This is a genomic window from Actinoplanes solisilvae, from assembly GCF_003999975.1.
GTDB lineage: Bacteria > Actinomycetota > Actinomycetes > Mycobacteriales > Micromonosporaceae > Actinoplanes > Actinoplanes solisilvae.
This window is the reverse complement of sequence record NZ_RJAC01000001.1, coordinates 1,252,513-1,310,183: the sequence shown is the minus strand read 5'-3', so window position 1 is coordinate 1,310,183 and position 57,671 is coordinate 1,252,513. Positions and strand designations below refer to the sequence as shown.

The window sequence follows — 57,671 nt, the reverse complement described above, 5'->3', positions numbered from 1 at the left end:
GACCGACGAACGGTCCGTGACCAGGGGCCGCATGACGCCCCGGACCGCCGAATGAGCGAAGTCATGGTCGAGAACGACGTCGAAACGAGGGCACCGGCCAGCCCGTCGGAACCGACCGCGCCGTCGATGAGAACGGTGACCAGACGGGACCGGGCCGGAAGCCGCGTGATCGGCGTAGGCAACGACGGTGCGTGGCGCAGCGGCGAGCGCTGGTCGGACGCCTCGTACGTCAGGGGTTGGCCCTTGATCAGGCCGAGCGGAGGGCGTGGGATTCGAACCCACGAAGAGTTTCCCCTTACCGGTTTTCAAGACCGGCGCCATCGGCCACTAGGCGAGCCCTCCCGATGTTGCCGTCCCAGTGTGCCAGACGAACGATCGTGGGTCGGCGGGGAGTGGTCCAGTGAACTTGATTTAAGACTCTTAACAGGGATTTGAGCTGTGGGAACACGCTCTCCCGGGCCCGCGAGTACGGTTGACCTCGCATCGATGGACGTGTTTATCGTGCACGCGCCTTACCTAGGCCCCCACCTCAGGCAAGGGAGTCCCCGAATGTCCATCCCCCCTCGATCGGCAGGTCGGCGCCGATGGCACCGTGAGCGGCCTCGGCAAGTGCCTCGACGTGGCGAACAACTCGACGGCCGACGGTGCGGTGGTTCACCTCTGGGACTGCATCGGCACGGTCGCGAGTCAGAAGTGGACGGTCACGGCTGGTCGTGATGTCGTGAACGGCGAACGGGGCGAAGCTTCAGCTCTGGGCGTGCACGGGCGCCGCGAATCAGAAGTGGACGACCCCCTGATGTGATCGATGGCGGGGCCGCCGGGCCCCGCCATCGGGCAAGCTGGACCCATGCACGCGATCATCATCGAGGACAAGAAGCTCGTTCTGCGCGAGGTGCCCGATCCGGAGGCCGGTGAGGGCGAGGTCGTTGTCGACGTCACCGCGGCCGGGGTCAACCGGGCCGACGTCTCCCAGCGCCAGGGCCACTATCCGCCACCGCCTGGGGCCTCGCCCTATCCCGGGCTCGAATGTGCCGGGGTGATCAGCGCGATCGGTCCGGGAGTGACCGGGCGGCACGTCGGCGAGCGGGTCAGTGCCCTGCTGTCCGGGGGTGGCTATGCCGAGAAGGTCGCCGTGCCGGCCGGTCAGCTCCTTTCCGTGCCGGCCGGGCTCTCGCTGACCGAGGCGGCCGCCCTGCCCGAGGTGAGCTGCACGGTCTGGTCGAACGTGGTGGACCGCGACCGGCTGCGCAAGGGCCAGACGCTGCTGGTGCACGGCGGTGGCAGTGGCATCGGCACGTTCGCGATCCAGCTCGGCAAGGCGCTCGGCGCGTCGGTGGTCGCCACCGCCCGGGCCGGCAAGCACGACGCGCTGCGCGCCCTCGGTGCCGACCTGGTGATCGACTACACGACCGATGACTTCGTGGCGGCCACGCGGGACTTCAACGGCCGCGGCGCCGACGTCATCCTCGACATCGTCGGCGCGAAATACCTGAGCCGCAACATCGAGGCGCTGGCGCCCAACGGCCGGCTCTCGGTGATCGGCATGCAGGGCGGCCGCAAGGTCGAGCTCGACCTCGGTCAGCTCATGGCCAAGCGTGGCTCGGTCTCGTCGACGTCGCTGCGGGCGCGCCCGACGGCCGACAAGGCGCGGATCGTGGCCGCGGTGACCCGGGACGTCTGGCCGTTGGTCGAGGCCGGCGCCATCAGGCCGATCATCCACACGACCCTGCCGCTGGCCGAGGCGGCGGAGGCCCACCAGATCATGGAGTCCAGTGACCACCTCGGCAAGATCCTACTCACTCCTTAGCGCTTTCGGGTGATATGAGACTTTCGTCCCATTCTGCGGCGCGGCGGCGCCGTCAGCGCGGGCGGGCCGCCGAGCATGGTCTGACTCGGGCCGGGAGATCGGTCGGCGGTTCCGCGCTGCGCGGGGCCGCCACTCAAGCGACATCGGGAGGGTCTCGTGACCAATACGCCGTTGCGCCCCGCACGGTCGGCGCCGCCGGCGCCGAAACCGCCGGGCGGCAGTTCCGGGCGAACGAAAAAGTCGTGGCTCCTGACCGCGGTGTTTGCGCTCGCGGCGGCCGGGGTAGGTGTTTATCTGGCCGCGGGAATCAGCGGCGAAACGGCCGCCCCACCGAAAGCGGTCACTGCAGGCGCGACACCTGAGGGTGCCGCGCCTGAGAGTGCTGCCCCGGTGGTCGCCGCATCGGAAGGCACCATCGCCATTACCGTCACCAAGACGGAATGCGGCCTTTCCGAAGTCGGCCCGACCGACCTTCCGCTCGCCGCCGAGGGCGAGTTTTGCCTGGTCACGATGGGGATTCGCAACACCGGTAAGGCCCCCCGTCTGCTCGACCCGGGCGCTCAGCGCGGAATCGACGGCCAGGGCCGCTCCCATCGGGTCGCCGAACAGGCTGCCGTGCTGGTCAACGACCAGGACCCGTCGTTGCTCGACGAGATCCCGCCGGGCGCGACCCGGCAGGGGGTGATCCCGTTCGACGTGCCGAAGGGCGCTCGGCTCACAGCTTTCGTACTCCACAAGTCCCCGGACAGCACCGGCGTGCGGGTGCCGTTGTCCGGATAACAGGCGTATATCAGAGATGTGCACTTATCGATGGAGTGCGTAACTCACATTCTTTTCTCGAGGGAACGAGGGTGATTGTGTGATTTCACCCCCGAAACATTCCTGATGTGTGTTGGCATGGTCGACGGAATTAACGAGTTGTCCGGGTTCCCATTGCCTCCCGTATTGGGCGGCGCCGGTGCGGCACGCGGTAATGCCACGCCGAAGGGATACGCGCGAGTGCCCCGGACCTATGTCGGAGGCAACACTGCACTGTCCGTCCCCGAGCCGGGCGCTCACCGCCGGCGCAATCGCGCTGGCCGTCATCTCACCGGCTCTAGATCCCGTTGAGCACTCTGCCGAGGCCGTTCCGCCCACCTTCCCGGTGGGCCCCAAGACATCGGAGAACACGCGGTTCGACGAGCGCACCACCAACGCCGAGCGCGCCTCGCGTGCCGCCCCCCGGCGCACTCTCGCACGCGGCGCCGCTTCGACCGCCCGGCCCCGGGCGAATCCGTTCGCGGCCCCGGACGGCGGCCGTGCCCTGCGGACGGCCGTGGACCTGGCCGTAGCCGACGAGCGGGAGGCACTGCGGACGCCGGAGACCCAGGCCGCCGTCGACCTGCGCGACGACCTGCGCGGTGACCCGGTCGAGGTCGTGCCGGCTGTCGTGGCCGACGCGGCCCTGATCATCGCGGCCGATCGGACCGCCCGCGCGCTCGCTGCCCAGCGAGTGCTGAAGCTGCACAGGGCGGCTCAGCAGCCGCACAGGGCGGCTCAGCGCAAGGCTGAACCGGCCCAGATCGCCGTCGAGCAGCACGTCGCGCCCCGCTACCTGCGTACGGTCGTGACCAAGCACGTCGGCGTCAAACGCGGCCAGCGCGTGATGCGCCTGGGCAACGGGATGACGGCGGTGATCGCCTTCGCCCGCTCCCAGGTCGGCAAGCGCTACGTCAGCGGGGGCATGGGGCCGGGCGGCTTCGACTGCTCGGGGTTCACCAAGCGGGCGTACGCGCTGGCCGGCATCCGGCTGCCGCACTCGTCCGGCGCCCAGGCGGCCCGGTCTCGATCGGTCTCGCGGGCCCACGCCCGCCCCGGCGACCTGGTCGTCGGGCCGGGGCACGTGGGCATCTACATGGGCCGCGGCATGATGATCGACGCGGGCAACCACCGTACCGGGGTGGTCTACCGCAAGGTCTACAACGGCCTTCGGGTCGCCCGCATCGGCTGAGGCGTCACCGCGGCAGCGTGAGCCGGACCGTCGTGCCCATCCCGGGCTCGCTCTCCAGGTGCACGCTGCCGTGGTGCGCGTCGATGATCGACTTGACGATCGCCAGTCCGAGCCCGGGGCCCTGCGCCGCCATCACCTCGGCCGCCGCGCAGCGATAGAACCGGTCGAACACATGTGGCAGGTCGTCGGCCGCGATGCCCACCCCGGTGTCGCTGATGATCAGCTCCGGCTCGCCCTCGGCGGTCGAGTCGACCGTGATCTCGCCGTCCGCGTGGGTGAACTTGATCGCGTTGACGAGCAGATGGTTGAGCACCTGGGCGAGCCGCTTGGCGTCGCCGCGCGCCGGCACCGAGTGCAGGGTGCGGTCGCGCAGCTTGACCTCGCGGTGCTCGGCCAGAGGGCGGCAGGCGGCCACCGCCTGGTGCGTGAGGTCGGCCAGGTCGACCTCGGCCAGGTCGACCTGGATCCGGTCGTCCCGTCGAGCACCACCGGCGCACCGGCGTAGAACCGGATGCCGTGCCCGTTGACCACCGGGTTGTCGGCGAAGCGCGGGTCGTCCAGCGCGTCCGGCACCTCGAGCAGGTCGTGCGTGGTGATGGTGTGCGCGCAGAAGGAGAGATCGCGCGGCGCCTGTTCGGTGCCGACCTTGGCCTTGAACCACTGCCGGTCCCGGTCGACCAGGCTCACCAGCCCCATCGGCGTGCCGCAGATCTGGGACGCGAGCAGGGCGATGTCGTCGAAGTCCTCCTCCGGCGCGGTGTCGAGGACCTGTGCGTCGAGCAGGGCCGCAAGCCGGTTCGGCTCGTCGGGAGGCAGAGGCGCCCTCATGTTCCGATCGTCTCACTGTCGGCGTACGCTATGGGTGGATTTGTCGGACGGAAGGGCCGTATACAGCAGTCGGCACCCGCCGGGGACGGGTGCCGCCTTGCTGGCCGCTGGTTCACATCTTCGGCGACCTATCGCCACCGGGCACGGGGATCTCTGCCGCACGCACCCGGTCGGATGTCAGACAGAAGCATCACCCGGCCCCCAGGTTTCGCCGCGCACCCGCTGTGCGTCCGCCCGTTCGGGTGACACCACGAGGCCACGTGAGCGAAAGGCGGGCGATACGCGAACGGACTAATGTTCGTGCGGAGAAGGTCCGTATATCGCCGGAGGACAACCCGATGAGTCTCGACCGCGCACTAGCCCCGGATCCGTACGACATCCTGCCCCCGGTCCCGTCCTTCACGGTGACCAGCACGGACGTGACCGACGGCCGGCCCCTCGACGAGACGTTCGCGCACACCAGTGTCGGCGGCAAGAACCTGTCGCCCCAGCTCGCCTGGTCCGGCTTCCCTGAGGCGACGCGCGGCTTCGCGGTGACGTGCTACGACCCCGACGCGCCCACCGGCAGTGGCTTCTGGCACTGGGTCGTGGTCAACCTGCCGGTCACCACCACTGAGCTGCCCCGCGGCGTCGACACTCTGCCCGAGGGCGCCTTCTGCGTACGCAACGACTATGGCGACAGCAACTACGGCGGCGCTGCGCCGCCGCCCGGCGACCGCGTGCACCGCTACGTCTTCGCCGTCCACGCGATCGATGTCGACAAGCTCGAGGTCCCGCCGGAGGCGTCGCCGGCCTACGTCGGCTTCAACCTGGCCTTCCACACGCTGGCGAGGGCCACCATCCGGCCCACGTTCCAGGTCAAGGGCTGACGTACGACAACGGCCGCCGGGCGATCCCGGCGGCCGTTGCGAGGTCGAACGTCAGGCGGGCGTACGCGCCACGACGAAGACGGACTGGCCGAACGGCGGCTTCACGAGGCTCTCGGCCGCCTTGGTCACCGGGAGCACGACCGAGTCGTACACCTTGACCATCGGGCCCTCCTTGGGGGCCAGCTTGAAGATGCTGGTCGCGCCGTAGTAGCCGATCAGGCCAAGCGCGTTCGCGTAGTGCATCTTCTCGATCTGCAGGCCGGCCTCGTCCATCGCCGCCCGCATCGACTTCTTGGTGTACCGCCGGATGTGGCCGGTAGCGATGTCGACCTGGCTCATCGCGAACATGAACGCCGGCACGATGATGATGACGCGGCCGCCGGGGCGGACCAGCTCGGCCATGCTGCGCAGGGCGCCGACGTGGTCCTCGATGTGCTCGAGCACGTTGTAGGACACCGCGGCGCTGAATTCACCGTTCGCGTCGGCCGCGGGCAGCAGCATCTGACGCACGTCGATGTTCGGGTGGTCGGCCATGCGCTCCTTGAGCTGCACGAGCCGGTCCGGGTCGGCTTCGGTCGCCGTGAACCGCGGAAGATGCTCGGCCCACTCGATCGCGTAGTCCCCGAGACCACTGCCGATCTCGATCGGGTTGTCCCCGAGGTACGGAAGAGCGAGCTCGACGAACCACCGGCGGTGGTTCACGGCCGTGGCGAGGCCCTCGAGTACTTCGGACTGGATCCGCTGGTCTCCAGTGATGTCTGCCATATGTAAGGTTCCCTCGTCTTGCCGATCCGAGCTGACAGCGGGACCGGACGAGTTAACCATCCGCCGCGCGTATCCGAAAGTTGAGACCGGGGGAGCGGGTCATTATTCTCCTGATTGAGACATGGCCCGCCGGGTAGTCCCACAGGTTGGGTTTGATGCGCCGGCCCCCGCCGATGACGCTAATACACCGTTCATATCGGCTCGATCACGCATGGGGCTCTCGTCGCTGCAACGTTACCAACCTCGGTTAGGCTCGCCCTCGCTATGACGATTACCGGTATTGACTCGACAGGCCAGCCGGCCGGCGGGAACGTGCTGCCGCCCCGTCAAGTGACCGAAGCCGAAGATCTCGATGCCGAGTTGATCGCGCTAGAGACCGACGTCGCGCCGACCGCTCCAGTCAAGGTCGTTCCCGATGTCGAGGCCGCCCCTGAGCAGGGGCGAGAGCCGGCGAAGCGGTGGTGGCGCCGACGACCCGACTGGCGTGACGTCCTTGCGACAGTGACGTTCATCGTTGTCGCGCTCTACCTGACGCTGCCGTTGTGGCTCAATCTTGATCATCAGTTGCGCGATGATCCGCAGGACCAAGCTTTCTTTGAGTGGATGCTGGCGCATGGTGCTCGCGTGCTCACTGATGGCGCATATCCGTTCTTCTCCGATCGCATGAATTACCCCGATGGGGTGAACATGATGGCCAACACCTCGGTGTTGGCCGTTTCGCTGCCGATGACTCCGGTGACCCTGCTGTTCGGGCCACATGTGGCGTTCAACGTATTTCTCACTCTGGCGTTGGCACTCACCGGAATCTCGTGGTATTTCGTGCTCTCCCGCCAGTTCGTGTCGTCGCGACTCGCGGCGTGGGTGGGCGCCCTCTTCTGCACCTTCGCGCCGAGCATGGTGTCGCACGCCGGCGGTCACCCGAACATTGTTTCGCAGTTCCTGGTGCCGCTGATCATCTGGCGCACGCTGCGCCTGCGCGACTCCACCAGGTACGTGCGCAACGGCCTGATCATGGCCGGCCTGCTGATCTGGCAGGCGTTCATCAACCTCGAGATCCTCTTCATGACCGCAGTCGGGCTGGGCGTGTTCTGCCTGATCATGGCCATTTCGCGGCGCAAGACACACCCCGGCGAGGCTCGCGGTTTCGTCCGCGGCCTCGTGGTCGCGGGCACGGTCACGCTCGCTGTCCTGGCTTACCCGCTGTCGGTCCAGTTCTTCGGCCCGCAGAGCTACCACGGCCTGCCGCATTTCGTTCGCAACTTCGGCGCCGACCTCGCCTCGTTCACCGCATATTCGAGCCACTCGGTCGCCGGTAATGCGATGGTCGCCGAGCGGCTCGCGCAAAATCCGGCCGAGGAGAACGCATTCTTCGGCTGGGGCCTGGTGATTCTCTTCGTCGGTCTGCTTGTCTGGATGCGTCGTTCGGCCGCTGTTCTCGCGCTCGGCGCGGTGGCGGTGCTCTTCGCCGCGATGTCGCTCGGGCCGCGAATTTTCCTGAACGGCATCAACACCGGCATCCCCGGCATCTGGGCGATCCTGCACAGCGTTCCCGTGCTCAACTCGGCCGTGCCCACGCGCTGGGCGATGGCGATCGCCCCGGTCATCGGCATCCTGCTGGCCCTGGGCGTGCAGCGCGCGATCGACCTCGTCCGCGCCCAGCCCGCCGCCCGCGGCCCCGTCCGCGTCGCCATGGTCACGGCGGTCGCGATGGCCCTGGTCCCCCTCGCGCCGGAACAGCTCAAGATCGCCCCGATGGCGCCGACGCCCGACTTCGTCACGTCCGGCGCCTGGAAGCAGTACGTCGACGACAACCACACCGTCGTCACCCTGCCGCTGCCCGACTCGAGCTACCCCGATCCGCTGCGCTGGACCGCGATCACCGGCCAGGACATGCGCATCGCCGGGGCGTACGCCCTGTTGCCCAACCAGAACCCGCTGGACCCGAGCGACAAGACCGCGCTGTTCTCGCCCCCGTGGCGCCCGACAAGCGGCCTGATGGCCTCGATCCGCCAGGGCAACCCGATCCCCGAGATCAACGACATCCGCCGCGAGATGACCCTCGCCGACCTCCGCTACTGGAAAGCCGGCGTGGTCGTCCTGACCCCCCAGGTCCGCGACAGCGAGATGCTGCGCGCGATGACCGGCCTGCTGAACGCCCAGCCCACCTGGACCGGCAACGCCTGGGTCTGGGACGTCCGCCACCTGGTCGACGACCCGAACGCCGTCCTGACCGGCCCCGACATCAGCTAGGCCGTTTCACCCGGCCACGTGGCTGCCGCTCGCCTCATCTGCGGAAACCATCAAACCTCGCATTCGGTCTGGAAAGTCCCGGCACATTTCTCAGTGCCGGGACCTTCGTGACCGATGAGAGCACGTTGACGGTGAAGCCCCCTTCAGCCCGAGCTTCGCCGGCGTACCACGCGGAGGAGTGCGACCTGAGCCCAGGCTTGCCTCGACGCCGAAGGCTTGAAAGGGTCGGAGTTGCGGCACTGTGGCCGTCTCCGTCCCGGTCTCGATGACAAACCGTTCGGCCGGTCGTTGAACGGCCGAACGGCTGTATCCGTACGTAAGGACATGAAAGGGCATGCATGTGTTGGTGCTGCATGATCCACATTGGATAATCAGCCGGTGAGCGAACCAACACGTCCGACCGCCGAAGCTGGCCGTGACGCGCTGGCGCGCGCTCTGACCGCGATCTCGCCGGACCGGTTGGAGGCGGTGGCGCGTGACGTCTTCGGGTTCGTGCCTCTCCCAGCCGACTTCCGCTGGGATGATCCGCACGCGGTTGTGGCGCGGATCGCCTCATTGCCCGCTTCCCAGTTGGGGGCGCCCTCGCTGGTTCGGTACGCGGTGCGACTTTCCCAAGAGGTGGGACAGCCGGCCTCGGTCCGGATCAGTCGACTCGCCGATGCGATGGGGCAATCCGCAGGCATGTCTGACTCAGAACTGCGAAATCTCTATGCGGTGTCGCGGGCACTCCAGCCCAACCCGGTAATTACAGCAACCGCTCCGGGCTATGATCAGGCAAACCGTCTCAAAACGGGCACAGAGCGGAGTGAGGACTTGCTGACCCGGGACACGATCGCAGACCTGCCAAAAGCGTCGCTCGAGCGGTCTGAGGCCGTACGTATCTGGGGTGGCGTTCCCCTACGAAATCCCGACTTCACGGGGCGCGAGGTTCAACTGTTGACCTTGCAGCGTTCGCTGGAGAGCCGATCGAAGGCCTCCGTTCTTCCGCACGCCCTTCACGGCTTCGGTGGTGTCGGGAAAACCCAGCTAGCGGTGGAATTTGCATACAGATTCGCCGATCGATACGACCTGGCCTGGTGGATTCCCGCCGAACAGCCGTCGCTGGTTCTGCAATCGCTGGCCGACCTGGCCACCCAGCTGGGCATCCCGGTCACGCAAGACCTGAGCCAGACGGCCTCGCTCGTGATCGACGCACTCAGCTCGACCAGCCTGCGATGGCTGCTGGTCTACGACAACGCGAACGACCCCGACGACCTGGCCCACCTGATCCCGTCGGCCGGCGGCCACGTGGTGCTGACGTCCCGCAACCAGACGTGGTCCGACGTGTGGGACGCGATCGAGGTCAACATCTTCGAGCGCCGCGAGAGCATCGCTCTGATCCAGAAGCGCGGCACCAACGTCACGCACGATGACGCCAACCGGCTGGCCGACAAGCTCGGCGATCTGCCGCTCGCGCTCGACCAGGCCGCCTCCTGGCAGACCGCCACCAAGATGCCGGTCTCGGAATACCTGAGTCTGTTCGACCAGCACTATCAGGTGCTGCTTGCGGAGGGTAAGCCGACCGGCTATCCGAGGACCATCGCCGCGCTGGTCAAATTGGCCTATCAGCGTCTGCAGCGCGACTCACCCGCGGTTGCTCAGTTGGTGGCGATGTTCGCGATGCTGGGCGCAGAGCCAATTTCGCTGCGCGTACTGCGACGCGGCCGGTTCGCTGAGATCGCACCACCGCTGGGCCCGATGCTGCGCGACTCGATCGCGCTCGGGCGGGTCGTCCGCGACGTGCGCAAGTTCGGCCTGGCCAAACTCGACGTGAACGACCGGATCCAGATGCACCGCCTCTTCCAGCTCGTGCTCCGTGACGAGCTCGGCACGGATCAACTGGAGCAGAGCCGCCACCACGTCCAGCGCATGCTCGCCGCGGCCAACCCTGGGACGCCCGACGACGACGGTGCGCACGCGGTCTACGCGGAGCTGGCGCCCCATGTTCTGCCCTCCGGCCTGATCGACGCCGACGAGGAGGAAGCGCTCAAGGTCGTTCTCGACCAGATCCGATACCTGTTCTCGAGCGGCGACTACGAGGCGTCCCGCCGCCTCGGCGACTCGGTCGTCGCGGCGTGGACGGCTCGTGCGGATCACCCCTCGCTCGGACCGAACGGCGAGCTCACGCTGCTGGCCAACCGCCACTTGTCGGCCGCCCTGATGTACCTGGGCAGCAATGACCGAGCACGGGACCTCGCCGAGACCGCGCTTCGCCGGCTTCGCGAGAATCCGAGGTTCGGCCCCGACCATGAGCACTCGCTCTACACGGCGAACACCGTCGGCGGCGTGCTGCGGGTGGCCGGCGAATTCAAAGAAGCACTCCAGAACGACCGGGACAACGTCGAGCGGCACCGTCGGGTCTACGGCGACGACCACTCGGAGACGTTGAAGAACGAGGGCAACCTCGCGGTCAACCTGCGCATGCTGAGTGACTTCCAGGGCGCGTACGACATCGATTCGGAGATCGTCCGCAAGTACGAGGAAACCCTTACCGAGCAGGAGCGCCCGCTGCTGTTCGCGCAGGCCAACCTCGCGCGTGACCTGTACGGTCTCGGCCGCTACGCGGACGCGCTGAGCCTCGAGGACCGCATCCTGCCGATCTATCGACGCATCGCCGGCGACAAGCACCCGGAAGTGCTGCTCGCCGAGCGGACCAGGGCGATGGCGATGCGCAAGACCGGCCGGTACGCCGATGCGCTGCGTGTGGCGCGCCGGCACTACCACGACATGACGTCCCGGTACGGGGACAGCCACCAGCACTCCCTCGCGGCCACGATGACCTATGCGAACTCATTGCGGGTCACCGGAGAGTTCAACGAGGCCCGCGGGCTGGCGCTGGACGCTCTGAACCGCTACCGCAGCGTCTTCGGCGACAAGCACCCGCTGACACTGACCACGATGGTCAACACCGCCATCGTGATGCGGGCGCTCAATGATGAGAACGCCCGCGACCTCGACGAGGCCGCCCACGCGACAATGGAGGCAACGCTGGGGCCCGTGCACGGCTACACGCTCTGCGCCGCGAGTGGACTGGCGAACGACTACGTGCTCGCCGGCGAACTGGACCGCGCACGTCAGCTTTCCAGCAAAACGCTGGCGGCCTCGCGCTCGGCCCGCGGCGAGAAACACCATTACACACTGTTGTGTGCGATCAACGCCGGTTTCGATCTGGTCGCGGTGAACGAATCGGAGGAGGGCGAGCGCGAGCTGTCCGACGGGATTCGCTTGCTGAGTGACCTGCTCAGCCCGTCCCACCCCGAGGCGTTGGACGCCCGGCGTGGACGGCGCGCCGAGTGTGACATCGAGCCGCCGCCCACCTGAGTGGTCAGTGCGGCGTCGCCGGCAACGGCGGCGCCGCGCCCGGCTGGGGGGCGGGGCTGCTGCCGTGCGCCGCGTAGTTCTGGTCGCCTCGAGCCCGTTCCGCGGTGACCCGTTGCCGGGCGATGGACAGTGCGCTGTCCGCATTCCATAGGACCTGCCCCACGGGAAGATCCAGGAGGCGTGGCACGGCCGTCGCCTCGTCACGAGGTGGCGTGCCGGTCGGTTGCGAGCGCACCTCGGTATCGACGCTGCTCTGGTTCCGGACGTCAGACAACGGAGCCTCCCGTGCGTGATCTCGGCGGATCAGGCGGTCGCGCGTCGCCGTCGTTGGCAACCGGTCACCGGTGCTGACCTCGCGTGACTCCAAACACGACGCAACCGTCGCCGAGGGAGTGGGCAGCGACGTGAACGGCTGTCGATCTGCCGGACCCTCAAGCCACCATACTTGGGACGCTAACGGTTCCCAACCCCACTCGCAGCACCCTCGGTGAGAGGGGAGGGCACGTTACCGAAGGCGGCGTAATAGTCCGGCGAGGCCGCCGACTCCTCGCGCACGCGTCGCACGGCGTTGGCCAGCGCTGAATCGTCCGACGTCAGGATGTTGACGATCCGCTCGTTCGCCAGATCGGGCAACGAGGTGCTCGAGTCTGCGAGGGGGTCCGCCATCGATCATCCTTCCGGGCGCAGTTCTTCCTCGGCGCAGAATAGTGCGTTTCGGGCGCAGTGGTGGGCAGAACAGGTGGGATCATCCCGGGTTCCCCCGCGCCCAGGCAAGCTGGGACCGGACTCGCGGCCAAACTTTAACCGGTCGGGTCGTCGCGACTGTCGATCAGCTCGTCGGAATCCGCGGTCAGACCTGAAACCTGGTCGTGGGCGTCATGATCCGGTGGTGCCGGGCCGTTGGTCGAGGGCGTCGTAAAGCTGACTGAAGTCGCTTCCACGATGTTCGTCCTCGGTCAGCGTGTTCATGTCGGACAGCAGGTCGACGATCTTGGCGATCATGGCACGGATCTTTGAGTAAAGATCGAGATCCTCACGAATGCCGCTGAGGTTCTCGAGCCCCACGGTGCGCATTTTCGACTCCAGCGCCGCGCGCTTCGCCTCCCAATGACTCACGTACTCGATGCGGTCCAAAGCGTCGAAGATCTTCGCGTCGCCGAGGACGATCGGGTAGATCGATTTGGCGAAGTCGGGGCGGCCGGCGATCTCCGTCAGCTCGAACATGCAGTTTTTCGACTTGAGGTACGCGTCGTCGAGCACCACGACGATCGCGCTGCCCTGACCGAGCCGCCGCATGAACCGCTGGATCGAGTCGCGATAGCGGACCGTACTGCGGTCGCGGGTGATCACCAGGCCACGGGACTGCAGCTCGGCGACGATCTGGTCGACCAGCGCGTCGGCCGCGCCACCCCACTTGTACGAGACGAAGATCTCGGGTGCCGTCGAGATCGGGGCAGATGAGGTCACGCCAAGAGGTTGCCACAGCTCACTGAGCAATGTGGCCGCATCGAGGAGGAGGTGGCTGCGGCGGCACTGGATCTGATCACCCGCCCGGGCGAAATCCTCCAGCTCGTCAACGCTGAACATGGCCGGCTCGCCGGCCCGGGCGCAAACCTCGCAACTGCAGGGGCGCAGGCGGCGAAAACGCAGGTCGGGATAGGACCGATGGATGATGGTCAACGCTCGGTCGATCGCCGACAGCATCACCCGGGGGTCGCGGGGAGAGAGCCGGATCTGCAACTGGCGGGTGCGGTAGTTCTCGACGACTTCGGCACGACCGGGGCCGTAGGCGAACACCGCACCATCGCGCCAGACCCGGTCCTCCTCGATCAGATCGTTGAGCTCGACGATCAACCGGCGTACGACGCCTTTCGGCATGACGTCGTACTCGTAGCGCAGGGTGAGGTCTCCGGGCTCGTCCCAGCGAAAGTCGTCGGGCGGGTTCGGCGACAGCAGCTGCGGGGCCACGAAGCTCTCCCCGCCTCGGACCTGGTAGCAGAGGGAGAACTTCGCCATCAGACGGACGAGTTCCGCCCGCATCCGGGCATAGGTCGGCTCGTGCCAGATTCGTTCGAGGTCGCCCAGCCCGAACTCACCCCGCGCTGCCTTGATGCCAGGGTCGTCGAGAACGCGGTACACCGCGTGAGTGCCCCACGCCGGTTTGAGCACGACCACCCGGCCGAGCAGCGGGTCGGCTTGGAAGAACAGGCAGATGCCCAGGTCGTGCAGAAAGCCGCCGAGCTGGCGCATGTCGTCCTCGAGCAGGAAGCCGTGACCGGCGCAGATGCGGAAGAATTCGTCGGCCAGGATGTAGTCGCGGTCGTCCTCGTCGAGGGTCTCTCGCACACCCTGCCAGCTGCGTGGCAGCGCGGTGCCGATGTGCGGGAGCAGTTCGAGTTCGCGGCGGATCAGGGCGGTCAGCTCGGTGAGCCCGCTGTTGTCGGCGAGGTCGATGGTGAGCGTGGCGACCAGGTTCGGATAGTCCTGCCGCAGTCGTCGCAGGTCTAGGCCCTGGGTGCGCCCTCGGCGCCGGTTCTCGACCACGATCAACGGGCTGCCGTCGCTGAGCAGCTTGATCATTTCGAGCCAGTAGCCGAAATCGGCATCCTCGCGCCGGCCGTCGGTGAGCAACACATAGACCGAGCGCTTGGTGAGGAAGAACTGGTGAGTCGAGTGGTAGATCTCCTGGCCGCCGAAGTCCCAGACGTTGACCCGGAAGTCGCGATGGAGGATCGCTGCGCCCACCGCGGCGCCATTGCGGATCGCCGACGGGAACTGCCAGGTGTCGACCGCGATCCCGGTCGTGCTGTTCTCCTGCGGGTCGAGTGGGTAGTCAGGGTCGAGGATCTTCTTGGCCAGCGTCGTCTTGCCGGCCCCGGCCTCGCCGACGATCAGCAACTTGGCCTCGGCGAGATAGTCGACGCCCGAGGCCCGCTCCTGCGACCAGTAGCTTTTGATCGCTTCCAGGCCGCGGGCGGCAACCTCAGGGGGTGGAACGGCCAGCTCCGGCCGGCCCGCGTCCACCTGGAGCGTGGTCAGGGCGAGCATCCGCAGGATGTCGACGGGGATCGCGCTGATCGGGCAGCCACGCAGATCGAGGAGGGTGAGGGCGGTCAGCTGCCAGATGCCGTCGGGGATCTGCTGGAAGAGATTTCCGGCGAGACGGAGATGGATGAGATTGACGGCGTGGGCGATCTCGGAGGGCAACTCGACGAGCCGGTTGTTGCGCAGGTCGAGGCGCGTCAGCATGGGGAGCTCGAACAGCCACGGCGGGACCGACCCGAGTCCAAGGTCGGTCAGGCTCAGGTCGGTGAGCTGGCGTAGTCCCCGGATCGACTCCGGCACTCGGCCCAGCGGATGCCGGCTTACGTCGAGCCGGCGGAGCGCCGACGATTCCCCGATGATTTTTTCCACCAGCTCGAGGTGTTCCGTGCCGGCCGCAGAGCGCACGTCGACAGTCAACTTGGTGATCGCGAGTCGGCCGTCGTAGATCAATCTCAAGACGTTGTGAAGCGCGTCCGCGGAGGTGCCGGCGCTGATCGAGACCCCGTCCACCTTTCCCGGATCGATCTGGCGCTGCACCAGCAGGGTGTCGGCGTCGACCACCCATCGCACCCAAGGCAGGGACGGAGTCCTCAGCACCAGGCAGCGACCGGCGTCGACCGTCTGGAGCCGGGGGAGCTCGCCGAGCCAGTCCGGCAGGTCCACATCGGCGCTGTGGCTGAGCCGGAGATGTCGTAGCCCTCGCAGCTGGCGGACGGCCGGCGGGAGGCGTTGTCTCGCACCGTCCGGGAAGGCGAGGTGCCGGCTCAGGTCAAGGGTGTCGGACCGGCCTTCGGCGACATCCCGGATTGCCTGCTCGAGCGAAATCTCCACCCTGCCGACCGTAGCGGCGGGAGCCCACTGTCCACGATCGCTTGCCGAAGCTTGACAACCGACCAGGATTTCTGATCATCGACGGTTTGGCACCATTTCCCGAACTCGATCTTGGACTGCGCGACTGAATCGCCGACTTGTCCGCCCGGATGGCCGCGCGCTCGGCTCATCCATCCACCGACAGTGTGCGAGACCAGGCAGAGCGCGTGACGCTCGTGCGTTCTCGAATGTGCAGGTCAACGAATTGATCCGTTGATTCTTGAATAACCATCAGTGTCAGTGCATCTTTACGGTCTGTTCCGCAACCCTCCGCTGTGGAATGCTGCCTTTACAGAACTTGACAGTTTCTGGCACCGGGGGCGTCGACAGCGGGTTCTCCGGTCTCCGGGGCCGCTGACGAGCGGCGGTCGGCCTTACCGGCGGGCGTAGTTGGGGAGCGTGCCAAGTGCCGCAGAATGATCTCGTCAGCGAGCTGGGGATCTTGTATCGGACTGCTGGTCAGCCGTCGTTCCGCCGGATCAGCGAAGAGATCGCGTCCACCCCCGGCATGCCCGACACGGTCAGCCACGAAACCGTCAGTTCGCTGCTCAGCGGCAACGCGATTCCACGCTGGAGCAAAGTCGAGTGCGTCGTTCGGGTGCTCGCGAAGATGGCGGTGCACCGGCCCGACCCGGAAGCGGAAGTCCAGCGCTTCCTCGCGCTGTGGAACGCGAAACGGGACAACCGATCCGGCGGGCCCGCGCCGGTGCCACCCGACCCGCCGCCCAATGCGTCCGAGACGCCGCCGGTCAGCGAACCGCCGTCGGCCAACGTGCCGGCCCGCAATCCGGGTTTCATCGGCCGTGAGGACCTGATGGAGATCATGCGGGCCCGGCTCGACGCCACGCCCTGGCAACCGCTCGTGCTGCATGGGCTCGGCGGCGTGGGTAAGACCAGCATCGCCAGCGAGTTCGTCCACCGCGAGCGGCATCGGTACGACCACGTCTGGTGGATCACTGCCGAGCAGACTTCGCAAGCCCGTTCCACGCTCGCCGCGCTGGCCGATCGGGCACCGTTCGCACTGGTCGGTAGCCAGTCCGACATCCGCTTGACGATCAACAAGGTGTTGGCCGAGCTCGAGCGGTCCAGCTTCAGCTGGTTGATCGTCTTCGACAACGCCGCCGGACCGGAGCTGATACGGCCCCTCATGCCCGCCGACCGAGGTGCCGTGATCATCACGACCCGTGACGGCAGCTGGACCAGGATCGGCCGCACCGTCCCGGTCGATGTGCTGCCCCGCCGGGACAGCATCGCGCTGCTGCAGAGCCGCAGTGACATCAGCTTCGACGACGCCGACCAGCTCGCCGCCCGTCTTGGCGACCTACCGCTGGCACTCGAGCAAGCCTCCGCGATGCGCGCCACCACTGGGATTTCGGTCGATGCCTACCTGGCCCGGCTCGACCGCCACGCCACCTCGGTGCTGGCCGAGGGTCGCCCGGCGGGCTATCCCGAGACTGTCGCCAGCGCGTTTGGTCTGACCTTCGACGACGTTCGAGCCGAGTCGCCGGGCGCCGCCCAGCTGCTAGCGATGCTGTCCTGCATGAGCGCCGAGTCGGTGTCGCTGGGGTTGCTCCGGGCGGCGAGCGACGAAACGATCCCGCCGCCGCTGAGCCGGGTGCTGGTGCAGGACGATCAGCTCGAGGCGGCGCTACAGCTGCTGGAGCAGTACGGATTGCTCACCCTCGTGGATGACGGGCAGAAGCTGCGCGTGCACCGCCTGGTTCAGTTGATCGTGCGGGACTCGCTCAGCGAGCACGACGGCGTGCAGGCCTACCGCAATGCGCGCCGACTGCTGATCGAGGCCAACCCCGGGGATCCCGACACCCCGCTCACCTGGGAGATGCACGCCGAGATAGGTCCGCACATCCGCCCGGCCCGGCTGCTGGACGATCCGGAGTCCCCGGGACGACGAGTCGTCCTGGACCACATCCGTTACCTCTATGTGCTCGGCGACTTCGACGGCAGCCTGCGCTTGAGTGCCGAGGCTCGCCGGTCCTGGGCCGGCCCGGACGACGTGTGGGACGACGACGAGACGTTCGCCGCCATCGACAGGTACGCGTCGGCGTTGATCGGATTGGGCCGCTACCGCGAGGCGGATTCGCTCTACCAGGAAGCCTGGGTGCGGCTGACCACCCATGAGCGCTTCGGAGAGGGCCACGACCGCACCGCCCGTACGGCCAGTGGTGTGGCCTTTGTCAGCCGGATTCTCGGCAACTACGGCATCGGCGTGAATCTCGACCGCTACCGGGTCGACCACTACGAGCGCCGCGGCGGGCCGGAGGACCCCGAGGCGGTCCGCGCGCGAGCCAACCTGGCAGTGTCCTACCGCGCGATGGGCTCGTTCGGGGAGGCGCTGGCGATCGACGAGAAGCTGGTCGAGTTCTGGCGGACCAACTTCGGCGAGGACGACTACCGCACGCAGCTGGCCGTCTCCAACCTGGCTCGCGACCAATACGGCCTCGGCGAGTACGAGAACGCACTGACCATGCAGCTGGACAACCTGAGCCGGCTGCGCGACGGGCTACGCGGGCGACACCCGTACACCGTGCTTGCCACCCGGACGGTCGCCACCGCGCTGCGCAAGGTGGGAAGGATCGCCGAGGCGCTCGAGTTGAGCCGCGATCATCACTTGACCTGTCAGGGCGAGTGGGGCTCGGAGCACGGATACACACTGGCTGCGGCGATGACCTATGCGAACGCGATTCGGATGGCAGTCGCGGCGGGTGAAGCCGGCGGGCTCACCCTGGCGGTCGCCTCCAACACGAGCCGACGGGCGGTGAACACCTACCGTCAGCGGTTCGGGGCGAACAATCCGCTCACGCTGGCCGCGGCGACCAACCATGCGATCATCCTGCGGGCCACCGGCGAGCGAACTCTCGCCCGGAACACAGTCGAATCGGCCCACCGTCAGCTGACCGCCGAGGTCGGTGCGGACCATCCCTATGTGCAGGCAGCGGCCGTAGGTCTCGCCAACGATCGGGTCGGCCAGTACGACCAGGAAGGCGCGGTCCGCCTCCTCCGCACCACCCTGAGCACCGCCCGCAACGCGGGCCGAGCCGAACATCCGGACACACTGGTCTGTGCCATCAACCTCGGGCTGCTCACTCGTGCGGAGGACCCTCAGTCGGCGCAGACGCTGATCGAGCCCGCGCTGAACACGTTGCGGGAACGCCTCGGCGCCGAACACCCGCAAGTGGTAGCGGCGGCGAGAGGCGAACGCGGCGAATGTGACATCGAGCCGCCGCCTTTCTAGCATTGACTCATGCCCGCCGCCGCGCGTTCCACGGTGCCGCTGATCGTCTCCCCGGCGCCGGAGTGGCCGCACCGAGTGCTCGACGTGGCTGCTCTGCGAGCTGACGGGTGGCGGCCGACCCCGTTTCGCGACGTCGTGCTCAAGGTTCACCAGCGCTGCAATCTGGCCTGCGACTACTGCTATGTGTACGAGATGGCCGACCAGTCCTGGCGGTCGCGTCCGACCGTGATGGAGGAGCCGGTCTGGCAGGCCGCCGCGCGCCGGATGGCCGAGCATGCCCGCGCGCATGACCTCGACACGATGCGGCTGGTGCTGCACGGCGGAGAGCCGTTGATGGCCGGGGCCGACCGGCTTGAACGCCTGATCGGCGACTTCCGGCGGGCGTTCGACGGACGCACCCGGCTCGACGTGCAGATTCAGACCAACGGCGTGCTGCTCGACGAGCCGATGCTCACGTTGCTGCGAAGGCACGAGGTCGGCATCGGGGTGAGCCTGGACGGCACCGCTGAAGATCACGATCGGCGGCGCTCCTATGCGAACGGACGGGGCAGCCACGACGCGGTCGACCGGGCCCTGCGGCTGCTGGTCGAAGAGCCCGGACGCGCGTCGTTCGCCGGGCTGCTGTGCACGATCGACCCGGACACCGACCCGATCGCGTGCTATGAGGCGCTCATCGCCTACCGGCCCCCCACGCTCGATCTTCTTGTGCCTCACGCGAACTGGTCGCACCCGCCCGCGATGTCCGGCCCTACCCCGATCGCGGACTGGTTGATCTCCGTTTTCGATCGCTGGTATTCGGCTCCAAGGCGGGAGGTGGCGATCCGGCTGTTCGACGACCTGCTCGCCCTGGTCCTCGGCGGGACCGGCCGGTCGGAGCAGGTCGGGCTGAGCCCGGTCGCGGTAGTCGTGGTCGAGACCGACGGCGCGATCGAGCAGGTGGATTCGCTGAAGTCGGCGTACGAGGGAGCCTGCGCGACCGGCCTCAACGTGCTCGACGATCCGTTCGACGCCGCTCTCTCGCATCCCGGCGTGGTCGCCCGCCAGATCGGCGTGGAGGCGCTGTGTGACACCTGTCGGGAGTGCACGTTCCGGGACGAGTGCGGCGGGGGACATTACGCCCATCGGTACCGCGCCACGAACGGTTTCCGGAACCCGTCCGTCTACTGTGCAGACATGCTCAAGCTTGTCGGCCACATCCGGGCCCGCGTGCTCGCCGATCTGCACCAGCTCTCCGCCGCCGAGACGGCCTGATGCAGCACCACCGCCTGACCCCCAGCGAACTGGACGCGCTGGCCGGCGGCACGGGGTCGGTGCCGGCGATCGAAGAGATCAGCGCCAGCCGGGTCAGTCTGCATCTGTTGCTGCTCAAACACCTCTCGGACGAGTGGCCCGGCGATCGGGCGCCCTTGGAGGCGGCGATTGCCGTGCTGGCCGAGGTGCAGGAGCGCCGGCCCGAGGTCTACCTGCGGCTGCTGGGCGATCCGTTGGTGGGCGCGTGGCTCGGCCGGGCCGAGCGCGTCGAGCAGTTGGAGATCGGCAACCTGGCCGCGGCCGCGGCGATCAGCGCCGGCCTGAGCTGCCGGCTGCCCGGTGTCACCCATGCCGGCCGACTGGTGATTCCCACCCTGGGCAGCGTTCCGGCATCGGACCCGGTGACGATCGTCGTTGAGGATGGTGCGACGTCGCTCATCGACGATCCCGGCTGGCGCCCGATGCGCTGGTTGCGGGCCGGGCCGCTCTCGGTACGGCTCGACGACGCCAGCCCGTACCGGGCCGGTTATCACGCGGCCCCCGCCGAGCGGCTCTCCGACGCGGAGGCCGCCCATTGGCAGGGCTTGCTCTCCGAAGCGTGGGGCCTGATCGAGGCATACCTGCCGGAGCGGGCCGTCGAGATGGCAGCCGGCCTGCGCGTACTGGTTCCGCTTGTCGATCTCGGCGACGGGTCCTCGCGGAGCGGAACGGCGCGCGTCTCGGTGGGCGCGATGGGCCTGACCCGGCCGCGTTCGGCGGCCGACTTCGCGGTCACGCTGGTGCACGAGTTCGAGCACTCGAAGCTCAGCGGCGTCCTCGACCTGCTGCCGCTCTATGTGCCGGGGACCGAGCGGCACCACGCGCCCTGGCGCAAGGACCGCAGGCCTACCTCAGGGCTGATCCAGGGCGTGCTGGCGTTCACGCGGGTGGCCGAGGCATGGCAGCGTTTCCGGGCCGTTCCCGCGCTGGCCGAGACGGCGACCGCCGAGTTCGCCATGATCAGCGAGCAGGTGCGGGTCGGCTATCAGTCGCTGGCCGGGTCGAAGGAACTGACCGACACGGGTGCCCGATTCGTCGCCGGGATGCGCCCCGCGGTTGATCGGCTGCTGACCGGCTGAGGCCGTACGGCGGTCTCAGGACTTGATGCAGCAGCCTCGGCAGACCTTGGGCTGGGGCAGGGTGAAGGCCAGGCAGCACGTCTTGCGCTGGACGTCGAGTTTGCCGGTCGGGCCGGGGACGAGTTCGATCAGGTCGTCGACGCCGAGGGCTCGGTGGAGCTGGGCGATCGTCTCGGCGGAGGGGCCGGGCAGGACGTCGGCCGAGCGCAGGACGCCGTACGCGACGCCGGAGGACAGGGAGCCGAGCAGCGTGCGCTTGCCCAGGCGGACCTTGTCGTGGACGGCGTCGAGCAGCGGGCTCAGGTGGTTGTCGAGCAGGGAACCGCGCAGCTCGGCCAGCAGGGCGTCTTCGTCGGCGACGACGCGTACCTGGGGGTGACCGGTGGCGGCGATCGGGTCGCCGGGCAGGACGGCTACCGGAATGTCGGCGCGCAGGCCGATGGTCACCAGGGGGCGCGGGTCGTTGAAGTGGATGAGCACGTCGTCGGCCGTGAGCAGCGGCACGCGGCGGGCGGAGGCCCAGCCCAGGACGGCCGGGAGGGCCAGCCAGTAGGTGTAGGACTTCCAGGCCAGGGCGGCTGCGGCGTGGGGCTGGGCGTTCCAGCGGCGGCTCGACGACTCGAGGAGGGTGTTCAGGTGGTCGCCGGTGAGGACGCGGGCGGGCAGCCAGCCGGCGGTGTCGTGGACCAGAAGGTCGGGGGCCACGCCGGGAAGTTCCGTGCTCGTGCCGAACATCGCGCGCAGCGTCGCCACGACCGGACCCAAGGGTTGCGGGGCGGTGACGGTGCGTAGGGCTCGGTCGATGGCGGTGGTCACGAGCAGCACCCGCCCCGCGGCGAACTCCAAGACTGGGTCACCGCATTCACCTCGCCGAATATCGTCGTTGCCGGGCTGAAGCCGAAAAGGTCACGTCGGGCGAAACGCCGCCGTGACGACGACTCACCGTACACCCCTAAGGATAGCCTAACCAAGCTGAACCTTCGGACGAATACCCACGGCCATGGTCACCTAACCCACAGCGCGTACGTTGCCTGGTTCGTCAAGGTATCTGTCGTGTACGCGCTACTAGCACCATCCGGACACGAGCGGCGACGACACTGAAATTCTCGTCGCGAAGGGGACATCGATGATGACCACCTCGCCCGTCGAGCGGGCCGCTGACCAATTTGTGACGGCGCTGGCGCACTGGCGGGTCGAGCGCGGCATGAGCAAGAAGCAGCTCGCCGCGCGCATGGGTTTCGACCCCTCCTACGTCAGCCACGTCGAGGGACGGCGGCACAAGCCCACCGAAGACTTCGCCCGCCGAGCGGAAGCCGTCCTCGGCGCGGGCGGGGTGATCTGGCAACGCTTCCAGGAGTACGACGAACTGCGCCACGCCCGCGGCACGGCGCTGCACCGCGACCCTCCCGTACCGGTGCAGTGGCTTCCGCCAGGGACCGGGCTGATCGTGGAGCGCGAGGTGGCCGAGCTCACGTACTCCGACGGCGCCTACCGCTGCCGGGTGCGCCGGGCCCTCTACAACGCCGGCTCCGACCCGGTGACCCGCTACCTGGTCAAGATCGCGGTCGACCGCTACCCGAACGACCCCACCGGCTCGAACCGCCACCACCGTGAGCACCCGCTGACCTTCGAAGAGATGGCGCTCAGCGCCTGCGCCGGCGAGGGCGACGCGGTCGAGCCGATGCACTGGCGGATCAAGCTCGACCGGGACGCCTCCAAGGAGGTGTGGCTGCTCTTCGCGAACGACCGGGGGCAGTTCGCGCTCTACCCGGGCGAGCGGACCACCATCCAGTACGAATACACGATCGGCGTGGAGAAGTGGGGCCAGTGGTTCCAGCGCGCGGTGCGGCTGCCGACGCGGCGGCTCACAGTGCGGCTCAACTTCCCGGCCGCGTTCGACCCGCAGGTCTGGGGGGTCGAGACGTCACTGGCGGCCGAGGTGCCGGTACGCACCCCGATGGAGCGGCACGACGACGACGGCCGGTCGGTCTTCGAGTGGTCGACCGACACGCCCCAGCTCAACGCGCGCTACCGGCTCGAGTGGCGATTCCGCGGGGCCGGGGCGCCGGCGACCTCGGCACTGGCCCCGGCGAGCAACGGCAACGGGCAGCCCCGCGCGTCCGGCCAGATGCGCGGCATCGGCATCGTGCAGCGCGGCTCCGAGCTGCTGCGGCAGCGCGCGCGGCACTACCAGCTGCCGCGTGAGGAGGCCGCGGCCCGCGGCACGGTCGAGGCGCTGCGGTCGGCGCTGTCCCGGCTCGAGCAAGTGCATGACTTCACCAAGGGCGTCGGGCTCTCCGCGCCGCAGATCGGCCTGTCCGCCGCGGTCGCCCTGGTGCGGGCGGCCCGACCCGACGCGGTGCCACTGGTGCTGATCAACCCGCGCATCGTCGGCGAGTCGGCCGAACGCGACGAGCAGTACGAGGGCTGCCTGTCGTTCTTCGACTACCGCGGCCTGGTGCGGCGGCCGCTGCGCATCGACGTCGAGCATGCCCGGTACGACGGCACGCGCGTGACGACCCGGTTCGAGCGGGCGATGGCGAGGCTGGTCGCGCACGAGATCGACCACCTGGAGGGACGGCTCTACGTCGACCGGATGAACGCGGAGTCGAGCCTCGTGCCCGACCACCAGCAGTCCGGTCGCCCCTGGGTGTACTAAAGATCGGTGAAGCTGTCGTACTTGACGCGGATCGAGGGTACCTGCAGCTCGGCGAGCGTCTTGAGGGTGGCCTTGACCATCTGACCCGAGCCCGAGACGAAGAAGTCGTGCTCGCTCCACGGGCCGTAACGGGCCACCACGTCCGAGATGTCGCCCTGCTCGCCGGGGAATGTCGGGTCGTCGCTGCACGCGGTCACGACCGACAACCACGGATAGCGCGCCGCCAACCGGTTCAGCTCGGCCAGGTCGTACAGGTCCTCGCGGTTGCGGGCGCCGAAGAAGACGTGGACCCAGCGCGTGCGGTTGTACCGGGTCAGCTCCTCGAGCAGCGACTTGATCGGGGCCAGCCCGGTGCCGCCGGCGACGAAGACGGTGTCGCGGGTCGAACGGCGATCCAGGTTCATCGTGCCCATCGGTGCGGCCAGCCGCACCATGTCGCCGACCTCGAGCCGGCGTACGAGGGCGCTCGACACCCAGCCGGCCCCCACCGCGCGCACGTGGAACTCGATCGTGTTGTCCCGGCGAGGCGCGTTCGCGACCGAATACGTACGCCACAGCCGCGGCTGTATTCGCGGGCATTCGACACTGAGGTACTGGCCGGCGCGGAACTCCAGGGGCTGCATCGGCAGCACGGTGAAGACCGCGATGTCCTTCGCCCGGCGTTCGTGCGCGACCACCTCGGCGTACCAGTAGGGCGGGTTGGTGTCCGACTCCGCGCCGTTCAGCATCACCGACGCGATCTTCGCGTAGGCGTCGGCCCAGGCCTGGTCGTACTCGACACTCCACTGCTCACCGGCGTACGACCGCATCGCCTCGATCAAGGCGCCTCCCACGACCTCGTAGTGCTCCGGTTCCACGTGAAACTTCCTATGATCACGCCCGAGCGCCTTCAGGTACTCGTCGAACTTCTCCGGATCCTCCAGCGTCTGTACGGCGGTCACGATCGCGTTCAGCAGGCGCGATCGCTGCACGTCCATGTGTACGGGGAAGAGGTCCCGCAGGTCCGGATAGGACAGGAACATGCGGGCGTAGAAGTAGCCGGCGACCTTGTCCTGATGCTCCTCGACGAGGCTCCAGCTCTCCTTGAGCAAGCGTCCGAGGTCTCCCATGCATTCAGGGTGATAACGGCAATCGGAAAGGCGACGCACGGCCCGTGCGACTCATCTCAATTCATGCCGTCACCCTTGCCCGGATAAGTCCGTTTACGGGGATTTCCGGGTGCCCCTAAAGTTGTCGAGTGACTCTAGAGCGCCAGCAGGCCACCCGGCCGATCCTCACCGCCGAGATCGTCATCGTCCTGCTGCTGTCGCTCGGGCAGAGCGCGATCTACTCCGTGGTCTCCATCATCGCGAAGCTCACAGCCGACACCCCGCTCTCCCAGCAGGCCGCCGTGCTGAACGCCTCCCGCTCGACGCGCCCCTACCTCGACCTGACCTACCAGCTCCTCGGCATCGCCTTCGACCTGATCCCGGTCGCGCTGGTGCTCTACCTGCTGATCCGCGATCACATCTCGCCGCGGCGCGAGCTCGGCCTGTCCCTCGACCGGCAACGCTTCGACTGGGGCTGGGGCGCATTGCTGGCCGCCGGCATCGGGATTCCCGGCCTTCTTCTGGTGTACGTGGCCAAGCTGCTCGGCATCAACGCGGAGATCGTGCCGGCCGCCCTGCAGCCCGTGTGGTGGGCCGTGCCCGTGCTCATCCTCGCCGCGATCAAGAACGCGGTGCTCGAAGAGGTCATCGTCGTCGGCTATCTCATGACCCGCCTACGCCAATGGGGCATGTCGACCGTCGCGATCGTGGCCTGCTCAGCCGTGCTGCGCGGGTCGTACCACCTCTACCAAGGCTTCGGCGCCTTCATCGGCAACGCGGTGATGGGCGTGATCTTCGCGCTGTTCTTCCTGCGCTTCAAGCGCGTGGCGCCACTGATCGTGGCGCACACGCTGCTCGACGTCGTCGCCTTCGTGGGCTACGAACTGCTGCCCGACTCGTGGCTCAGCTGGCTCTGACTTCTTGGGATCGCACGGTAATAGCTGATAGCCCGGGCCGCCGTGGTCTGGGCGTCAGAGGCGCTGGTCAGCACCGCACCCAGCAGGCTCGTGCCCGGGTAGTAGCGGTTGATCGCCTGCAGGACGGTCCAGGCGCCGGTGCGGGTGACAGCCAGGCGGCCGATCCGCCAGACGGCGTCGCCGAGGCCGCTGGCGGTGGGCTCGGGGCCGTCGAGAGCCTTGAGGGCTTCCGCCGCGCTCTCCCGCGTCTCGTGCACACCGGTGATGACGAGCAGGTCGGCGGCCCGATCGGGATGCGTCGGGTCGAAACCATGCGCGGCGGCCAGATGCAGCACCAGCTCGGCCTCGGTCAGCGCCCGGCTGGCGACCAGAACCACCGAGGCGTACGACCCCGCGACCGCGCCGAAGACGCCGGTGAGAGCGCCGAAGCGGGTGAACTGCCGGGTCGCCAGGCGGGCAAGGCCGGCCGGGGTCGCCGTGGGGTAGGCAGCCGTGGTGGTGGCCGCCCAGTGACGGGCACGAGGGCCGATGGTCTCGACAGCGGCCAGGGCCAGCAGCTCGGGGGTATGAGCGGGGTCGGCCAGGAGTTTGGCCCAGCGGTCGGTGTCGCGAGCCGGGGTCGGCAGCGGATGCGAGGAGGAGGGCTTCGGTGGGGTCGGCGCCGGGGCCAAGACCTGCGCGGCCGGCTTTGCCTCCGGGGTGGGCCTTACTTCCGGAGTGAGCCTTACTTCTGGGGTGGGCGCGATCACTTCTGTCGGCTTCCCCACCTCGGCGTGTCTGGCGATTGCGGCGGGCTTGGCCGCTTCCGCAGGCTTGGCGGTTTCCGCGGGCTTGGCGATTGCGGGCGGCTTTGCGGCTTCCGCTGGCTTCGCGATTGTGGGTGGCTCGGCTACCTCTGCGTGCTTGGCTACGTCAGCTCGCTCGGCTACGTCTGCCTGTTTGGCTTTCTCGGCGGGGGCCGCTGCCTGCGGCCTGGGGGCCGTTGTCTTGGCGGCGGCCTTCTTGGCCGGGGCTGCCTTGTTGGCCGAGGCGGCCTTCTTGGCAGCGGGAGCTGGGCCAGGGGCGTTCGCCGGGGAAGCTGCTTTCGCCGCAGCTTTCTTGGCGGGAGCGGCCTTCGAGGGTCGCTGCTTGTGAGGCGGGACCCCCTCTGTGGCGGCCCGCGGACTATCTGTGGCTCCGGTCACTCCCGCACCGCCCACAGGTTTGTCCTCATCAGGGTGACTTTTGGCACTCGGAGCCTGGAAGGTGACCGGCGGCGCCGGCTTGGCGGCCCGGCGCGGCGCCCTCTTGGCCGGCGGCACGCCCGGCGGAGTTCCACCCGGTGTCTCCCCCGGCTCTTCGCCCTGCGCGGATGACGAGCGGGCGCGGCCCGCGGTGGTCGGGATCTCCTCCATGCCGCAGCAGCCTAGCCCTTACAGCGACATTTCACCTGTTGGAGCCGCTTCCTCCCACCCGCCGCGCGCGGAGAGGGCAACCTCTTTGTGCGACGCCAACCGGGTCCGGTATTCTCAACCGTCGGTGGCCTCACAGCCGCCGGGGAGACTTCGCCTAGTCTGGTCTATGGCGCCGCACTGCTAATGCGGTTGGGGTTTTAAAGCCCCTCCCGGGTTCGAATCCCGGAGTCTCCGCGCGAAAGCCGGGTGTGTATGCTGGCTAACGCACCGAGCGCCCGTAGCTCAATGGATAGAGCATCTGACTACGGATCAGAAGGTTAGGGGTTCGAGTCCCTTCGGGCGCACAGCATTTCGAAAGGCCTGAGCTGCGGAAACGCGGTTCGGGCCTTTCGTGTTTCCGACCTTTGTGGAGGTTGGATGGCCGGTGGGTGGCACATGGGTGTCGTCACCGTCCGTGACGGTGCGGGGTGTTTGCGGCCCCGTGACCTGCGGCTGCGTCTCTTCTGATCGGGCTTGTCGGCCGGGGTGGTCTGTTTTTCGTCGCGTCCGGCGGGCCGGTTCTTCGCCGCTTTCTGCTTGATCCGCTGGCGGGTGTGCCGGTCGGCGTGTCCTCGTGAATACCGCCCGCAGCAGTGGCCCGTCGAGCTCGCTGAGCCGGTAGTGGCCGAGGCGGGGGATGAGGACCAGTTCGACGTCGCGGGTGTAGGCCAGCCGGGTGTATCGCCCGGTCGACGGCGTCGCTACTGACCGAGCTCATCAAGATCACCCCGCCTTCTGCGGCCAGGCCCAGAGGTGCTGATGTGGTGCCGACCGGGTCAGCTTTACAGGCGGCTCACCGTAGCGCCGTGTCGGTACGGATCATGACGGTCACCAGCTTCGTTGCTACGTCTCCGCCGACTCTCTACCGTGACCGGGACTTGTCGGTGCGGTAGCGCTCGCTGCGTGGTTGCGTGGCGATGGTCGGTGGGGCTGCTGGTTCGCGGCGACGTCGCCCTGGTAGCACCATCGTGCGTTCAATGACGGCGAGAGGGGCACGGATGGTGTGGCCGGCGTCAAGCAGTGGCCGAGCGGTGTCTTCGGCGGCTTGGCGTTGCTTTGTCGGGTAAGACTTCGGTGTAGACGTCCGCGGTGAGTGAGACGTTGGAGTGCCCGAGCAGGTCCTGAATGGTTTTGAGATCGGCGCCGGCGGCGTGGGCGAGACTGGCCGCCGCGTAACCTCTTGCTATGGCTCGACGGGGATGGTGGCTGGTCATTGCCGCCGCCAGTGTGCTGGCTTTGGTGTCGCTTGCCTCGAACGTGACGACCCTGAGCCAGCTTGAAGGCAAGGCGAACACCCTACTGGCCGGGCGGTTGACGCTCAGCCAGCTGGTCAATGCCGGGGCGGTCTGGGCCGGGCTGGCAGTGGTGTCCGGGTGGCTCGTCCGCCGCCCCGTCCCGGCCGTAGCCGCCGGAGTCGTTGCCCTGCTCACCGCTTGCGTCGTGCACTACGGCGTGGGGATAGCCTTCGGAATGTTCGATCCAGATGTCTGGGCGGCCAACGAGCACTGGTTCCTGGCTGCGATGGTCGTGGGCGGACCGCTCGGACTAATGGGTGGGATCGCTCGGCGACTGGATCTGCGGGGAATGGCGGCCCGCCTTGTCGTCCCCGCCGGAGCCGTGCTCGAACCATTGGTCCTCGGCCGGTTCACCACCCCCGCGATCCTGCCCTGGCCGAACCGGGTGGCTGACTTCGTCAGCGGATCGGTGCTGTTGACGGCCGGAGTGGCGGGCTGCGTTCAGGTCATCGCCGGAGAACGGCGACGGCGACAAGCATTGCCGGACCGGCGAGTTCCCGCCGAGCCGTGAGCTCGGTTCCCTGTGGTTTAGTGACGTAGAAGTGGACAGCGGCCGCCATTAGCGGCGCTGGAACTCAACGAGTCGGACAACTGGGCGTCCTACTCGTTCTGGAGCAAGAAGAACAGCCTCGACGCCTCGGTCAAGGTGCCCACGATCACCGGCAAGGTCGGCGACACGGTTAACCTGAACTACGAGATCGTCAACCACGGCCCGGCCGACGGCGGTGGGCCTGGCGTGACGATCACCGCGCCGACCGGAACGGTCCTTCTGCCGACGGAGGACTGGTGCTGGACCGAGGGCACCGAGCACGAGCTCAAACCCGAGTCAGCCGTCCTGCGCTGCAACTTCGAGTCGTTCTTCCCGACGGTGGCCTCGGGGTACGGCATTCTGAAGCCCACCGTTCGCCTGAAGATCAAGTCGACGCCGGGCACGGACGGAACCATCAAGGTGAGCGCTGACCACGGCACGGGCATGGAGTCCAACCCCGCGAACAACACCGCCCGCATCGTCTTCGCGGCGGGCTCCGGTGACTCCGCCGGCCCCGGTGACTCCGGTGGTCAGGGCGGAAGCCTGCCGATCACCGGTACCCCGACCGGGCTGATCGCCGGCCTCGGCGCGGGCATTCTCGCGCTCGGCCTCGCCGCTCTTGTGGTGATGCGCCGGCGCCGGCACGCTTTACCGCCTGATGATGCCCCGGCTGTGGTGGGGCTGTGCCGACACCCCACCGCAGCCAGGCTGCTCCGAGCCGGACTGTCCGGCCGAGACGGTTGGGTGCGTCATCGAGGAACTCCCGGCCACCTCCTGAATTTCTGTCGTAGGTCCATGCGAAGCTTCTCCGCGTTCGGGCCCGCCTGAGGCCCAGAGACCATCACGGGGGAACGCGTGCGTGCCCATAGGCGCATGTTTTCGCTGCTATTCACTTCGATGCTCGGGTGTGGAGCGTTGGTAGGCCTCGGCGGCACGCCGGCGCTCGCCGCCGACGGCAGCCCGACCGACCTCACCACCGCCGGTCAGGCCTGCGTCACCACGGCGCCCGGGCCCTACCTGAGCCCCGACCGGCTCAACGATGCCCAAGCCGTCCTGCTTCGTGGCGAATACGACGCCTCGGTGTGGAGCGACGACTCCACCGCCGACTTCCAGGTTTGGGACGTCGCCAAGCCGGACGAGCCACAGGACTGGAGCGACCGGGGCGGGGCGTCCGACGGTCACCTGCTCGTCCAGCTCGAGGACCCGTCGCGGCAGCTGGACGGCGTCACCTATGGCTGGAAGGTGCGGCTGGTAGACGGCTCGAAGTCGTCGCCGTGGAGCGCCACCTGCTATTACACGGTCGACCGTAGCGGCGGCGCGGCGCCGGCCGTCACCTCCGCCGAGTATCCGTCGGGCGACTGGGATCACGCGTCCGGCGAGATCGGCACGCCGGGCTCGTTCACGTTCACCGCGGCCGACGACGACGTGGTCAGCTACAAGTACGTCTTCTATGCCGACAACACCTCCGAGCCGGAGCAGACCATCGAGGCGCCGGAGGTCGGCGCGCCGACGACGATCAGCTGGGCGCCGCGCGCCGCAAGCTACAACTCGCTGACGGTCTATGCGATCGACCGCGCCGGTAACTACTCGGATCGGCGGGACCACACTTTCTACGTGCGCGAGACCCGGCCTTCGGTCTTCTCCTCGGCCTACCGCGAATACGCTGGCGACGGCGATCTGAAATACAACGTCGGCGTGCCCGGCGAGTTCGAATTCACCTCGAACGTTCCGGACACATCGTCCTTCGTCTGGCACATCGACCAGGACGGCCCCTCCGGCACGGCCGACGCCGATGCCGAGGGCAAGGCCGCGGTGATGATCGCCCCGGCCAAGGCCGGCTATCAAACGCTGTACGTGCGCAATGTCGCCCGCGACAGCGCGCCGCACCCGGAGCGGGCCTACCGGTTCTACGTGGACAACGCGCCGAAGGTCACCGGCGACCTCAACCAGGCCGTGATCATCGGCTCCTCGCTGAAGTTCCACCTCGAGCCGAGGACCGGTGACGTCACCGCGTACGTCTATTGGAACGAGGACCACAGCGGGCACGGGTCAGAGAAGGTGACGATCCCGGCCGACGCGGCTGGGGCGGCCGACCTGACCTGGGTGGCCGACAACACCACCCAGAACACGAACGGCATCCGGGTGCAGGCCCGCAGCGCCGACGGCATGTTGTCGGAGGCGCGCTGGCTGCCGACCAGCATTTGGGGCGCCGCGCCCAGGGTCGCCCGCACCGGCGGCACGATCGTCGGCACCACCGCGACGATCACCGTGCGCACCGAGATGGCGAACGTCAAGGAGTACGAGGCAGTCCTCAACCACGACGACGCGACCAAGCAGATCGTGCCGGCGGCCGCGGACGGCACCGCGACATTCCAATTCACGCCCACCAAGGCGCAGTACACCTACGTCACTGTCGTCGCTCGCAACGCCGCTGGTGTGCACACCGATGAGGGCAGCACTACTTGGTCGGTCACCGACGGGCCGGCGGTCACCTCGGCCGACTTCCCGGCGAGCGGCTCCGGCCACATGACGGCGGGCACCTTCACGTTCAAGGCGCAGCAGGCCGGGGCGGCCACGTTCGTCTACTCGATCGACGGCACCGACCGGTCCCAGGTCGAGGTTCCGATCGGCGCGGACGGCACCGCCACCACCGCGCCGTGGACGCCGGAGACCTCCGGGTCCTACTCGCTGCACGTGACCAGCGTGACCTCGAACGGCACCAGATCATCCGAGACCTACTACGACTTCACCGTCGCGGCCGACCCGGTCACCGTGACGTCGGTGTCGCCCGGCACGGTCATGCCCGGTGGAGTGCGCACGCTCACGGTCACCGGCTCCGGTTTCCAGAAGGCCAACTACACCGCGGTGCACACGTCCGACGGCAGCTACGTGAGCGGCACGATCACCGCGATCTCGGCCGACCGCAAGACGCTGACCGCCGAGTACGACCTGACCGGGGCGGCCACCGGACCGGCCTCGCTGGACGTGCAGCCCGACGGCTACAACTCTCCGGTCACGCTGGCGAACGCGTTCACCATCGCCAACCAGCAGGCGCCTCTCAAGGTGGTGACCGCGCCCGCGATCACCGGCACGGCAGCGGTCGGCTCGACGCTCAAGTCCTCGACCGGCACGTTCCAGCCGGCTGCCTCGGCCTATACCTACCAGTGGACGGCCGGAAGCACGACGATCAGTGGGGCTACCAGTTCGTCCTACGTGGTCAAGCCGGCCGACCTCGGCAAGAAGTTGTCGGTCTCGGTCACCGCGACCAAGCCCGGCTACCTTCGGGCAACGGCCAAGTCCGCCGCCACGGCTGCGATCGTCAAGGGCCCCGCCGTGGTGAACACGGCTCTTCCGAAGATCACCGGTACGGCGACGGCCGGCAGCACGCTGAAGGCGTCGACCGGAACGTGGAAGCCGACACCCACCTCGTACCGCTACGAGTGGCGGGCGAACGGCACGCTGCTCAGTACTACAACGGCGTCGCTGAAGCTCACCACCGCGATGAAGGGCAAGAAGATCGCCGTCACGACGATCGCGGTTCGGGCCGGCTACGAAGACGGCAAGGCGACCAGCGCTACCGTCACGGTCCAAAAGTAGAAACCGCGTTGGCCCGATCCGCACCGGCTGTGGCCGGTGCGGATCGCGGTCACAGCCTCGTCCCCGGGAAGCCGGAAAAGAATCCTCGCGAGCGTGCCAACCGGCCGGTGCCGAGGGCGGGTGATCCGCCGGTGATCGCATGTCAACCCGGCGGCTGCTGCACCGGTGACGGTCGGTTACGTGGGCTCGGGCACTTCGCCCTGACGGGCTCTGTTGCGGAGGTCTTATACGCAGGGTGATTGCCTTGCTGGGGGATCTGTGGGTGATCGGATGTTGATGACCGTTTCCGTACAGGCGCGGCCAAACCAGCAAGGCCCGAGCAGTCGCCGAGCGTCCAGCAGGCTCGGTCATACGAGCACTCGGCCCGGACCTGCGGAAACGTGGAAGCACTCTAAGCTGCACAAACGCCAATGAGCCGACTTCGAGCCGCGCTAGCTACGCAGCGTACTCGTGACCACCTACGGATCAGAAGGTTAGGGGTTCGAGTCCCTTCGGTCGCACAGCAAGTCGAAAGGTCTGAGCTGCGGAAACGCGGTTCGGGCCTTTCGCGTTTCTGACCTTTGTGGAGGTTGGGTGGCGGGTAGGGGCACATCGGTACCGTCACTTTCCGTGACGGTGCGGGGTGTTTACGGCCCCGTGACCTGCGGCTGCGCCTCTTCTGATCGTGCCTGTCGGCCGGGGTGGTTTGTTTTCGTCGCGTCCGGCGGGCCGGTTCTTCGCTGCCTTCTGTTTGATCCGCTGGCGGGTGTGCCGGTCGGCAGCCGGCATCAGGGCGGCGGTGGCGTCGGCGCAGCGGCGTTGCGCGCCGGGCAGGACGCTGGTGAGGTGTCGGCGGTGAGCACGATGCTGGAGTGCCCGAGCAGGTCTTGCAGGGTCTTGAGGTCGGCGCCGGCCTCCGTGGGCGAGCGACGCGGTGCCGGGGCGCAGGTCGTGCAGCCGTACTGGCGGCAGCCCGGCGCGGTCGGCGAGTTTGCGGAACCGGGTGGTGGCGTAGTTCGGGTTGATCGGCCTGGCCGACGATGTAAGCACTTGCCGAGGTATGCGTGGCCGTAAGCCCGGATAAGGACATTGCTCGGCGTAACGGATCAGCGGCCGGTTCCCGACGGGTGCGATGAAGATCGATCTCGTGCAGCGGCGTCGGCGACGATCGCGTGGTGATCGATGGTGATCGGATGTCGGCGACCGTTTCAGCGCGGCGGCTTTGGATCAGATGCTTCCGGCACAGGAGCTGTCAGGCACGTGACCTCAACGCCGCCGCACCGTACCAGCGAGGCTGCGACGGCCGTCGCCAGCCGCAGACCCCTCGGCAGGTGACTGCTGAACTGGCGTTTACCGCTCGTTTATGGTCCTTTGGCCCCGCAGGGCAAGAGTCGCGTGGACCTGGGCGAGTTGTGTGGTGGCGGTGAGCATCGCAAGGTCGGCGCCGGGGACGTACGGCTCGTCAGAGTGGTCGTCCTCGTTGATGTTCGTGTGATAGTCGACCAGGCAGATCTGGTAGAGACGTTCAGCTTCGGCGGTGAGTTCGGCAGCGCGTGCAGCATGCTCGTCAGCAGTCATGTCGATCATGGTGTCGCCTGCCAGCCGTTCGTGGAGATGCGGGTCGCCTCGACAAGGCATCGGATCCGATGGTGAAAAGCGCTGTCCAGACCAGCATCCCGATGACCCGGCGACGTCGGCGGCTCGGCACCGGGAAAGTGTCGGGGGGAGCGGCCAGCCTCGGCATGCGTCCAAGGGTAGTGGTGCCGGTCAGCCCGCCCTGCGAGGCTACCTGGCGCGAGGCGGTCAGCTGGCCGCCAATACGTGAACGCTCGATCCGAGTCACACCGTTCGTTCTGGCAAGCCCTGCCGTGGACGCACACCTCCATCGGCAGCCAGTCCGGCCAGGAGCTGCAGGGCGTCCGCGGACGGGCTGCCCGGAGTCGCCGAAAGCACGAGCAACTCCATGCCCGATTCATCCGTCATAGCAAAGTTTTCCTGATGAAGCTCGATCTCTCCGACTAGCGGGTGCCGGAAGTCTTTGCGCCCGTGTGTTCGGGCGCGCACGTCCGCGCGGGCCCACAGGCGCCGAAAGCGCTCGCTGCCCATTGCCAGCTCTCCAATCAGCGCAGCCAGGCGCGGGTCCTCGGGGTACTTCCCGGTCGCCAGGCGCAGGTGGCCGAGCAGATCGTCCACAACGTCGAGACAGCGCTTGCCGCTGCGGGTACCAACCGGTCGCGCGTGGTGAAGGAAGTCATTTATATCGCCGACTACCGACTGGAAGTCGTGGCGCCGATCATCGCAGCCCTCCGGCAGGGGAGCACGACGCCACCACCGGCGCAAACTATCGTGGGCGTCGCCGCCCTCTATGCGCCAGAGTTCCTCGTCGAAGTAGACATCGTCGCCGCCATCTGAGCCTCGATCGATTCACCGATGAAGGCGCGGTTAATGGGGCTCGGGAGATAGTAAGCGCCCTTTGAAATGAAAGGATAGACGGTTTCAGCCCGCCGGTTGTTAGCCTGTCCTTCGCCATCGATTTATTCACCCGGCAGGGTCGCCGCGGCGGATCGCGTTGAGCCTGCAGTGCGCCGGCAGTGGACTGCCAAGTGCTGGAATCACGATAACGGCTTCTGCGGCGGCGTGTAGCCCAGGAACTCAGGAATGGCGCATAGCTCCAGCACCGTGTCGAGGCATGGTGCCCCTGCTGTGATGAAAGTGCGGTACCGCCTTTTCGTGGCGGTTTCCGCCACCGCGTGGATGGCACGCCATCCGGCCAGGTCACAGAAGGCGAGACGGGAGAAGTCCAGTTCTAATCCGCCGCCCTGTTGGCCGTGGAGGAGCTCGCAGATCTGCCGGTACAAGGTGGACGCAGTGCCGTAGTCGAGTTCTCCGGCCACCGTGACGGTGAGAGTGCCGCAGGGCTGCTGGGTGGTGGAAATGGTGAAGGGTGGGGCTGTGTTCACGAGGAAGGCGAACTCGGCGAGGCCGAGGTCCGCTTCGCGGATTGGGGTGGCGCCATCGGAATCCGGGGCCATGGTTACGCCTTGGTTGGCTTGTAGCATGCCGGGGTCCGGGGCAACGGTTCGTTAAGAGAACCGCACCTTGTATTCTACGGGGGGTCGCGGCCTGGACCGGCTTGTTGATTCGGGGCCCGGCGGCTTGATGCCTGGAGATTCTGTTCTTACGGCCCGGTCCGCGGCGGTCGCCCGTAACAGAGCCGAGCGGCGTGGCCAGGCGATACCGAGATCATTCTCCCTTCACGCGGCTGATGTCGTGTGCTGTCGTGCGTGCGGGTCCTGGTCAGCGGGATAAGTGTGATTCACCCCAGCGAGTGATGGTGTCGCGTAGCCCGTCGGCGTCCCGCACCCGGAACTCGTCGCCCCTATAGACATGATCATCGTGATTCCCGACGGTTTGCCCGCTACCGACACCTGAAACCTTGTTGTCCAGCGCCTCAGAGGTCCGGCATTGTGCTGGTGACGGTGCGATGGTCGAGGCGGTAGCCGAGCAGCAGGCGGGTGCCGGTGGCGTCGGTGGTCATCTTGCAACTGGTGCATAGCCGCCTGATGAGCCACAACCCAGGTCATCGCCTGTCAGGCCGTGGCCGGCACAGTTAGCTTGGACCTGCCCGCAGCTCGTCCAGGGTGAGCAGCTCCGCGGCCGCTGCGGCGAAGATTGACGCCGCCGTCCGTTGGGTGCCGTCCAACGCGCCCGGGCAACGGCGATACAGGTCCACTGCCCCGTCGTGGCGGACTCCGCCGGCGTGCAACGGCAGTGCAGCGACCGCCCGTATCCCGGCCTTCAGGGCGGCCTTGGTGAACCGCGGCCACCGCTGCCGCCAGGATCTGGTCGCCAAGTCAGCGGGCAGCACGGGCCGCCGCGTGGCGGCGGCGTCCCGGCATGGGTCTTCGTTGAGGGCGAGCTGGAGGTCTTCGATCAGGAAGCCGGCGTCGTCACTGGCGAACCGGAGCAGCGGGCCCGACGCCCGGCTGCCGGCTGACAAGCCGATCCCGTCGATGCCGGGCACTGTCCTGCCAATGACCCGACACAAGCCGACCGGCTCAGGACCGTACGCGCTGACCAGGTCCCATACCCGATCCGAGGGTCCGGGATGGCTGGGGAAAGGACTTGATCGCCGCGCCGCAGAGTGTTCGTCGGCCATTGGCTAAGACCTCGTGTTCCGCATCGCGAGGGCGACGGTCAAGATCGACGCGGCGCTGGTAAGCGGGGCGAGGTCTGCCTGCGACGGGCCTCGACCGGCAGCGGATTACGCGCAGGTCTCCCTGCCCGGACCGAGTTCCTCATGGATCTCCCACTGGGCTGCCCACTGCGTTGTCCACGTCCGGCATCCGATGGATGCTCGTTCGGGTTCAGGAGACGGGGGTAGGGGTTCGTAGTGCGCTCCAGCCAAGTACCCCAGTGACTGATTCCAGGGGGCCGCCGATGGTCAGACCGTCCGCGCCGATGGCGAAGCAGTACACGTCTTTGCTGTGGTCGCTGTTGCGCATCTTCACGATGTTCAGCGCTCGGCCGGTGGAAGAGTTCATCTCGATGTAGCGCAGCAGTATCACGTTGTGGAACAGGAACGTGACTCCGCCGATAGGTTCTTGGCTGGGTCCCAGGGCGGCAGTTTCGCTGGTGATGATCAGGGTGGCGCCGACGGCGCGGATGATCCCGGTCAGGCTGCGGGCGTAGGCGGGGAACCGGTCGGTTTCGCGCGCGGCGAAGACCATCTCGGCGAGGCTGTCGATCACGACGCGGTGGATCGCGCCTTGGGCGAGTTCGTGACGGATGCGCTCGGCGAGCAGGTCCAGGTCGAGTTCTCCGAGCGGAACGTGGTGCACGACGAGGTGTCCCTTGTCGCGGGCGGCGCCGAGCTCCCAGCCGAAGGTGGCGGCCATTTTGACGAGTTGGTCGGCGGTGTCCTGGAAGGTGACGTAGAGGCAGCGTTCGTTCTTGCTGATGCCTTCGGCGACGAACCGGAGCCCGGCGATGGTCTTGCCGATTCCGGACGGCCCGAGGATGACGGTGGCCTCGCCGGCTCCGATCCCGCCGCCCATGAGGTCGTCGAGGCCGGGGATCCCGCTGGGGATCCGGCCGGTGACCTCTTGCGCCGGCCCGGTGTCGAGGGTTTCGATGCGGGGGAACACCTCGAACCCGCATGCGCTGATGCGGAAGGTGTGTTTGCCTTCGAGGTGGTGGCTGCCGCGCATTTTCACGACCCGCAGCCAGCGCCGGTCGATCGGTTCGCGGGGTTCGTATGCGAGGTGGATGATCGTGTCGGCCAGGGAGAATTCAACCCCTGCGGCCATCTCGGCCGGGGTGTACTCGCCGAGCAGAAGAAGCGCGGCGTCGGCGTGAGCCATCCTGCTGGTCAGGTCGTAGAACGCCATCCGTAGTTCGCGTTCGCCGGTGAAGTCCCGCATCGCCTTCGCGCTGTCGATCACCACCAGGACGGGATGTTCGTCCATGGTCTTGCGTGCGACCTCGTCGACCAGTGGTCCCATCCGGCCGGGCCGGTCGTCGCGGATGAGATCGCCCAGGTGTAGGTATTCCACCTCTGGGCCTAACGCTTGGGGGGCGAAGAAGTCGAACGGGTCCAGATGGCGGACCAGTTTGGAATGTGGCTCCGACAGGGTCGTGTAGTAGACGGCCTTGTGTTCCGGTGTGGCGTTGGCGAAGCACATCTGCTGGGCCAGGATCGTCTTGCCGGCCCCAGGGGCGCCGGCGAGCACGGTGACCGAACCGGGCTCGAGCCCACCGCCGAGCACGACATCAAGTCCGGGAACACCGGTTGCCATTCGTTTCACGTTCGGTCCGCCTTCTGTGCCATGAGCGCGGTCGCCGTAGTCAACAGCAGTTGCGATGTCCAAGGTTTGGCCAGTACCGCGTCGGCGCCACCGGCCAGGTGCGCGTCGCCGGTCACGGCGAGGATCGGTATCTGCGCGGTGACCGCGTCGGCGCGTAGCCGGCGGACGAGTTCAGCCCCGCCCATTACCGGCATCATCATGTCGGTCACCACCAGATCCGGTGGCGATCGAAGCGCGGCCTCCAACGCCGTCGCGCCGTTACCGCACTCCGCCACCTCATAACCGGCCCGCTCGAAGACCCGCCGCAGGAGGTAGCGCAGGTCCGGCTCGTCATCGACCACCAAGACCCTGAACAACGAGACCCCACCCTCACCTTGAACGTGACTGGGCCACCGGCGTCAACCGATTGGTTGACCGGACGCCTCAGCCCACCGGGGTCTAGGGATGGGCAGCAAGCGGCCAGGAAGCCCTATTGCCCCCCGAACCACCACACGACGAAATAATTCTACAGCTTTATCCCCAATATGGGGCGAGTTGCTGATAGTTGCCAGGCCGTAGTCAAGCCACTTCGCCAGATCGCGAAACGAGGGAAGCTCAACTCGAGCTGCTGTACGCCAACGCTGACGCCGACACACCCAACGTCGTTGAAGTCTCGTTCGTGGAAGATTTGGTTGGTTCACTGAACACTGCCCGCAGCGAGGTCACGGGTGTAGGCCAGCCGGGTGGCCGGACGGATCCCGGGTGCGGGTCGACAGCCAGTACCGCAGCCACATTGTTGGGTGGCAGCGTGCCGCCACCACGTCGCCGACGCTGAACCCATTACCTCGGTGAGCCGTGTGGTTGGGTATGGCGCCGGTCGAGGTCCGCATCCGCGTTACTGCCGCACGCCGTGAATATGTTCGAGGACACCGATCATCGTCTATTTCGCCTAAGCTCGTGCGCCAGGATGTCGGTAGCGGGGGCAGCGTGTCGATGAATCCGGACTACGCCATTGAGGACTGGGCCGCTCGTGTCCAGCACCAGTCGTCGTTGACGACCGAGCTGAGTGAGCGCCTGCAGCAGGCGCGGGCGACCAGCGAGTCGCACGGCGGCGACGTCACGGTGACCGTCGATCACACAGGCGGGCTGGCCGAGCTGCGGCTCACCGATCAGGCCATGCGACGGTCGGCCGGCGAGCTGAGCGAGATCATTCTGGCGACGAGCCGGCGGGCTCAGGCGCGGCTCGCGAAAGACATCGAGGCGATGGTTAACACCCTGTACGGCGCGGGGTCGGAGACGGCCTCGTTCATCGGCGGGACGTACGCCGAACGGTTCCCCGAGCTCGGCGAGCCGGATGAGGAGCGTGACCGACGATGACGCAGGCGGACGTCAGCCTCCATGCCGAGGCTCGGCGCGCCCATCGCAGCCCGACGAAGACACGGACGCGCTGATGGGAATCGAGATCCCGCCGGCCGAGGTACGTCAGCACGCCCGCGATGTGGACGAGGCGGCCCGGATGCTCGACGAAGCGCGCGCGGCGGCGTCGTACATCCGGATCAACAGCAGCGCGTACGGCCACTTCGTCGGCGCGCTGATCGCCGATCACTACATCAACCCGCACGGTGACGAGGCGATCGCCGCATTCGTCAAGGCGGTCGACGGCCTGAACGGCCTGGCCGACCAGGTCCGCGGCATGGCGGCCGACTTCGAGCGCAGCGACAACGACGCGGCTGTCCGGCTGAGGGAAACGCGATGACCGACGCGGCGTTCACCCGGCCGAGCCTGATCGCGGGCGAGTCCGCGACCAAAGGCTACGAAGGCGCGGGCATCCTCGAAGCCGCCATGGGCATGAAGGACGGCTTCACCGACGGCAACGAGCTGGCCGGCTTCGGCAACATGGCAGTGGTCGGGCTCAGCGCACTCGGCGCGATCATGGACCCGTTCCAGATGGTGTTCGCCGCCGGTGTCGGCTGGCTCATGGAACACCTCGACTGCCTCCGCGACCCGATGGACAAGCTTCTCGGCGACCCCAAGCAGATCGAAGGGCACGCCGCGACCTGGCGCAACCTGCAGCAGCGGACGTACGAGGCGGCGGAGTACTTCGCCGACCAGGTGACGGCCAAGACCGCGAACTGGAGTTCGGAGGCGGTCACCGCCTACCGGGCGAAGGCCTCACAAATGGCCGACAGCACCCTCGCGCTCGGCGATGTCGCCGATGCGATGGCCGAGGCGACCCTCGTTGCCGGCTCGATCGTGGGGGTCGCCCGTAACACCATCCGCGACCTGGTCGCCGAGCTGGTCGGCGCCGCGATCTCCAAGGCGTTGCAGGCGCTTCTGGTGGTGACCATCCCGAAAGTGCTCGCCGAGGTCGCGTTGATGGTGGCCGAAGTGACCGCCAAGATCGTACGGCTGCTGCGACAACTCACCGAAGCGATCGGCACGCTGGGCAGCAAGTTCCCCGCGATGGCCTCGCTGATCGGCCGGATCACCAAGTCGATGGACAGCACATCCTCGGAGCTCGCCTACGGCTCGGTGGTCCTCAACTCCTCCAAGCTGCACGCCGCGGACAGCTACGTCGCCGACAGCGAAGGCCCGTGGAATGCTTACAAACACGCGTACACGACCCTGTCCCAGGCCGACGCGATCACGTACGGCACCAAAGCGCAGATCGCCGCCGACGCCCTGCGCGAGGGGCTGAAGCTGAACGGCATCCAGAATGGCAGCACCACCGCCGGGCAGATCCACGACGACGAACCACCCAAGCCGTCGATCGAACTGCCGCTGTGAGCGAGGTTGACCGATGAGAGACGACGATCAGCGCAAGGCCGAGCGACGCCGCCGGATGGACGAACTGCTCGCCGACGCCGAAACCAACGTCACCCGTACGCGCGGCGAGAAAGACCAGCCGGCACGGGCGGTCGACGAACGTCGCGGCACCGCCTGGGGCAGCGCCCTCGGCGTGCTGATCCTGCTCGTCCTGGCGGCCGTCTTCGCGCTGCTCGCCATGACGGCCGGGCGGTTCACCGGCCCCGACTTCGGCGACGCCGACCGCCAGGGCACCGCGACCGTCGAGCAATGCGAACAGCGCGGCCCGGTCACCTGGAAAGGCCTCGGCTACTACGACGCCTGCACAGTGCGCATCACCTGGAACGACGGCGCCGGCCCCCGCCTCCTGATCAACGATCCCGGGTTTTTCAAGGGCGAGAAACCCGGCGACAAAATCGAGATCGGCCAGAACCAGGGAACCCGAGGCGCCGTCAGCTACTCCCGCCCCGAGGTCCCGTCCCGCGGCTGGGTGACCGCAATGACCGTGCTGTTCGGAGCGCTATCGGTGCTGTGCGTCGGTGCTGTCTACCTCTTCGCGCGGCAGACGATCAAAGATATGCGCCGCCCACGAGGCTAGGTGCGGGCCTGGGAAACCGTCCTTGGTCGTCCGGTTGGCTCGTTCCCGATGGGCCGGTTCGCGTCCGTTACGCGATGTGGGTGGTGCGAGCGTCCGCAGTTCGGGGCAACAGGCAGCCGATGATGATGCCCAGGATCGGTATGAGGGCGAGGATGGCCAGCGGCTGGGCGCCGAGGAACACGAACCCGCCCCAGTAGATCGACGGGCCTGTCCCGTCGCGGTGGGTGTTGGCGAGCAGTGAGCCGGTCCCGGTGGGGATGTTGCCCAGGCCGGCCGGGGTGAGCATCAGCAGCGTGGCGAGGCACAGCCACGAGTACACCCGTTGCCGGCCCGGGCGGTGGCGGCTCATACGTTGCGCGGTGACGAGCCCGAGCAGGGCAGCGAGCAGGGCGCCGGCCAGCCCGCCGAGGACGGTGTCGCGCAGGTGGCCGGGTGGCTCGGCCCACATGAGATCGAGGTGCAGCGTGGACGGGTTGACCTGATCGGCCGCGAAAACCTGCACCGTGGCGAGATACCCGTCGCGGGTGCCGGTCACCTCGGCCTGGGCCGAGGGTGAGTCCTGTGACCCGTACACCTCGATGGTGGTTCGCACGCCCTGCCAGCCCTGCGATCGCATCTGCTGCTGGACGGCGGCGGCGAGTTCCCGGAAGCCGGCCCGTGGGGGTACGGCGCCGGTGATAGTGGCCCGTCCGGCTCGTAGCCCGGTGCCGCCGCGCAGACTGTTGTTGCTGTTCGGATTCCAGAAGGTGTGCCGACCGTAGTAGTCGACCTCGCCCTGGACGGGGACCGGCAGAACCGTGCGGGCCAGGGTCGTCGCGGTGGCCCGGTCCGGCGTCATCGGGTCCACGCTGCGCCACGCCAGCCACGAACCGAGCGCGATGCCACTCAGGCCGCCGAGCACGGCGGCGATCACCGCGACGACGACGGCCCGGCGCCCGAACTCGGCGACGCGCCGGCTGAGACCGTGCCGGAGCAGGTGGCTGACCTCGCGGGCGGACGGCCGGGACCGGTCGGGACCGGCGGCGTCGAGCAGGGTCGCGAGGACTTCCGGGCCGCGCTGGCGGCGGTATGCCCGCGGGTAGGCGAACAGCCAGCGACGGTACCTGCGTTCCAGGTTCGTGGTGTGGGTGTCGTCGGGCATCGGGTGTCCTTCGATGGTCATGGACGGTCAGGCGGGCTTGGGGGCACCGGCCGGGCCTGCCCTGCGCAGGCGTTCGGTGACCATCCGGGCGTCGCGCCGCATCTGCGCGGCTTCGGCGGCCAGCGCGGAAGCACCCGGGGTGGTGAGCCGGTAGTAGCGGCGGAGTCGGCCGTCGATGGTCTCCTCGCGGTCGACCTCGATCAGGCCCTCGTCGGTCAGACGGTCGAGTGCCGCGTACAGCGTGCCGGCGGCGAGGCGAACCGTGCCGGTGGACAACCGCGTCACTTCCTTGATCACCGCGTAGCCGTGCAGCGGTTCGACCGCGAGCGCGGACAGAATCAGGAAGCTCGGTCGCTGCATACCTGCCACGGCGATCAATATACAGTTGATCGCTCTATGGAAATACCGCTCATGCTGCCTAAATCCGCCCTCAAGCCTGCACGGCACACCGGTCAGCGGTGACCGGGCCGTGGCGCTCGCCGGCACGGGTGTGACCGGATCGGGGGTCCAGCCGGTCCTGTCTGCTGAGAAAGTGACCAGGGCAGCGAGAGGAACGGGCTGTGGATCTGCGCGAGAGGTTTGATCGGGCGGTTGACGACGATCCGGGTGTCGACCCGGGAGTGATGGCGTTCACGGCGATCGTTCAGGGTGGTCGGATTCGGCGACGACGTCGGAAGATGGCGGGGGCCGCGGGTGGCGTTCTCGCGGTGCTGGGGGTCATGGCCGGCCTCGGTCTTCCGTCGGATGCCGAGCCGCCGGTGACGGTTGCGGCGGCGATGATGCCGTTGGCGGCGCCGTCATGCTCGGTGAACCCGGTGGAGAGCGACGCCACCGATGTGGCTCTCTTCCTGGACGGCGATGTTTCGGGGCGGGAGCGATCGGCGCTGGCGTCGGCGCTGGATGAGGATCCGCGGGTGGCGACCGTGTTCTTCCAGGACCGCTCGGCGGCGTACGAGAAGTTCCGCGAGCTGTGGGCGGACAGCCCGGATTTCGTGGCGGCGGTCAGCCCTCAGGATCTGCCCGAGTCGTTTCGGCTGCGCCTCGTGAACGCCTCCCAATTCACCTCCTTTCGATCGGACTACCTGGGGGAGGACGGCGTGCATGACGTCCTGGGCCGTATCTGCCCGGTCGGCGCCGCGGTCGGAGGAGTTCAGTGACGGACACCGTGACGACGCCTCGGCCGGCCGACGACGTCCGTGTGCCAAGAACGGGGAAGGCGGCCCGGGACGAGGAGTTCACGCAGTTCGTGGAGTCGGCCGCCACGCGGCTGCGGCGCAGCGCCTTCCTCATGTGCCGGGACTGGCATCTGGCTCAGGACCTGACCCAGCAGACCTTCACCAAGATGTACGCGGTCTGGAAGCGGATCCGCACGGGCACGAACCTGGACGCCTACAGCCGGCGCGTGCTGATGAACCTGGTGTTCGATCAGCAGAAGCGGCGCAGCGGGTCGGAGATCGTGCTGGCTGAGATGCCGGAGCATCCGGACGGGGGCAGCGGCCTCGAACTGCACCTGACGCTCGTGGACGCGCTGGCTCGCCTGACCGTCGACGACCGGGCCGTCCTCGTCCTGCGTCACGCCGAGGACCAGAGCGTCGACACGGTGGCCACGATCCTGGGCATCTCCGTCTCGGCGGTCAAGATGCGCGACGCCCGGGCGCTGGCTCGGCTGCGTTCCCTGCTCGGCGACGACTTCCTGGACCAGTAGGCCGACTCGTCAGGCTCTGCTGATCTGCCGGCCCGGCATCGGCTCGGCGAGGTCGGCTGCGTCGTCGGGAAAGAGGGGACAATGGGTGGCGGCCGGGTCTGGCATGATCACCGCACCCTCCTTCACTTCTTTCGATGGGGACTGCATGTTCTCTTCGTTCAAACCAGCGCGGTTCGGCCGCGGACTGGTCGTCTCCACCGTGATTCCGGCCCTCGTTCTGGGCTCCGGTGGCGCCGCCGTGGCGGCCTCCAACACGCTCACCCTGACCACGCTGAACCGCTCCGGCGCCAAGGTCACGATTACGGCGACCGCGGTCGAGCTGTCGACCAGCTCGGAATACAAGCTCCGCAGCGGCACGGCGAAAAAGCTGCCCAAGGGCACCTACGCGGTGCTCACCTCGATCACCCAGGGCACCACGACCACGCTCAGCGGCAAGGCCGTCACGGTGTCCGGCAACACCAAACTCACCGTCGACGCACGGCACGGCAAGCGGATCTCGCTGGCGCTCAACCCGCCCACCAAGGGCTTCGAGTACAACCTGAGCGCCCGGATCTGCTCGCGCACCCAGGCGGTCTCGAGCGTCGAGGCCTCGGCGTGGGGCGGCACCACGGTGTACGCGATCCCGACCACCTCTAACAAGATCGCGTTCGCGGCGCTCGGGTCGTGGACCGACCGCAGCGGCGTGAACGACAGCTTCGCGGTGCTGCACAGCACGAGCAGCGTGCCGGCCAACCCGGTCCGGACCTTCGCCCGGAGCTCGCTCGCCACGGTCACGGTCGACTCGCGCCGTGGGCCGTCCGGGTCGAACTCCAGCAGCCTGGCTGTGCAGCCCCAGGGCGGCTGCGGCGGCAACCTCTACACCGGCCTGTTCGACAGCGACGTCCCGACGAACTCGAAGGTGCGGCTCTCGCCGGGCACCTGGTCCATCCGGGCGGAGGCGTATGCGGCCAGCAAGAACGGCCAGACCTGGAACATCGGCGGGTACATGCCGAACCGTACGGTCGCGGCCGGCAAGTCGTACCTCCTGCGCTTCTACAACGGCGCGTGGGGCCCGAGCGAGCAGGTGCCGGCCACGCTGAACGGCCGGGTCTCGTTCAACCTGAACGAGATGTTCGCCGACCCGCACTACGGGCGCGACGGCTACAACGTCGAGGGCGGCGACAAGGCCGTGGCGACGCTGAACTTCGGCGGCAAGGTCGTCGCGGTGAAGAAGGACAACGGGTGGGAGCCCGACATGTCCTACCTGGAGTACAAGGTCAGGAAGGCCGGCTGGTACACGCTGAAGAACACGGCGACCCGCTACTACCCGGAGATCACGTTCCCGGCCGGGATGCTCTCCACCAAGACCGAGGTCGTCTACCGCTTCCAGGCCAAGCCCAACGTCTACACCCTGGCTCAGGTCATGTCGGTGCAGATGGTGCCGGCCAACCTGAACCGCTACAACAAGGCCAAGGCGGGCGCGCTCACGAACGTCTCGCTGTGGCACAAGCGGACCAACCTGAACCCGGACGTCAAGAAGGGCGCCAACCCGACGATCAAGACGGTGACGGCGAAGATGTCCACCGACAACGGCCGGTCCTGGCGCGCGGTGACCGTCAAGAAGATCAACGGCACCTGGACGGCGATCGTCCGTAACCCGGCCTCCGGCGCGGTCTCGCTGCGGGCCCGGACGACCTACACCAGCGGCGCCTACAGCGAGACATCGATCATCCGGGCGTACGCCATCGGTTGACCCCACCCGTACGGAAAAGGGCCTGAACTGCGAGAACGCGGTTCAGGCCCGTTCGTGTGCGGGTCAGCGGCGATAGGTGCGCTTCGGGCTGTAGGTGAGGTTGCCGAAGGCGCGGAGCTGGAACGTGAACGTCTTGCCGTATTTCTTGGTCCCCTTGTCGATCAAGGCCCAGCGTTCAATCTTGCGTCCGCGCGGTGGGGGACGATCGGACCGGTCGCCGACGCCGCGCGGACATTCATGACGTGGCGTGAACCCGATCGCGGCATCGGCTTCGTCTTAACCGGTGTGAGAACCGCTGTGAGCATCCTCGGCATCGAGTTGAGGCGCTCGGCTGCCCTGGGCGCCGCGCTGCTCGTCCTCGTCGTGGGAGTTGTCGCGCTCTACGTCGCACCGGGGCGCTGGTCGAGCGGCTGGCTCTCACTGGCCTTGAGCATGCGTGAGTACACGATCTTCCTGTGGCCCATCGCCCTGGCCGCGGGCGCCTGGCAGGGCCGCCGCGAGCACCAGTCCCGAGTGGGCGAGCTCTTCAGCGCGACCCCACGGTCGCGGGCCCGCCGGATGCTGCCGTTGCTCGGCGCGACGGCCCTCGCGATCGGGTCGGCCTATGTGCTGGTCACCGCGGTCGGCGGCACCACCTTCGTCGCGCCCTTCCACTATCTTCCGCCCGGATTCTTCGGCATCACGGCGGCGGGAGCGTTGTCCCTGGCCGGCGCGGCCTGGCTGGGGCTGGGTCTCGGGCGGCTGCTGCCCGCGGCGGTGACCGCTCCCGTGCTCGCTGTCCTCGGTGTTCTGCTGGTCGTGTTCGGCGCGTTCGTCCGGCCGTTCTGGTTGGCCGCGGTGCTGTCCCCGATGTACGGCAGCCTGCAGTTCTACGCGTACCAGACGATCGACGGCCGGGTCAGCGTCGCGTTCTCGATGTGGATGGCCGGCCTCGCGCTCACCGGTGCCGTGCTGCTGATCGCGGAGCGGCGATGGCTGGTCGCCGCCGTGTTGCCGGCCCTGGTCGGGCTGGGCCTGGCCGTCGTGATCGTCCCCCGCGCCGAGGCCGTCACCGAGGCGCCGATCGATCCGTCGGCGGCCGCACTGGTCTGCACCGACGACGCCCCCAAAGTGTGCGTCAGCCGGGTCACCCGCGGCGTGCTCGAGGAGCTGACCCCGCTCGCCCGGGAAGGTCTCGCCATCCTCTCCCGGCTGCCGGGCACTCCGGCCGAGGTGCACGAGGACATCAGGCAATACGGCTCCGGGGAGGGGCCGTCGGAAACGGGCGTCGTCCTGCTCGCCGTCACCGTGGACAAGCGCGGTCACCTGGCCCACCCCGCCTCGGTTGTGCCGCGGATCGTCGGCTCGCTGGGCGTCACCCGGCGCGGGTCGTGCGACAACAGGAACTCGGCGGTCGAGCGCGCTGCCGCCTACTACCTGCTGGGCCGTCCGCCGGTCTCCGACGTCGGGGTGATGCCGGGCGTGACCGGCGAGGGCCCCGAACTCAACCGGCTCGCCGTGCGTCTGTGGCAGGGGCTTCGTCAGCTGCCGGAGAAGGAGGCGCTGGCTCGCATCGCCGAGGTGCGGCAGGCGGTCGCCGAATGCGAGGACAGCTCCGAGTTGCTGCGGCCGCCCGCGCGATGATCCGGGCGCGTCCGGGGTTCATCCAGCCGGGGCGGGCGCAACCCGGCTGGATGAACCCCGCCAACTCGGTGAACAGCGGGCGGACGGCGTAGTTACGGTGCCGGAGTGACTACCAAAAGTGACATTACGGTCGGGGCTCGCCCGCGCCGTGCCGGCTGGTTTGTCGCCGTGGCCCTGATCGGGCTGCTCGCGCCAGCCGCGGCGCACGTCGACCCGCAGCCCGCGCTGGCCATGAACCCGGAGCTCGCCGCAGCCCCCCGCACCGTCGTGCCGGGCACGGCCGGGCTCCTCACCGTGCGTCCGGACGGGAAGGTGTTCGCCACCGTCAGCAACGGGGCCGTGCGCCAGTGGAACATCACGACCGGGCGCCGGTCCGGCCCGCCGCTCGCCCAGAACACCGGGGTCATCAACGCCATCGCGTTCAGCTCCGACGGCAAGCAGCTGGCCGTGGCCGGGAATCGCGGCGTCTCGCTGTGGGATCCCGCCACCGGGGTCAGGGCCGTGCCGCCGCTGACCGGGCACGTCGGGCCAGTGCGCTCGCTGGCCTACAGCTCGACCGGCGAACTGGCCACCGCGGGCGACGACGGCACGGTTCGGTTGTGGGATCCCGCCACCGGGCAGTTGACGGGCACGCTGACCGGTCACACCAGCGCCGTACGGACGGTCGCGTTCAGTCAGAACGGCAAGCGCGTCGCGGCCGCCGCCGGCGACAACACCGTACGGCTGTGGCAGGCCGCCACCGGCCGAGCGATCGGCGAGGCGCTGACCGTGAGCCCCGGACCGGTGTACGCGACGAGCTTCAGCCCTGACGGCAAGCTGCTGGCGGCCTCCGGTGGTGGCAACGTCGTACGGCTGTGGGACGCGGCCACCGCGGAACCCTCGGGCGAGCCGCTCATCAGCAGTTCGGGGCCCGTTTACGCCCTCACGTTCAGCCCCGGCCGCAAGCTTCTGGCCACCTCGTCCGGCGGTGATCACACCGTACAGATCTGGAACACGGTGACCCGTCAGCAGATCACCGCGCCCCTCGCCGGTCACACCGGTCCGGTACGCGCCATGCGCTTCGGTCCGGGCGGAAGGCTGCTGGCCACGGGCGGCGACGACGGGACCGTACGGCTGTGGAACCCGACTACCGGAACTCTCAAGCGGGCGCCGCTGGCCGGCCACACCGGGCCGGTCTGGGCATTGCGGATCAGCCCGAACGGCAAACGCCTGATCACCGCGGGTGCGGACAACAAGGTGCGGCTGTGGCGCGTTGCCGCCAAGAAGCCCGTCTGATCGCCTTTTGAACGGGCCCGAGCTGCGAAACGTGGCTCGGGTCCTTTTACTGAATGCGAGCCCAGGATCACGGATGGTATGCGTCCGCCGGTCCCCGGAATTGATGGGTAAAACACAGCTTCGAACTGATTTCCGTGGCTTCCGTTTACCTACGGGTGGAAGTAGCTCGGAAGGGGTTCGTAGTGAACAGGTGCAAGGGTGTCCCGAGCCTTGCGGCGGCGGTTGCGGCGGTGAGCGCGCTCGGTGCGTGCGCCGGTCAGGGCGAGGAGCCGGCGGCGTCGTCGGACACGGTGATCGGCACCGCGACCACGGCCCTCGGCGCGGTGTTGACCGGGGCCAAGGGCCACACGCTCTACATGTTCAGCGCGGACACGCCCACGGCGTCCAACTGCAACGACGGGTGTGCGGACCGGTGGCCGCCGGCGAAGGGGGCCGCGCGTTACGAAGGTCACGAGACGTTGCCGGGAAAGCTGGGCACCCTCACCCGGGCGGACGGCTCGACGCAGATCACGTACCAGGGACATGCCCTCTATACGTATTCCAAGGATTCGGATCCCCGCGATACAAAGGGGGAGAACGTGCAAAACCAGTGGCACGTCGTCAAGACGGACACTCCTCCGTTCACGAATTCCGCATCGGACGCGTCGACCGCGCCGGGTGAAGGAGCGGGCGGCTACGCCTACTGATCGGCGCCGAAAACGGGGAGGACCAGCTCCCGGGTGGTGGAGCCATGTGCAGGTCCGCGCCTACGACCGCGCCGGCAACGTCAAGTACTCGCCCAAGCGGACCTACCGCCGTTGACCCCGTCACGACTGACGCCCGTCCCGCGCAATCGGGGCGGGCGTCTTTCGTACTCGAAAATTGATTGCCGCCGCTGTCTACGGGCCGGGGTCGTCGCCGCGTTGAATAGGGCGTGACGTTCGAGGAGTACGCCCACGCCCGCGCGCCGGCGCTCATGCGTCTGGCCCGGCTGCTCACCGGCGACGAGCATCGGGCGGAAGACCTCGTGCAGGACGCGCTGGCCAAGGCGTACGCCCGCTGGGGTCGGATCTCCAAACTGGAACAGCCCGATCTGTACGTCCGTCGCGTGCTCGTCAACGCCCACCACTCCTGGTGGCGTCGGCGCAGCAGCCACGAACTGTCCGTGCTCACGGTCGCCGAGCAGCCCGAACCAGACGCGGCGCACGAGGTGGTGGAGCGAGACGCGCTGTGGAGGCTCGTCCGCGAACTGCCCGCGAAACAGCGGACGGTGATCGTGCTGCGTTACTACGAGGATCTCGACGACGCCACCATCGCCGGCATCCTGGACTGCTCGGCCGGCACGGTCCGTACCCATGCCAAGCGGGCACTGGATGCGCTGCGTCACCGCGAACCGATGGGAGCTCGCTGATGGCACTTGATCATCGACTCGTGGACACGCTCGACGCCCACGCGAGGGGCGACGTCGATGTGGCTCGTCTCGTCGCCGGGGCGCGGCAACGTGGCCGTCGTCTGCGTCGTCGTCGGCAGGCTCTGGTCAGCGTGGGTGCGGCCGCCGTCGTGGCCGCGGTCTTCCTGGTGCTTCCGATAGGTGCACGTGGCACTCTCACATTGCCGGCCGCCGACCAGCCCGGCGCGGCGCAGCAGCCGGCAGTCGTCGGTGAAGACCCCACCACCGTGCACTTCACCGCCGACCAACTCGTCGACGACGCGGACCATGCCACCTGGACCACCGGTCGCGGCACGGAAAGCGTCGAGTTCCAAGGCAAGGCCCGTTTCGTTCTCGCCCGGGATGTCACCGACGTCCGGCAGGCGCTCGCCTCCTCGGGCAAGCCCCAGCCCGAGGCGCCCGTACGCATCGGCGCCCGCCCCGGCGTGGCCTGGGCCGACGAGGTGCCGGGCGGCGGCGCCTGGCTCTGGTTCGTCAAGTGGCAGCCGGTCGACGGCTTGTGGGGCCGGCTCGAGATCTACGCCCCTTCCCGCTCGCAGGCGGTCGCCGCGGCCACCCGAATCCGCTTCGACGCCGCCCGCCGCTGCACCGCGCCGTTCCGGCTCGACTCCCTGCCGTCCGGCGCCCGCATGCTGGAGTGCTCGGTAACCCTCAGCTCCGACGACTCCGTGACCGACGGTTCCCTGGTCGTGGGCGACGCGAACAACCGGTGGCTGACCGTACGAGCGCAACGGCTCGACCGCGGCCTGGGCAGCCCGGCCGGCAACCTGAAGGCCGGCCCTTACCAGGTACGCCGCCAGGGCAGCACCATCCTCGAAATGACCGTGAAGCCCCACCACGTCGAACTGTTCCTCGACGGCCAGGGCAACGGCTACTCCGAGCAAACCGCCCTGACCGTCCTCGCCGGCTACCGCCCCACCTAGCGCCGTCCCTCGTCGGGCGGAACGATCACGGTCCAGGTTCGTCGAGCCACGGCAACCGCCGTGGAACGCGGCGCCACCACCACCGATCCGGTTGTACAGGACCGACCTCGGCCGCCAGCGCCACGCCACCGTCGTCCTCCGTCGCACCGACGAAGCGCTCGTCCACCTCGGCCAGGGCGGCCAGGGTCTCGGTCCGGGCAGGATCGGACAGGGTCGCGACCGCGGCCGCGAGATCGTCCCGGATCTGCAGGTCCTCCCGGTAGTACTCCGCTGGATACCAACCGTCCGGAGGCCAGCCCTCCGTGAGCCGCGTGACCATGCTCTCCCAGGCTCGAAGCGCCACAGTGACCTGCCGCGCCTTTTCGCTGAGAGGCGGCTGCAGCTCATCGCGAAGCCGATCGGCGACGGGCGTCGGCATGTGATGTTCGCGGATGACTTCCGGGATCGCCGCCACCGCGAGGCCGGGCAGGCCCGTCACGGGATGTTCGACGGCGTCGATGCGATATGCCTCGGGCTCGTCGTCGATCGCGTCCTCCTCGTAGACGCGCGCCCGGGTGCGCTTGCCGTCGGGACCCACCAGCCAGAAAGCGCTCGGCCGAGCCGTCTGTGCCTGATAGGCCACCGCGGTCTGCAAGCCGGCGGCCAGCCACGCGGCAGCTGCGCCCTCGGGCGGCGGGCTCGAAATCAGCTCTGTCAGGTAGACGTCCAGATGCCAACGGAAGTCGCCGGCCAGCGGCGCGACGGTGCAGATGACGGGCGCGTCCCAGTTGCGGTCGTTGTGTCCGTCGTCGGCCACGTCGACATCGTTCGGCGTCAGCGACACCATCCCGGCGAGGGTCGTGGTGAGTCGTTCTCGATCCAAGTCACCAGAGATCCAGAAGCCGTAGTTCATGGCTCGTACGTCCCGTCGTAGATCGCCTTGGCCGTCGTCACCGCTTCGGGGTTGTCCGTGAAACGTGGATTCCTGGTGAGCTGGGGAGCGGCCGACGGGTCGCCACCCGCTCGCGTGATCTCCTTGAGCGCCGCGTACTCGTTCCGGCCGAGCTTGACCATACCGGTCCCAGAGTCGGGAAAAACCGTGCCGTTCGGCTCGACCCCGTAGGAGCGACCGTTGATCTCATATCGCTGCGTGACCGGGTTCCAGGTCGCCTCTCCGGCCGCGATGCCCTGCACGTCCTGAGTCGCGACGCCTTCATATCCACGCAGGTAGACGGTGTTCTCGGCCTGGACCTGACCGTTGCGGGCGCCGGTGATGGTGTGCCGTCGATGTGGCGGATTGAGTTCCAGGCCGCGCGCGCTTCCGGCCACAGCGGCAGCGACGGGCCACGGAGGTCCAGGAGAAACCGTCTCCGGAGCAGGCGAGGTCCTTTCGGCGCCCGGGCGACCCCATCTTGAGACCGTCTCGAGTCGATCGTGCGCTGCCTGAACGCTTTCGGGATCGCCGCTCGAGGGCGGTCGCCCCGGCGGGTCGCCGCCGGGCGGGCGGGACTTGGGCATCTGGCCGCCATCCGTCAGCCGGAGGATGAGCCGTCAGCGTATCGATGGCTGTCACGTCGGAGGCTACATTGCACCAAAAGCTAAAGTTTGTTTACAGATATTGACGGGCCTTCGGATATTTGGTTTGGTCGATGTGTCGCGCGGCCCTACATCCCCCTTGGTTGACGGAAGGTCCGCCATGAAGAGAAGACGTCTGGTGACGTTGCTTGCTGCCCTGAGCATGTTGGTGGTCGGCGCGTTGGTGCCGGTGACGGTGGCCCAAGCGGCCGCCGCGTGTGGCACGCCGTACAACAACAGCGCGGTCTACACCGGTGGAATGACCGCGTCCTACAACAACCGCAACTGGACCGCCAAGTGGTGGACCCAGGGCGAGGCGCCCAGCACGGGCGGCACGGGCGTCTGGCAGGACAACGGAGCCTGCGACGGCGGCAGCGGTGGTGGGGGCGGATCCACTTGCAACTATCCGAATTGGGTCGCCGGGCAGTTCTACGCCGTCGGGGCCATTGTGCGTTACACCAACGGCCAGTATTACCAGGCCACGCATGAGAACCCGGGCTACGACCCGACGATCAGCACCTGGTTCTGGTCGCCCTACAACTGCTCCGGCGGCGGCGGTGGCGGTGGGGGCGGCGGCGGGTCGTTCGTCGTCAGTGAGGGCCAGTTCAATCAGATGTTCCCGGGGCGGAACGGCTTCTACACTTACGCGGGCCTGACCGACGCGATGCGGAAGTTCCCCGCTTTTTCCACCTCGGGCAGTGACACGGTCAAGAAGCAGGAAGCGGCCGCGTTCCTCGCCAATGTCAGTCACGAGACCGGTGGTCTGGTCTACATCGACGAGATCAATCAGGCGAACTGGCCGCACTATTGCGACTGGTCCCAGTCCTACGGCTGCCCGGCCGGTCAATCCGCCTATCACGGTCGCGGGCCCATCCAGTTGAGCTGGAACTTCAACTACTACGCCGCGGGCAACGCGCTCGGCGTCGACCTGCTGAACAACCCGAATCTGGTCGCCACCAACTCGTCGATCTCGTGGCAGACCGGGCTTTGGTACTGGATGACCGGAACCGGCGGCGCCGGCACGACCTCGCACAACGCGATGGTCAACGGCCAGGGCTTCGGCACCACGATCCGGGCCATCAACAGCATCGAGTGCAATGGCGCCAACCCGGCCCAGGTGCAGAGCCGGGTCACCAAATACACCCAGTTCGCCGACATTCTCGGCGTGCCCACCGGCGGCAATCTGTACTGCTGAGACATCGGGTGCTGCCGGGCGACGCTCCGGCAGCACCCGTGACACCATCTCCGCTCATGGATGTCTTCGGCGACAGCCGCTACCGATACGTCTATCCGCCCGACGGCGACGGCATCTTTCAGGCCGGCGGGATCGTCGACGAGGGCGAGGCGCGGATTCCGTGGAACGCGAAGACGATCGAAGATCCTGACCGGGTACGTAGCCTGCGCCTGGAACCGTCGAAGGCCCGCCTGCGCGATCCGCGCCTGCCGGCGTACGTGAAATCTCTCCGGAAGCTGGAATCGCTCGTCGTGCCGACACCTTTTGTGCCGTTGGCGCGTGATCTCGAGGTGCGCACTCTCGTGGTCGGGCACAGCCACGAGTACGGGATTCCCGCGTCCCCGGTCAGCATCAATCCGGGGGTACGGGGTCTCATGTGGGTCACCTCCGTCCATCCGCCCAGTCTGGCCCAGGTGATCGACCCGCTGCCGCCCCTCGAATTCCTGCACGTCAACATCAGTGGGAAAAGGGCCGTGGAGGAGCAACTCCGTAGCCTGACGACGCTGCGGCATCTGGAAGTCGTCGACCTGCGCAACCGGGAAGTGCCCGTCCGATCGCCGCTGCGAGCACTGGAGCTGGGCGGAACGGGCCGCGATTTCCCCTTCGGCCGGGTCGTCGGCGGAATCGGGACGCTCGAGGCGCTGCGGCTCAACGGGGTGCGGGCCGACATCGACTGTGCCGTTCTGCGTACGCTGCCGAATCTCGTCGATCTCACGGTGCTCAACTCGAAGCGGTTCGTCGACCTCGACGCGCTGCTGGATTGTCCCAAGCTCGCGAAGGTCACGTTCGTCAATTGCGGCGACCCGTTCAAGAAGCAGGGTCGCGCGCGGTTCGCCGAGCGAGGGTTCGCCCACCTCGACATCAAGTTCGCCTAGGCAACCCGGCGAATTTCTGTTTTCCCGGGGCCGGCGACCCGATTCGGTGTTCCCTGAGGCGGTCGGGAATCGGTGGATCGGGAACTGGTGTGGCGGCTGAAAACACGGGTGGGCGTCTGAGGCGTCTGGTGACCGACCGGCGGGTCGGCACGAAGATCATGATGACCGTCGTCGCAGTCACGGCGTTCAGCGTGCTCGACGGCGTGATTGCCTTGCGGAGCCTCGGCGAGACCAACGACCAGGTCGCGGCGGGCTATCAGCACAGCCTCGAGCTGGAGACGGTCGGCAACGCCGTCGACGCCATCCGGCAGATCGCCGACGTGATCGGCACCATCAACGACTACGCCACCACGATCGCCGCCGCCGTCGAGGAGCAGACGGCCACGACCGCGGAGATCGCGCGCAGCGTCGGTCAGGCGGCCGAGGGCTCGTCGAGCATCGCCGACAACATCACCGGCGTCGCGCAGGCCGCGCAGCAGGTCACCTCGGGCGCGACCGAGACGCAGGCGACTGCCTCGGAGCTGGCTCGCACAGCAGCCGACCTGCAGAGCACGATCTCGACCTACCGGCTTTAGGGCCCGACACGCCACCACCGGCCGTCTGGCTCACTGCGGTTCCCAGGCTGAGTCGTCCAGGAACTTCTTGGCCAAGGTCTCGAACGCGTCGCGGGTCGACGCGTTCGCGATTCCCCTCATCAGCACGTCGTCGTCCGTGATGATCTGCTCTCGCCACTGCAGCACCGGGTCGAGCGGGATGGAGCCGAGCAGCAGCGACCGACCCACCCGCAGTTGACCCGCCAGGTCTTTCAGGCTCGCGTCGCAGGCCCGCAACCAGGCGACCTGCTGCGCCTGCAGGCCGGCGAGCTCGACCGAGTCGGGGTCGACGACCGCGGTGTGCACGAAGCGCAGCGAGTCTTTGAACTCGCGCGGGTTGTGGCCCATGCTCTGGCCGATGGCCAGGATGCCGCTGTCGCCGTGGACGAGCCCCGAGGCCGCGATCACGTGCTGCCTGGTCCAGCGGTGATAGACCAGCCAGCGGCTCTGCACGTGCCGCAGGGACGGGTGAGCCGTGGCGGCGAGAACCATCTCGAGCGCGTGCGAACGGCCGGCGCTGAGATCGACGAGACAGACGTCGAACTCCTCCTCGAGTCGCAGGAACAGCGAGCAGCACCGCTCGACCATCTCGGCGGTGGCCACGAACTCGCCGCTGTCGGCGTCGCCCGGCAGGAGGACCATGCGGCCCGCCCCGGGAGGCCGGCCGCGCAGCTCGCGGCGGTCGGACTCCGCCCAGATCTCCAGCCGCTCCGGCTCGCCGACGACACCCTGGAAGAAGGAGTGCAGCCCGCGACCGCCCTTGGTGCCGCGTTCCACGGACACCAGGTCGAAGATGGCGCCCGAGGTGGGCGAGCCGAAATCGAAGTCGAGGTAGCAGACGTCGTTGCCCTGCAGGGCGCTGCGGTAGAGGGCATTGCCGCTGGACACCGACCGTCCGGTGCCACCCTTGTCGGATGCGGCGAGGACGAGCATCGGGTCACGCCTCCGGGGCGGAGTCGTACCGTGCGGCTTCGAGCATGTCGAGGTGACGCAGGATGCCGACGGCCAGGGCGGCCGCGGTGCCCGGTCGCTCGGGGAGGATCTCGCGCGCCCGGCGCAGGGTGCTCTCGACGAGCTGCAGGACGTTGCGGAGTTGCGGACCGCCCTCGGCGCTGCCTTTGAGCAGCTCGCGGTCGTAGATCTGTTCGGCCTCGCGGAGAAAGTCGACGGCGTATTGAGCGAGTTCCTCGTTGCGGGTCGGCGGCCGGTCGAGCACCGAGGCGACGGTGACCAGGGCCTCGACCACGCGCTCGGTGTAGTACCAGGAGGGGCGCTGGTCGGGGCGGTCCAGGTTGGGGAACAGGCGGGACGGGTCGTCCCACAGGCCGGCGCCGTCGCCCGAGTTCAGCCGCCGTCGGGTCAGGTGGTCCCACACCTCGTCGCCGAGGTCGAGCAGGCGCGAGCGTTCGTCGGGGTCGTTGATGAGGCCGGCGACGTTGGCCGCGCGGTTCAGCAGCAGCGCGGCGAACTCGGGCACCGACCAGGCGAGCAGCGG

General features: G+C 68.0%; 51 protein-coding genes, 3 tRNA genes and 2 pseudogenes (1 of these 56 running past the window's edge). 33 read left to right on the top strand and 23 right to left on the bottom strand.

Annotated features, from left to right (window positions below; translation table 11 throughout):
• Window positions 1-257 precede the first annotated feature (257 nt).
• Window positions 258-342: transfer RNA gene (locus EER30_RS06205), tRNA-Ser, on the bottom strand.
• Between the two features lie 250 nt (window positions 343-592).
• On the opposite strand from EER30_RS06205, the gene EER30_RS06200 reads away from it, so the two are divergent.
• The 4 genes from EER30_RS06200 to EER30_RS48475 all read left to right on the top strand — a co-directional run bounded on the left by EER30_RS06200 (window position 593) and on the right by EER30_RS48475 (window position 3,797).
• The gene (locus EER30_RS06200) at window positions 593-802 is read left to right on the top strand and encodes an RICIN domain-containing protein (protein ID WP_240669802.1); all 210 of its coding nucleotides are present in this window, start codon (window positions 593-595) and stop codon (window positions 800-802) included.
• 45 nt (window positions 803-847) lie between these two features.
• The gene (locus EER30_RS06195; RefSeq protein WP_127499019.1) at window positions 848-1,807 is read left to right on the top strand and encodes an NAD(P)H-quinone oxidoreductase; all 960 of its coding nucleotides are present in this window, start codon (window positions 848-850) and stop codon (window positions 1,805-1,807) included.
• Between the two features lie 156 nt (window positions 1,808-1,963).
• Window positions 1,964-2,587 (top strand): DUF4352 domain-containing protein, encoded by a 624-nt coding sequence (locus tag EER30_RS06190; RefSeq protein WP_127499017.1) that lies wholly within the window; start codon window positions 1,964-1,966, stop codon window positions 2,585-2,587.
• Between the two features lie 364 nt (window positions 2,588-2,951).
• The gene (locus EER30_RS48475; protein WP_240669800.1) at window positions 2,952-3,797 is read left to right on the top strand and encodes a C40 family peptidase; all 846 of its coding nucleotides are present in this window, start codon (window positions 2,952-2,954) and stop codon (window positions 3,795-3,797) included.
• Window positions 3,798-3,801: 4 nt separating this feature from the next.
• Here the strand turns inward: EER30_RS48475 and EER30_RS48470 are convergent, their stop codons facing one another.
• A complete protein-coding gene (locus EER30_RS48470; RefSeq protein WP_240669798.1) occupies window positions 3,802-4,212 on the bottom strand; it encodes a sensor histidine kinase in 411 nt (136 codons plus the stop codon).
• Window positions 4,213-4,328: 116 nt separating this feature from the next.
• Window positions 4,329-4,493 (bottom strand): annotated as a pseudogene (locus EER30_RS48465) (GAF domain-containing sensor histidine kinase); the annotation flags it as partial.
• 470 nt (window positions 4,494-4,963) lie between these two features.
• On the opposite strand from EER30_RS48465, the gene EER30_RS06170 reads away from it, so the two are divergent.
• Window positions 4,964-5,494, top strand: a complete 531-nt coding sequence (locus tag EER30_RS06170) for a YbhB/YbcL family Raf kinase inhibitor-like protein (RefSeq protein WP_127499011.1) — start codon at window positions 4,964-4,966, stop codon at window positions 5,492-5,494.
• Between the two features lie 51 nt (window positions 5,495-5,545).
• Here EER30_RS06170 and EER30_RS06165 read toward each other — a convergent pair whose 3' ends face one another.
• Window positions 5,546-6,259, bottom strand: coding sequence for a class I SAM-dependent methyltransferase (locus EER30_RS06165; RefSeq protein ID WP_127499009.1), 714 nt, complete (start codon window positions 6,257-6,259; stop codon window positions 5,546-5,548).
• 264 nt (window positions 6,260-6,523) lie between these two features.
• Between EER30_RS06165 and EER30_RS06160 the strand changes: the two genes are divergently transcribed.
• Window positions 6,524-8,509, top strand: coding sequence for a DUF6311 domain-containing protein (locus tag EER30_RS06160; RefSeq protein WP_127499007.1), 1,986 nt, complete (start codon window positions 6,524-6,526; stop codon window positions 8,507-8,509).
• 378 nt (window positions 8,510-8,887) lie between these two features.
• The gene (fxsT, locus tag EER30_RS06155; protein WP_127499005.1) at window positions 8,888-11,869 is read left to right on the top strand and encodes an FxSxx-COOH system tetratricopeptide repeat protein; all 2,982 of its coding nucleotides are present in this window, start codon (window positions 8,888-8,890) and stop codon (window positions 11,867-11,869) included.
• A 4-nt stretch (window positions 11,870-11,873) separates the two neighbouring features.
• Here fxsT (EER30_RS06155) and EER30_RS06150 read toward each other — a convergent pair whose 3' ends face one another.
• The 3 genes from EER30_RS06150 to EER30_RS06140 form a co-directional block, all read right to left on the bottom strand.
• A complete protein-coding gene (locus EER30_RS06150; protein ID WP_127499003.1) occupies window positions 11,874-12,143 on the bottom strand; it encodes a hypothetical protein in 270 nt (89 codons plus the stop codon).
• 179 nt (window positions 12,144-12,322) lie between these two features.
• Window positions 12,323-12,535 (bottom strand): hypothetical protein, encoded by a 213-nt coding sequence (locus tag EER30_RS06145; RefSeq protein ID WP_127499001.1) that lies wholly within the window; start codon window positions 12,533-12,535, stop codon window positions 12,323-12,325.
• Between the two features lie 210 nt (window positions 12,536-12,745).
• The gene (locus EER30_RS06140; protein ID WP_127498999.1) at window positions 12,746-15,745 is read right to left on the bottom strand and encodes a COR domain-containing protein; all 3,000 of its coding nucleotides are present in this window, start codon (window positions 15,743-15,745) and stop codon (window positions 12,746-12,748) included.
• A gap of 481 nt (window positions 15,746-16,226) precedes the next feature.
• Between EER30_RS06140 and fxsT (EER30_RS06135) the strand changes: the two genes are divergently transcribed.
• Genes fxsT (EER30_RS06135) through EER30_RS06125 form a run of 3 tightly spaced genes read left to right on the top strand, consistent with a single transcriptional unit; the run spans window position 16,227 to window position 21,406 of the window.
• The gene (gene fxsT / locus EER30_RS06135) at window positions 16,227-19,037 is read left to right on the top strand and encodes an FxSxx-COOH system tetratricopeptide repeat protein (protein WP_127498997.1); all 2,811 of its coding nucleotides are present in this window, start codon (window positions 16,227-16,229) and stop codon (window positions 19,035-19,037) included.
• A 9-nt stretch (window positions 19,038-19,046) separates the two neighbouring features.
• Window positions 19,047-20,288, top strand: a complete 1,242-nt coding sequence (locus EER30_RS06130; protein WP_127498995.1) for an FxsB family cyclophane-forming radical SAM/SPASM peptide maturase — start codon at window positions 19,047-19,049, stop codon at window positions 20,286-20,288.
• Entirely contained in the window at window positions 20,288-21,406 is a 1,119-nt protein-coding gene (locus EER30_RS06125) for an aKG-HExxH-type peptide beta-hydroxylase (protein ID WP_127498993.1), read from the top strand. The genes EER30_RS06130 and EER30_RS06125 overlap by 1 nt, the downstream gene beginning before the upstream one ends.
• A gap of 15 nt (window positions 21,407-21,421) precedes the next feature.
• Here the strand turns inward: EER30_RS06125 and EER30_RS06120 are convergent, their stop codons facing one another.
• Window positions 21,422-22,141, bottom strand: coding sequence for an IucA/IucC family C-terminal-domain containing protein (locus tag EER30_RS06120; protein WP_127499432.1), 720 nt, complete (start codon window positions 22,139-22,141; stop codon window positions 21,422-21,424).
• 394 nt (window positions 22,142-22,535) lie between these two features.
• Between EER30_RS06120 and EER30_RS06115 the strand changes: the two genes are divergently transcribed.
• Window positions 22,536-24,065: a peptide deformylase gene (locus EER30_RS06115; RefSeq protein ID WP_127499430.1), complete on the top strand. Its 1,530-nt coding sequence runs from the start codon at window positions 22,536-22,538 to the stop codon at window positions 24,063-24,065.
• On the opposite strand, the gene EER30_RS06110 is transcribed toward EER30_RS06115, so the two are convergent.
• The gene (locus tag EER30_RS06110; RefSeq protein ID WP_127498991.1) at window positions 24,062-25,174 is read right to left on the bottom strand and encodes a globin domain-containing protein; all 1,113 of its coding nucleotides are present in this window, start codon (window positions 25,172-25,174) and stop codon (window positions 24,062-24,064) included. The two genes, EER30_RS06115 and EER30_RS06110, sit on opposite strands and share 4 nt — an antisense overlap.
• A 128-nt stretch (window positions 25,175-25,302) precedes the next feature.
• Here EER30_RS06110 and EER30_RS06105 point away from each other — a divergent pair, with 128 nt between their 5' ends.
• Window positions 25,303-26,070 carry a CPBP family intramembrane glutamic endopeptidase gene (locus tag EER30_RS06105; protein ID WP_127498989.1) on the top strand — a complete coding sequence of 256 codons (768 nt, stop codon included), beginning with the start codon at window positions 25,303-25,305 and terminating at the stop codon, window positions 26,068-26,070.
• Here EER30_RS06105 and EER30_RS46925 read toward each other — a convergent pair.
• The gene (locus EER30_RS46925; RefSeq protein ID WP_164842193.1) at window positions 26,031-26,837 is read right to left on the bottom strand and encodes a hypothetical protein; all 807 of its coding nucleotides are present in this window, start codon (window positions 26,835-26,837) and stop codon (window positions 26,031-26,033) included. The genes EER30_RS06105 and EER30_RS46925 overlap by 40 nt on opposite strands.
• Window positions 26,838-27,607: 770 nt before the next feature.
• Between EER30_RS46925 and EER30_RS06095 the strand changes: the two genes are divergently transcribed.
• The 5 genes from EER30_RS06095 (at window position 27,608) to EER30_RS06070 (ending at window position 32,924) form a co-directional block, all read left to right on the top strand.
• Window positions 27,608-27,698: transfer RNA gene (locus EER30_RS06095), tRNA-Ser, on the top strand.
• A gap of 37 nt (window positions 27,699-27,735) precedes the next feature.
• Window positions 27,736-27,808, top strand: a tRNA-Arg gene (locus tag EER30_RS06090).
• Between the two features lie 880 nt (window positions 27,809-28,688).
• Window positions 28,689-29,309, top strand: coding sequence for a hypothetical protein (locus tag EER30_RS06080; RefSeq protein WP_127498985.1), 621 nt, complete (start codon window positions 28,689-28,691; stop codon window positions 29,307-29,309).
• A gap of 135 nt (window positions 29,310-29,444) precedes the next feature.
• On the top strand, window positions 29,445-30,155 hold the full coding sequence (locus EER30_RS06075) for an LPXTG cell wall anchor domain-containing protein (RefSeq protein ID WP_240669794.1): 711 nt from the start codon (window positions 29,445-29,447) through the stop codon (window positions 30,153-30,155).
• A 45-nt stretch (window positions 30,156-30,200) separates the two neighbouring features.
• Window positions 30,201-32,924 carry a hypothetical protein gene (locus EER30_RS06070; protein WP_127498981.1) on the top strand — a complete coding sequence of 908 codons (2,724 nt, stop codon included), beginning with the start codon at window positions 30,201-30,203 and terminating at the stop codon, window positions 32,922-32,924.
• 1,329 nt (window positions 32,925-34,253) lie between these two features.
• On the opposite strand, the gene EER30_RS06060 is transcribed toward EER30_RS06070, so the two are convergent.
• A complete protein-coding gene (locus tag EER30_RS06060; RefSeq protein ID WP_240669792.1) occupies window positions 34,254-34,481 on the bottom strand; it encodes a hypothetical protein in 228 nt (75 codons plus the stop codon).
• A 261-nt stretch (window positions 34,482-34,742) separates the two neighbouring features.
• Window positions 34,743-35,090, bottom strand: a pseudogene (locus EER30_RS48455) (MmyB family transcriptional regulator); the annotation flags it as partial.
• Between EER30_RS48455 and EER30_RS48450 the strand changes: the two are divergent.
• A complete protein-coding gene (locus EER30_RS48450) occupies window positions 35,076-35,315 on the top strand; it encodes a RidA family protein (protein WP_164842234.1) in 240 nt (79 codons plus the stop codon). The pseudogene EER30_RS48455 and the gene EER30_RS48450 overlap by 15 nt on opposite strands.
• A 200-nt stretch (window positions 35,316-35,515) precedes the next feature.
• Here the strand turns inward: EER30_RS48450 and EER30_RS06050 are convergent, their stop codons facing one another.
• The 5 genes from EER30_RS06050 to EER30_RS06035 form a co-directional block, all read right to left on the bottom strand.
• Window positions 35,516-35,935, bottom strand: a complete 420-nt coding sequence (locus EER30_RS06050) for an STAS domain-containing protein (RefSeq protein ID WP_164842233.1) — start codon at window positions 35,933-35,935, stop codon at window positions 35,516-35,518.
• A 419-nt stretch (window positions 35,936-36,354) separates the two neighbouring features.
• On the bottom strand, window positions 36,355-36,477 hold the full coding sequence (locus EER30_RS49360; protein ID WP_255436448.1) for a hypothetical protein: 123 nt from the start codon (window positions 36,475-36,477) through the stop codon (window positions 36,355-36,357).
• Between the two features lie 36 nt (window positions 36,478-36,513).
• Complete coding sequence (locus EER30_RS06045) at window positions 36,514-36,927, bottom strand: GAF domain-containing protein (RefSeq protein WP_127498974.1); 414 nt, start codon at window positions 36,925-36,927, stop codon at window positions 36,514-36,516.
• Between the two features lie 343 nt (window positions 36,928-37,270).
• The gene (locus EER30_RS06040) at window positions 37,271-38,701 is read right to left on the bottom strand and encodes a DUF7125 family protein (protein ID WP_205650109.1); all 1,431 of its coding nucleotides are present in this window, start codon (window positions 38,699-38,701) and stop codon (window positions 37,271-37,273) included.
• 5 nt (window positions 38,702-38,706) lie between these two features.
• Window positions 38,707-39,051 (bottom strand): response regulator, encoded by a 345-nt coding sequence (locus EER30_RS06035; protein WP_240669790.1) that lies wholly within the window; start codon window positions 39,049-39,051, stop codon window positions 38,707-38,709.
• Window positions 39,052-39,682: 631 nt separating this feature from the next.
• On the opposite strand from EER30_RS06035, the gene EER30_RS06030 reads away from it, so the two are divergent.
• From EER30_RS06030 to EER30_RS06015, 4 genes are all read left to right on the top strand, one after another.
• Window positions 39,683-40,066 carry a YbaB/EbfC family nucleoid-associated protein gene (locus tag EER30_RS06030; RefSeq protein WP_164842232.1) on the top strand — a complete coding sequence of 128 codons (384 nt, stop codon included), beginning with the start codon at window positions 39,683-39,685 and terminating at the stop codon, window positions 40,064-40,066.
• Window positions 40,067-40,139: 73 nt separating this feature from the next.
• Complete coding sequence (locus EER30_RS06025; RefSeq protein WP_127498967.1) at window positions 40,140-40,445, top strand: type VII secretion target; 306 nt, start codon at window positions 40,140-40,142, stop codon at window positions 40,443-40,445.
• Complete coding sequence (locus tag EER30_RS06020; RefSeq protein WP_127498965.1) at window positions 40,442-41,476, top strand: hypothetical protein; 1,035 nt, start codon at window positions 40,442-40,444, stop codon at window positions 41,474-41,476. The genes EER30_RS06025 and EER30_RS06020 overlap by 4 nt, the downstream gene beginning before the upstream one ends.
• 13 nt (window positions 41,477-41,489) lie before the next feature.
• The gene (locus EER30_RS06015; RefSeq protein ID WP_127498963.1) at window positions 41,490-42,092 is read left to right on the top strand and encodes a DUF6346 domain-containing protein; all 603 of its coding nucleotides are present in this window, start codon (window positions 41,490-41,492) and stop codon (window positions 42,090-42,092) included.
• A gap of 67 nt (window positions 42,093-42,159) precedes the next feature.
• Here the strand turns inward: EER30_RS06015 and EER30_RS06010 are convergent, their stop codons facing one another.
• Window positions 42,160-43,233: a hypothetical protein gene (locus EER30_RS06010; protein ID WP_127498961.1), complete on the bottom strand. Its 1,074-nt coding sequence runs from the start codon at window positions 43,231-43,233 to the stop codon at window positions 42,160-42,162.
• A 27-nt stretch (window positions 43,234-43,260) separates the two neighbouring features.
• Window positions 43,261-43,593 (bottom strand): PadR family transcriptional regulator, encoded by a 333-nt coding sequence (locus EER30_RS06005; protein WP_127499428.1) that lies wholly within the window; start codon window positions 43,591-43,593, stop codon window positions 43,261-43,263.
• Between the two features lie 200 nt (window positions 43,594-43,793).
• Between EER30_RS06005 and EER30_RS06000 the strand changes: the two genes are divergently transcribed.
• The 8 genes from EER30_RS06000 (at window position 43,794) to EER30_RS05965 (ending at window position 51,920) form a co-directional block, all read left to right on the top strand.
• The gene (locus tag EER30_RS06000; RefSeq protein WP_127498959.1) at window positions 43,794-44,390 is read left to right on the top strand and encodes a permease-like cell division protein FtsX; all 597 of its coding nucleotides are present in this window, start codon (window positions 43,794-43,796) and stop codon (window positions 44,388-44,390) included.
• Window positions 44,387-44,938, top strand: a complete 552-nt coding sequence (locus EER30_RS05995) for a SigE family RNA polymerase sigma factor (RefSeq protein ID WP_127498957.1) — start codon at window positions 44,387-44,389, stop codon at window positions 44,936-44,938. The genes EER30_RS06000 and EER30_RS05995 overlap by 4 nt, the downstream gene beginning before the upstream one ends.
• Before the next feature lie 145 nt (window positions 44,939-45,083).
• On the top strand, window positions 45,084-46,670 hold the full coding sequence (locus EER30_RS05990) for a hypothetical protein (protein WP_127498955.1): 1,587 nt from the start codon (window positions 45,084-45,086) through the stop codon (window positions 46,668-46,670).
• Between the two features lie 285 nt (window positions 46,671-46,955).
• Complete coding sequence (locus tag EER30_RS05985; RefSeq protein WP_240669788.1) at window positions 46,956-48,293, top strand: hypothetical protein; 1,338 nt, start codon at window positions 46,956-46,958, stop codon at window positions 48,291-48,293.
• Between the two features lie 105 nt (window positions 48,294-48,398).
• The gene (locus EER30_RS05980; RefSeq protein ID WP_240669786.1) at window positions 48,399-49,568 is read left to right on the top strand and encodes a WD40 repeat domain-containing protein; all 1,170 of its coding nucleotides are present in this window, start codon (window positions 48,399-48,401) and stop codon (window positions 49,566-49,568) included.
• Window positions 49,569-49,798: 230 nt separating this feature from the next.
• The gene (locus tag EER30_RS05975) at window positions 49,799-50,254 is read left to right on the top strand and encodes a COG4315 family predicted lipoprotein (RefSeq protein WP_127498953.1); all 456 of its coding nucleotides are present in this window, start codon (window positions 49,799-49,801) and stop codon (window positions 50,252-50,254) included.
• A 227-nt stretch (window positions 50,255-50,481) separates the two neighbouring features.
• Window positions 50,482-50,958, top strand: a complete 477-nt coding sequence (locus EER30_RS05970) for a SigE family RNA polymerase sigma factor (protein ID WP_127498951.1) — start codon at window positions 50,482-50,484, stop codon at window positions 50,956-50,958.
• Window positions 50,959-50,978: 20 nt separating this feature from the next.
• Entirely contained in the window at window positions 50,979-51,920 is a 942-nt protein-coding gene (locus tag EER30_RS05965) for a hypothetical protein (protein WP_240669784.1), read from the top strand.
• Window positions 51,921-51,945: 25 nt separating this feature from the next.
• Here the strand turns inward: EER30_RS05965 and EER30_RS05960 are convergent, their stop codons facing one another.
• Entirely contained in the window at window positions 51,946-52,782 is an 837-nt protein-coding gene (locus tag EER30_RS05960; protein ID WP_127498948.1) for a hypothetical protein, read from the bottom strand.
• 26 nt (window positions 52,783-52,808) lie between these two features.
• Complete coding sequence (locus tag EER30_RS05955; protein ID WP_127498946.1) at window positions 52,809-53,228, bottom strand: hypothetical protein; 420 nt, start codon at window positions 53,226-53,228, stop codon at window positions 52,809-52,811.
• 367 nt (window positions 53,229-53,595) lie between these two features.
• Here EER30_RS05955 and EER30_RS05950 point away from each other — a divergent pair, with 367 nt between their 5' ends.
• From EER30_RS05950 to EER30_RS05940, 3 genes are all read left to right on the top strand, one after another.
• Complete coding sequence (locus EER30_RS05950) at window positions 53,596-54,669, top strand: glycoside hydrolase family 19 protein (protein ID WP_127498944.1); 1,074 nt, start codon at window positions 53,596-53,598, stop codon at window positions 54,667-54,669.
• 56 nt (window positions 54,670-54,725) lie between these two features.
• Window positions 54,726-55,583: a hypothetical protein gene (locus tag EER30_RS05945; RefSeq protein ID WP_127498942.1), complete on the top strand. Its 858-nt coding sequence runs from the start codon at window positions 54,726-54,728 to the stop codon at window positions 55,581-55,583.
• Between the two features lie 128 nt (window positions 55,584-55,711).
• Window positions 55,712-56,158, top strand: coding sequence for a hypothetical protein (locus EER30_RS05940; protein WP_240669782.1), 447 nt, complete (start codon window positions 55,712-55,714; stop codon window positions 56,156-56,158).
• Between the two features lie 30 nt (window positions 56,159-56,188).
• Here the strand turns inward: EER30_RS05940 and EER30_RS05935 are convergent, their stop codons facing one another.
• Together EER30_RS05935 and EER30_RS05930 are read right to left on the bottom strand one after the other, a co-directional pair.
• Window positions 56,189-57,109: an SCO2523 family variant P-loop protein gene (locus EER30_RS05935; RefSeq protein WP_127498940.1), complete on the bottom strand. Its 921-nt coding sequence runs from the start codon at window positions 57,107-57,109 to the stop codon at window positions 56,189-56,191.
• A 4-nt stretch (window positions 57,110-57,113) separates the two neighbouring features.
• Window positions 57,114-57,671, bottom strand: the 3' portion of a protein-coding gene (locus EER30_RS05930) for an SCO2524 family protein (RefSeq protein ID WP_127498938.1). 1,299 nt of this gene lie beyond the right edge of the window; 558 of the gene's 1,857 nt are visible here — the last part of the coding sequence; its start codon lies off the right edge, out of view — the gene reads right to left on this strand; it ends in the stop codon at window positions 57,114-57,116.

What these genes read in the sequence shown, in the direction of transcription:
- EER30_RS06195 (WP_127499019.1), top strand. Translation starts at nt 848, where the DNA reads ATGCACGCGATCATCATCGAGGACAAGAAGCTCGTTCTGCGCGAGGTG.
- EER30_RS06170 (WP_127499011.1), top strand. Translation starts at nt 4,964, where the DNA reads ATGAGTCTCGACCGCGCACTAGCCCCGGATCCGTACGACATCCTGCCC.
- EER30_RS06165 (WP_127499009.1), bottom strand. Translation starts at nt 6,259, where the DNA reads ATGGCAGACATCACTGGAGACCAGCGGATCCAGTCCGAAGTACTCGAG.
- EER30_RS06160 (WP_127499007.1), top strand. Translation starts at nt 6,524, where the DNA reads ATGACGATTACCGGTATTGACTCGACAGGCCAGCCGGCCGGCGGGAAC.
- EER30_RS06145 (WP_127499001.1), bottom strand. Translation starts at nt 12,535, where the DNA reads ATGGCGGACCCCCTCGCAGACTCGAGCACCTCGTTGCCCGATCTGGCG.
- EER30_RS06130 (WP_127498995.1), top strand. Translation starts at nt 19,047, where the DNA reads ATGCCCGCCGCCGCGCGTTCCACGGTGCCGCTGATCGTCTCCCCGGCG.
- EER30_RS06125 (WP_127498993.1), top strand. Translation starts at nt 20,288, where the DNA reads ATGCAGCACCACCGCCTGACCCCCAGCGAACTGGACGCGCTGGCCGGC.
- EER30_RS06120 (WP_127499432.1), bottom strand. Translation starts at nt 22,141, where the DNA reads ATGTTCGGCACGAGCACGGAACTTCCCGGCGTGGCCCCCGACCTTCTG.
- EER30_RS06115 (WP_127499430.1), top strand. Translation starts at nt 22,536, where the DNA reads ATGACCACCTCGCCCGTCGAGCGGGCCGCTGACCAATTTGTGACGGCG.
- EER30_RS06110 (WP_127498991.1), bottom strand. Translation starts at nt 25,174, where the DNA reads ATGGGAGACCTCGGACGCTTGCTCAAGGAGAGCTGGAGCCTCGTCGAG.
- EER30_RS06080 (WP_127498985.1), top strand. Translation starts at nt 28,689, where the DNA reads ATGGCTCGACGGGGATGGTGGCTGGTCATTGCCGCCGCCAGTGTGCTG.
- EER30_RS06070 (WP_127498981.1), top strand. Translation starts at nt 30,201, where the DNA reads ATGTTTTCGCTGCTATTCACTTCGATGCTCGGGTGTGGAGCGTTGGTA.
- EER30_RS06060 (WP_240669792.1), bottom strand. Translation starts at nt 34,481, where the DNA reads ATGACTGCTGACGAGCATGCTGCACGCGCTGCCGAACTCACCGCCGAA.
- EER30_RS06050 (WP_164842233.1), bottom strand. Translation starts at nt 35,935, where the DNA reads ATGGCCCCGGATTCCGATGGCGCCACCCCAATCCGCGAAGCGGACCTC.
- EER30_RS06040 (WP_205650109.1), bottom strand. Translation starts at nt 38,701, where the DNA reads ATGGCAACCGGTGTTCCCGGACTTGATGTCGTGCTCGGCGGTGGGCTC.
- EER30_RS06030 (WP_164842232.1), top strand. Translation starts at nt 39,683, where the DNA reads ATGAATCCGGACTACGCCATTGAGGACTGGGCCGCTCGTGTCCAGCAC.
- EER30_RS06025 (WP_127498967.1), top strand. Translation starts at nt 40,140, where the DNA reads ATGGGAATCGAGATCCCGCCGGCCGAGGTACGTCAGCACGCCCGCGAT.
- EER30_RS06020 (WP_127498965.1), top strand. Translation starts at nt 40,442, where the DNA reads ATGACCGACGCGGCGTTCACCCGGCCGAGCCTGATCGCGGGCGAGTCC.
- EER30_RS06015 (WP_127498963.1), top strand. Translation starts at nt 41,490, where the DNA reads ATGAGAGACGACGATCAGCGCAAGGCCGAGCGACGCCGCCGGATGGAC.
- EER30_RS06010 (WP_127498961.1), bottom strand. Translation starts at nt 43,233, where the DNA reads ATGCCCGACGACACCCACACCACGAACCTGGAACGCAGGTACCGTCGC.
- EER30_RS06005 (WP_127499428.1), bottom strand. Translation starts at nt 43,593, where the DNA reads ATGCAGCGACCGAGCTTCCTGATTCTGTCCGCGCTCGCGGTCGAACCG.
- EER30_RS05990 (WP_127498955.1), top strand. Translation starts at nt 45,084, where the DNA reads ATGTTCTCTTCGTTCAAACCAGCGCGGTTCGGCCGCGGACTGGTCGTC.
- EER30_RS05950 (WP_127498944.1), top strand. Translation starts at nt 53,596, where the DNA reads ATGAAGAGAAGACGTCTGGTGACGTTGCTTGCTGCCCTGAGCATGTTG.
- EER30_RS05945 (WP_127498942.1), top strand. Translation starts at nt 54,726, where the DNA reads ATGGATGTCTTCGGCGACAGCCGCTACCGATACGTCTATCCGCCCGAC.
- EER30_RS05935 (WP_127498940.1), bottom strand. Translation starts at nt 57,109, where the DNA reads ATGCTCGTCCTCGCCGCATCCGACAAGGGTGGCACCGGACGGTCGGTG.